Genomic DNA, 54,901 nt, shown 5'->3' with positions numbered 1-54,901 from the left:
ACGGGGTCTATCACCTGGGTCCACTGGCGGTGGACGTGGTCGGCGGGGTCGCGCGCGTGTCGGGCACCGACACCGTCGCCGGCAGCACCGCGACCATGGACCAGGTGTTCAGATTCGCCGTCGCCCACAGCGGACTGCCCCTTGACGAGGCCTTGATGCTGGCGGTGCGCCAGGCCTCGCTCAATCCGGCTCGGGCGTTGGCGCTGTCCGACGCCGGCCTGGTTCCCGGTGCGAAAGCCGATCTGGTGGTTTTGGATTCAGCCCTCGTCGTAAGGGGTGTGTTGCGCCGGGGGTCCTGGGTGGTCGACCCAGTCAGCGCGTCAGGCCCTCGACGATGAAGCGGGTGGTCTGTTCGGCGCGCTTGCGTCGATACGTTCGGCCATCGGAGAGGATCGGGTAGACCACCCCGCCGACGATCGCGTCCGTCGCAGACATCGCAGTGGCCTCGTCGATGCCGTCGGCCAGCAGTCGGGCGTGGACGCCTTCCCGTAGCGGCGTGGCGAATCCGTCGCGCAGCCTCGTCGCCGTGTCCTCGTGCTCCATGGTGGCGACCGTCAGGATGCGCAGCATCGCCGAACCGCGTTCGGTGGTCAACGTCGCGGCGAGCTTGCTGGCCCACCGGACGAGGTCGGCGACGAGATCGTCGGTGTGCGCGACCGACCCGACGATCTTGTCGGCGTCCTCGAGCAGGACGTCGGCGACCAGGGCGGGCCTGCTGGGCCACCAGCGGTAGATGGTCTGCTTCCCGACGCCTGCGCGGGCAGCGACCGCCTCGATGCTCAGCCCGTCGAAACCACGCGCGAGCAGCAGTTCGCGCGTCGCGGTGACGATGGCGACGCGCGACTTCTCGCTGCGTCGCCGCGGTGCCGTGACGGGGCTAACCATGTGCGCATCCTCACTTGCCGGTGCGTCTGACAACCCGTAGTCTGCCACAAGACGAGACGGTCCGTCTTGTCTACGACGTGAAAGGTCTTGACGGTGCCCATCGGACTCTCCCCCGAGCAGGGTCAGCTGGAGGATGCAGTCGCTCGCTTCGCGTCGCGGCACGCCGCCGTCGCCGACACGCGGAAGTCCTTCGGCGCCTTGGCCAACGGGGACCTCCCGACGTGGTGGGACGAGCTGATCGCGCAGGGTTTCCACGCCGTCCATCTGCCAGAGTCCGTCGGTGGGCAGGGCGGTCAACTGATCGACGCGGCCTGTGTGCTCGCCACCGCGGCCACCGCACTGCTGCCGGGACCGTTGCTGCCGACCGTGATCGCCGGCGCGATCGCCCTACGCGCCGACGACAATCCGGCCGCCAAGGCGCTCTTGACCGAGCTCGCCGCCGGGCGCGCCGCCACGGTCGTGCTGCCCGGGCAGGGCGACCTGCGGGCCACCGCATCCGAACGAGGATGGCGTGTCAGCGGACACTCGGGCGACGTGCTCGGGGCCCGTTCGGCGGGCCTGGTGCTGACGGCGGCACGCGCCGACGACGGCGGCACGGTGTGGTTCGTCGTCGATCTGACTGCCGCTGCGGCGTCGGTCGAGGCGCGCGAGGGCACCGACCTGACCGTCGACGTCGGAGTCCTGCGCCTCGATGACCACGTCGTATCGGATGCGCTGGTACTCAACGGCATTGACGACGATGCGGCGTGGGACGTCGCCGTCGCGCTGACCGCGTGCGCTTCCGCTGGGACGCTCCGGTGGGCCGTGGATGCGGTCACCACCCACCTTGGCACCCGCGAACAGTTCGGCAAGCTCATCGGCACTTTCCAAGCACTTCAGCACGAAGCGGCGATGCTCCTGGTCAATGGCGAACTGGCCACCGCCGCGGCGTGGGATGCGGTGCGCGCCATCGACGAAGCCCCGCCGCAACGGAGCCTGGCGGCCGCCGGAGCCGCCATCATCGCCGTCACGCCCGCCCCCGAGCTCCTGCTCGACGCGCTGACGATGTTCGGCGCCATCGGATACACCTGGGAACACGACGTGCATCTGTACTGGCGGCGCGCCACCAGCCTCGCCGCGTCGATGGGCCCAGTCACCCGCTGGTCGCGGCGACTCGGTGAGCTGGGTCGCGCCCACGTGCGCGACATGACGGTGAAACTCGGTGCGGCGGAAGCGGATTTCCGCGCTCACGTCGCCGCGGTGCTGGACGAGGCGCTCGAACTCCGCAACGACACGCCGAGCCCACTCGGGGACTACGACCACCTGGCCACCGGCCCTCAGCGCACGCTCATCGCCGAGGCTGGACTCATCGCGCCGCACTGGCCGCCGCCATGGGGCGTAGCTGCGACTCCACTGCAACAGCTGATCATCGACGACGAGTTCGCCAAACGGCCCGAGCTGGTACGGCCGTCACTCAACATCGCCGAGTGGATCCTCCCGACGCTGCTCAGCGCCGCCCCGGAAGACCTTCAGCAGCAACTGATTCCGCCGACGCAACGAGGCGAGCTGCTCTGGTGCCAGCTGTTCAGCGAACCAGGCGCCGGATCGGACCTCGCGGCGTTGAGCACGCGAGCGGTGAAGGTCGACGGGGGGTGGCGAATCAATGGTCACAAGATCTGGACGTCGTCCGCGCAGTACGCCGACTACGGAGCACTACTGGCCAGAACGGACAGCAACGCCCCGAAGCACCAGGGCATCGGCTACTTCATCATCGACATGCGCGCCGACGGCGTGGAGATCCAGCCGATCAGGACTGCGGATGGCGACCCGCACTTCAACGAGGTCTTTCTCGTCGACGTGTTCGTGCCCGACCGAATGCTGCTCGGTGAACCCACCGCCGGTTGGAGTCTGGCCATCGCCACCATGGCCCAGGAGCGCGTGGCGATCGGTGGTTACGTGAACATCGACAGGGCGGGCGCCCTGCGGCAGCTCGCCACGCAGGCGGGGCCAGATCAGGACGCCGTGGTGCGCGCGCTTGGCGAACTCGACGCGTACTCCAACGCGATCAAGGCGCTCGGGGTGCGCGAGACCATCAGGCTGCTCGACGGTCAGAGCGCCGGGCCCGCCTCCAGCATCGCCAAGGTGGCCACCAGCATCATGCTGCGACGCACGTTCAAGGCCACCCTCGAGCTGGCGGGCCCGCTTGCCGTGGTCGAGCGGTCCGAGCCCGCGGTCGTCGAACCCTACCTGCGGCTGCCCGCCGAACTGATCGGCGGCGGCACCCGGCAGATCCAGCTCAACATCATCGCCCAGATGATCATGGGCCTACCGCGCAAGTGACCAGCGAGAGTCAGGAACACGGCCATGGGTGGCAGTAGAGGATTACGTGGTGAAGCGGCGATCGTCGGGTATGTCGAGTTGCCGCCGGAGCGGATGAACAAGGCGACACCCGCGCCGTTCACGCTCGAGCAGTGGGCCGAACTGTCCGCCGCCGCGCTGGACGATGCCGGAGTGCCCGCCGAGTCGGTGAACGGCATCGTCACCACGCATCTGGGCGAGTCGGAGATCTTCGTGCCGTCCACGGTGGCCGAATACCTCGGTGTGGACGCCAATTTCGCCGAGGTCCTCGACCTCGGTGGCGCCAGCGCCGTCGGCATGGTGTGGCGCGCGGCCGCGGCCGTCGAGCTCGGCCTGTGCGACGTGGTGTTGTGCACGATCCCCGCCCGCTACCTCACGCCGATGTCGGAGAAGAAGCCCAAGCCGTTGATCGATGCGGTGTTCTTCGGCTCGTCGAGCAACCAATACGGCTCGCCGCAAGCGGAATTCGAGATCCCATACGGCAACCTCGGACAGAACGGCCCGTACGGGCAAGTGGCCCAGCGCTACGGAGCGATCTACGGCTACGACGAACGGGCGATGGCCAAGATCGTCGTCGATCAGCGGGTCAATGCCAACCACACCGAAGGCGCGATCTGGAAGGACAAGCCGCTGACCGTCGAGGACGTGTTGGCCAGCCCCGTGATCGCAGACCCCTTGCACATGCTGGAGATCGTCATGCCCTGCGTCGGTGGGGCCGCCGTCGTCGTGGCCAACGCCGACGTCGCCAAGCGGGCCCGCAACCGCCCGGTGTGGATCAAGGGCTTCGGTGAGCACGTGCCGTTCAAGACCCCCACCTACGCCCAGGACCTGCTACAGACACCGATCATCAAGGCCGCGGACACCGCGTTCGGCATGACGAGTCTTGTTCGCTCCGACATGGACATGGTGTCGATCTACGACTGCTACACCATCACCGTCCTGCTGAGCCTCGAGGACGCCGGGTTCTGCGAGAAGGGCAAGGGCATGGCGTTCGTGGCCGACCACGACCTCACCTTCCGCGGCGACTTCCCGCTCAACACCGCGGGCGGTCAGCTCGGATTCGGTCAGGCGGGGCTCGCTGGCGGCATGCACCACGTGTGCGACGCCACCAGGCAGCTCATGGGCCGCGCCGGCGAGGCGCAGGTCCCTGACTGCAACCGCGCGTTCGTATCCGGCAACGGCGGAATCCTTTCCGAGCAGACGACGCTCATCCTCGAGGGAGATTGATCGGACATGACGACCTTCGAACGACCCATGCCGGTGAAGACGCCCACCACCGCGCCGTTCTGGGATGCGCTGGCCCAGCACCGTGTCGTCATCCAGTACTCGCCGTCGACCGACGCGTGGGTGTTCTATCCGCGGGTGCGCGCACCGCGCACGCTCGCGAACGACTTGGAATGGCGTGAGATCTCGGGGCTGGGCACGCTGTACTCGTTCACGGTGGCGCGCCGGCCCGTCGGTCCGCACTTCGTCGATGCCGTGCCGCAACTGCCGGCGATCGTCGAATGGGACGAAGGCCCAAGGTTCTCCACCGAACTGGTGAACGTGGATCCGGCCGAGTTGGTGATCGGGATGCGCGTGGCGCCGGTCTTCTTCGACTATCCCGAGCACGACGTCACCATGCTGCGCTACGAGCCCGCCAAGGGCTGACTCAACGGCGCGTCCGCCTACGCATCGATTCGTCGATTCCAAACCCCATACTATGGGGTTTACAGTAGCGTTCTCGGCATGTCAGGGCTTGACGCATCCAAGGTCAGCATCGTCCCCTACGTGTCGTTGGCGGACGCGTCCGTCCAGGACCACTCCACGGCGGACAGGCAGTTCCCCGGCGTCTACAACGACGCCCTGTTCCTGTGGGCGATGGTCGACACCGAGGACGGGAAGCGCTACGAGCTGATCCGCGAGTTGTCGGCGAGCGCCGCGTTCGACTTCAACCTCCACGAGTGCTCGACGGACCTCTGGACCCATCCGCGGAACGTGCGGTTCCCTGGCGAGCACGACTTGTACTGGGGACTGATCATGTGGTTCGAGCGGGAGGGAAAGCAGATCGTCTACCCAGCGCACGCGGAAATGCGTGCGCGACACCGCATGCGGATCTCGCTCGGCCCGAACGAGTACGTCTGGAAGGAAGACGACGGGTGCATCGACGTGGTGCTGACCCCGCTGCCGATGAACGTGACGGCCATCTACGTTCCGGGATTACCCGACGACGTGGGCTACACGAGTTCGGGATGCACGGTGGCGGGCAGCATCGAGGGGTCGGCCATCACCGGCGGTTACGGCGGACTCGACCGGATGTACTGCCTGCCCGGCCACAGTGCGCACAACTCGAAGATCGCTGAGCTCGAACACTATTGGTTCGTGTGGGGATCAATTCTGGAGGACGGGACCTGGGAGACCGGCAACGCGATGCTGGGGCCGGGCAACTACGCGACGGCGACCTTCCACCGCCAGGGTGAGCCCCCGATCATCGGGACCAACGACGGCGTGGACTCCAAGGTGATGTGGGAGACCAAGGGCGACGTGAGTCAACCCCATCGCGCGAGCCTGTCCTTCGGCGGCCGCACCTTCAACTTCGAGGCCACCCACAACGCGGCGGCGGCCGGCATCTCGCTCGGCATCGCCTGGGTCCACGGGATCATGGCCGAGGAGGGCGGACCGAAGCCGGCGAAGAGTTGGTCGACGATGGAGGTCATCAAGTCACGCGCGACACCGCGCGACTGATTTAGCCGCCGCTGTTTAGCCGCCGCCCAGGCAGAAGTTGGGCACGCAGAACTGCGCATGACCAGGTCCCACGTCAGCGCTGGCTCCTGGCACGTTGGCCTGGGCACCGTCGGGCCCAGCGGTCGCGCCCGCACCGGGGACGGTGGCCCCAGCACCATCCGGACCCGCTATCGCGCCTGCGCCAGGAACGTTGGCTGCGGCACCGTCGGGCCCGGCAATCACGCCTGCACCTGGCACGGTGGCTCCGGCCCCTTCCGGGCCAGCCACCGCACCCGCACCTGGCACGGTCGCTTCCGCCCCGTCAGGCCCAGCCCACGCGCAGTTCTCGACCTCCACGCACGGCGCCGGCGGGTCGGCAAGCGCCGCCGGAACGCCGAGCGGGGTCAAGGCGAGGGCGGTCGCGGCCGCACCAGCTAGGAAGATTCGCTTCACGGGATCGATGTTCATAGCCATGAGGGCCGGGTACCACACTGGCGCGCGCGTGAAACATTCAATATCAACCCGCCCCGCACCCCGCTAGCTCTGCTTCGATGGCGTGTCGACGGCGTTTGCTGTCTGTCCCAATGATTCCCGTGTTGTCCTGGCCAACACCCCCGGCCCCGTCGTCAACGCCCTTCGCCAAGGTGCGACGCCGTCGACTTCGATCTCGATGGATATGGATAGCACGGTTCGGATGAGCACGATAAGGCCGAGGATGGCGGCGTCGGTCAGCGACGGCGTCGACGTGACCGTTTTGACGATGTCGGCCGCCACCAACAATTCGAGCCCGAGCAGAATCGCGCCGCCCAGCGAATCGCGCAGGGTCTTGAAGGCCTTGGACCCGTCACCAGACCGCTTCCACGTCACGCACGCCAGCAGGAAGGCAAACAGCGAGCCGACCACCATCGCCGACACGCCAAGCACTTCGAACGCCTGGGTCGCCCGCTCGAAGAAGGTCTCCAAATGCATGCTCGGGATTCTTCCTCGGTCGGGCGGCCGTCGTTGCGATACGGGGTGTTCGCATCGGTTTTCGCCGACGCTACGACGTCAGCGCGGCGATCTGTTTGGCGATGAACGCATTCCAGTCCGATGCGCGTTCGACCAGGACGTCGCGCACCTTCGGGTCGGTGTACAGCATGAACGTGTCGGCCAGAATCGCCTCGGCCACCTGCTCGCCCACGACGTCCGGGGTCAGCAACCCGAACTGAGCGCCGGGCGGGCGGGTGGCGACCTCGGGGCCGAACGTCGGTGGCATGGTCGCCATGATGTTCGTCAGCACTGGGCCCGGGCACAGCACCGTCACCCCGATGCCCTGGGGCTGCAGGTAGAGCCGCAGCCCCTCCGAGAGCTGCACGATCGCGGCCTTCGTCGCCGCGTAGGGCAGTCGGTCGTAGGAGTAGGTGAACAGCCCGGCGAACGACGCGGTGTTGACGACGTGTCCGTGGCCTTGCGCGATGAGTAGCGGCAGGAACGCCGCGTTGCTCCGCACGACCGACATCAGGTTGGTGTCGATGATCCGTTGCCACTCGCGGACGGGCAGATGGTCGGGCCGTCCGCTGGTGAGCACCCCGACGTTGTTCATCACGACGTCCACCTGGCCGAAGCGCTCGATGGCGAAGTCACGCAGCTCGTCGAACGTCGAGTCGACGGTGACGTCGCAGCTGACCGCGGCGGATCGTCCTCCCGCCGTGTGGATCTCGTCGGCCGCGGTGCGGGCTCCGTCGACGTCGACGTCGGCGATCACGACGCTCGCGCCGCGCCGGGCCAGCGACTGCGCGGTGGCGCGCCCGATGCCGCTGGCGCCGCCCGTGACGATGGCGACGGCGTTCGTTAGTGACGTCATCGCACGGTGAAGCCCGCGTCGAGCGGCCACTGGATGCCGGTGATGAACTTGGCCTGGTCGGAGACGAGGAAGGCGACCGCGTTGGCGATGTCCTCGGGTTGGAGGATCGGCAGGGGCAGGGCGTTCTGCATGCCCGCGATCGCGTTCTGGCCGCCGGCGGCCGCCTGCTCCATCAAGGCCGCCATCGCGTCGTTCTGCGTCATGCCGCTGGCCACCCCGGTCGGGTGAATGGTGTTCACTCGGATCCATTCTGGGGCAAGGAAGGTCGCGAGGTTCTGCATGAGCGCGACGAGGCCGCGTTTCGCCGCGGCATAGGCGTTGCCCGCCGCGTTCAGCGAGGGTGTGCCCTTGAGCCCCGCCGTGGAGCTGGTGATGACGATTGAGCCGCCGCGGCCCGCGTCGCGCATCGCGGGCAGAGCTGCGCGCACCGTGTGATAGACGCCGGTGAGGTTCGTGTCGATGACGTCGTTCCACTCGGCCAGGAAGTCGTCGGATTCCGGTCCCAGCCGCACGATTCCGGCGTTGGCGATGATGATGTCGAGCCTGCCGAACTCGTCGTGGCCGTCCTGAAAGGCCGCGCGAAGTCCGTCGTAGTCCCGGACGTCCGCCTTGCGCGCGAGCATCCGGCGCCCCTCCTTCTCGACGAGCCGGGCGGTCTCCTCGAGTTCGGCTTCGGTTCCATTGGGGTAGCCCATCGTCGGGATGTCCGCGCAGATGTCGACGCCGATGACGTCCACGCCGTCGCGGGCAAGCCGGACGGCGTGCGCGCGGCCCTGACCGCGGGCGGCGCCGGTGATGAACGCAACGCGCCCTTCGAGTTCCGTGGTCACAGTCGCTCCTCCGTCAATCGGTTCGGTTGTTCGGTGCAGATGCGGGCCCACGCCTCGGTCGCAGCCTCCTGCAGCACGTGAGCCTTGGGAAAGCCGCTGTAGGCCGAGAATTGGAGAATGACCTCGTTCATCTCCGCGGGCGTGAGATCGCCGGAGGCCAGTGCGGATCCGACGTGCGAGTGGATGGGGTAGAGCGCATCCGACACCCCGACGCAGGCGACGGTGATCAGCCGCCGTTCGCGCCTGCCCAGCTTGGGGCGCTGCCACACATGGCCGAAGACGAACGCCAGGATGCCCGCGTGAAAGTAGGGCGAGTCGGGCGCCGGTGCGGGCACCTTGTTGATCTCGACGAAGCAGCGTTCTCCATTGCGCAGTCGTTCGTCGTGGTCGGCCGGACCAAGCGCTTCCGACGGAAGCTCCGGGTAGACGAGTTCCTCGCCACGCTCCGCCGCCAAGCGCGCCGCTTGTATGCGGATGGACATCTCGGCCGCAGAACCCTTGGGCCAGCCGCAGTAGACCGCGAAGTGCAGTACGAATTCGAGCAGCTCCTCGAGGCTGATGTCACCGCTGGCCAGTGCGGCGTAGACGTGTTCGTCGATGGACGTGGCTGCATCGGCGGCGCACACGCACGCGAGCGTCACGAACCGGCGATCCCGACGACTCAAACCCGTTCTCGCCCAGACCGTTCCGAAGACGAACTCCTCGGTTGCCGCGGCCAGCGGCGACGTCGCGACGGGTGGGTCGGCCACCATCACCTCGCGATAGGCGCGTACTGCTCGATCATCCACGTCTCGATACCCCGTCTCTAATGCGAACGCTCGAACTCTAAGGCCGTTGACTTAGTTAGTCCAGGGTGATTGGCTGATCGGGTGCCCTCGACCTCGAGCGCGGCCCTTGGCCCGTCGGCCAAGCAACAACTGATCCTCACTGCGGAGCGCCTGTTCGCCACCCACGGTGTGGACGGCGTGCCGTTGCGGCAGATCGGTACGGCGGCCGGCATGGGGAACAAGTCCGCTGTGCAGTATCACTTCGGCTCCAAAGAGGCTCTGCTCCAAGCCATCCTGGCGAGTCGGCTCGAGCACCTGACCCGCCGCCGCACCCTGCTTGAAGCCCGGATGCGCGTCGACGACCTGCGCAGCGTCGTTGAGGCACACCAGCTGCCGCTCATGGAACTGGCCGAGGACGAGGACTGCTACTACCTGCCGTTCCTCGAACAGGTCCTGCACCACCGTGGGCCCGAACATCCGCTGGCGACACTGCCGCCGAGCCACGTCCAGTCCCATCAGGCCTACGTGCAGCGGGTGGGCGACCTCATCGACCAAGTGCCGCAACGGCTTCGCAACTTGCGCATCCACTACGCCTCGTTGATGTGCGTGCACGCCTGCGCCGACCGCCACCACGAACTGGTATCCGGTTCGCTGACCCTGTCGTATGCCGAACACGTCAGCCACCTGCTCGACGGAGTCGTCGCGTTCCTTGCGGCCGCACCGTCGGCGGAGACGATGGCGGCGTTGAAGGAGCACTCCGCTGACCCGCCCGCGTTGCGCGCACTGCCCTAGCCGGCCGAGTCGGCGCCGGGGATCGCGACGGGGGCCGTCCGGAGCGCCGCGACGACCCCGCCGTCGACCGGGACGTCGACACCGTTGACGAAGCTGGCCGCATCGGAGAGCAGGAACGCCACGACGGCCGCGAGCTCGTCGGGTCTACCTTCTCGGCCCAGTGGCGTCTGACTTACCAGGAAGTCGTTCGTCGGCCGGGCGGCGGCTTCTTGCCTGCCCATCGGGGTATCGATGATTCCCGGTGACACGCAGCAGATTCGGGCCCCACGTCGACCGAACCGAACCGCTTCGCGCTGCACAAGACGTTGGACGCCGCGCTTGGCCCACAGGTAGGCGACGCCGGAATCGGTCAATGTCGGACCGAGCGCGTCCCTCAACCGGTCGGCGAAGGCCGGACGCAGCGGTTCGTCGAGTTCGGCGTCCGCATCGGCGGTGACGTCGACGGGCAGCAGCAGTGGGGCAATGGAGGCGAAGCACACGATGGCAGAGCCGGCCGACGTCACCGGAATCAGCGCCTCGACGAGCCGGGCGGTGCCGACGAGGTCGACGTCGAGCACCTGGCGCCAGTCGGCCATCGTCGGCGAGACTCCTGCGGCGTGCGCCACGGCGCGAAGCGAGCCCAGCCCGTCGACGTGCCCGACAAGGCGTTGCAGGCCTGCCGAGTCGGTGACGTCGAGCACGAACGGAACGACGTCGGTGGCGGTGCGCCCAGCCAACGTGCCGACCGCCGCGGCCAGCGACGCCTCGTCGCGATCGACGAGCACCAGCGTGTCGACGGTCTCCGCGAGCCGTGCGGCACAGGCGGCGCCCATGCCGCGTGCCGCGCCGGTGACGATCCCGACCGACGTCACCCCGCGCCCTTGAGGTGGACGCTGATGTCGCCGACGAGGTCGTTGTGGATCAGCCGCTCGGTGAAACGCCATCCGCCGTCGACCTTTTCGAGGCGATCGTGCCAGCGGCCGGCGAGGATGGGCTGCAACGGCAGGTCGGGGTGGCCCTGCAGGGCGGTGTAGTACGAACGGGCCACCGCGGTGGCCCCGGTGGCGTCGAGCTCGACGATCAGGTTGGTCACCACATGCTTGGTGCGCGGAATCCCGTCGTAGAGCTGCACCGTCTGCTCGATCAGCGACCGAACGGCGTCGGCGCCGCGGAACTCGTGGTCGGAACCGGCCATGGTCACCACGGCGTCGGCGAAAAGCGCTGCCAGCGAGTCGAAGTCCCCGAGGTCGAGGAACTCCGCGTAGGAGTACACCAGGTTCTTGATGGCCTGCACGTCGTCGGTCACGAGGCGGACCCGGGTGGGTGTGGAAGGGATCGCACCCATCCGGCGAGCCGGTCCCACAGCAGCTGCCTGGTGCCCGCGGTGTTGTGGCAGTGCGCGGATCGTTCGAGTACGTACATCGTGACGTCCTTCGACGAGTAATAGGCGCGCATCTCGTCGCGGTGGTTGGGTGTCGAGTCCCGTTCTCCGAATCCGATGAAAACCGGGCACCGCACGCGTCCCGCATGGTCGGTGGCGATGTACGGGACGATGGACAGCGGGCCGGTGACGCCGGGCAGGTGCGCGTTGGTTTCGTCGTCGGCGGCGATGACCTCGGGCGGCACGTCGTCCCAGTAGAAGTGCTCGCGCATCGCGGGCATGGTGCGGTCGGCCATGAACGGCTCGTCGAGCAGGCCGGCGCTGGCCGACGCCAGGATGGACTCCAGGTTCGGTGCGCCGACGCCGCCCTCTGTGCCGAACGTGACGATGGGGCCCGCCGTGCCGAATCCCAGCGAGGCGATCGCGTCGAAGCTGCCGTGCAGCGACTGTTGGAAGATCGCGAGCATGGCGCCCATCGAGTGTCCGACGCCAACGGTCGTTCCGATGTCGAGTGGGCCCAGGTTGGGCAGCAGCGTGCCGTGGCGAGCACGGTCGGCCAGCGCATCGAATGCGGCGGCGTTGGCGGCCGCGACGACGTCGGGCATCAGTTCGATCGCACGTGGGTGACGGGAACTCTCGCCAACGCCGATGTGGTCGACGGCGATGACCAGCATCCCCTGCGCGGCCAGGTGTTCGGCGAAGCTGTAGCCCGGGTGTCCTGGGACTTCGAGGTGCCAGTACGCCTTGGTGTAGCTGCCGCCGGGTAGGCAGAACAGCAGCGGCACGGGGCGATCGGTGGGCGGCGGCGAGAAGACCCACGCGGCGACGTGATGAGTCCCGGTGATGGGAAGGGCTTCGCTCACATCGACTTTGACGGACGCCGGCGACGCCGTCACCGGCGCATCGGGGTCCGTGGGCGCCTCCACCCGTCGATGACACCACGCTGCGCGGGCTAAGTCAATGGCCTTACTATTCAGTTCATCGACTTTATTCCCGTCGTGTGAGGTACTGATAGGCCCTCCCTGACCACAGCCGACCAGGCTTACGGTCGACGTCGAGAACGTCGACCGAGGTTGGGAGTGACCGCAATGAAGAACGCCACGCTGAGGGACCTGAAGGTCGCGCGCATCGGGCTGGGCGCGATGGGCATGTCGGCCGTCTACACCGGAGCCGGTAGCGACGACGCCGAGTCGATCCGGACCATCCACCGGGCCCTCGACTTGGGTGTCACGTTGATCGACACCGCCGAGATCTACGGCCCATTCATCAATGAGGAACTCGTGGGACGCGCCATCAAGGGTCGCCGCGACGAGGTCGTGCTGGCCACCAAGTTCGGCTTGGTCTCGCACGCCGGCGGCGGCCCATGGAACCTCGACAGCAGCCCGGCCAACGTTCGCACCGCGGTGGAGGGATCTCTGAAGCGGCTCGACACCGACCACATCGACCTCTACTACCAGCACCGCGTGGACCCGAACACGCCGATCGAGGACACCGTCGGCGCACTGGCCGAGTTGGTGGCCGAAGGCAAGATCCGCCACATCGGGCTGTCCGAGGCCGGAGTCGGCACGATTCGCCGCGCGAACGCCGTGCATCCGATCACCGCGCTGCAGTCGGAGTACTCGCTGTGGACCCGCGACCCCGAGGCGCAGACGCTGCCCCTGCTGCGCGAGCTCGGCATCGGATTCGTTCCGTACTCGCCGCTGGGCCGTGGCTTCCTCACCGGCACCATCCGCTCCACCGATGGGTTCGCCGACTCCGACGCGCGCAAGGACAACCCATGGTTCACCGGGGAGAACTTCGAGCGGAACCTCGCCGCTGCGGACGAGGTCGTCGCGGTGGCCGCCGAAGTGGGCGCCACCCCGGCGCAGGTTGCGCTGGCGTGGCTGCTGTCCAAGGGTGATGACATCGCCCCGATCCCGGGGACCAAACGGGTTTCGCGGCTGGAGGAGAACGTCGCCGCCGACGCAGTGACCTTGACCGCCGAACAGCTTGCCAAGCTGGACGACACCACGCCCGCCGTCGGCGATCACCACAACGCCGCGCAGATGCAGATGATTGGCCGCTGATGAGGACCACGACACTGGGCGAGGCTGGCCCGCAGGTCGGCGTCATCGGGCTGGGCTGCATGGGCATGACCCACGGCTACGACATCGGCGGGACCCGCGACGACGCCACGTCGATCGCGGTGGTGCACGCGGCGATCGACGACGGCATGACGCTGCTTGACACGGCAGACGTCTACGGGCCATTCACCAACGAGGAGGTCGTCGGGCGAGCACTCGCGGGCGGTTACCGCGAGCGGGCGGTGCTCGCCACCAAGGTGGGCCTGACCGTCACCGACCAACATGGTGGCCCCGGTGGCTCGCCGGCCATCGCACCCGACGGCCGACCCGAGCACGTCCGCGCCGCGATCGACGAGAGCCTGCGCAGACTCGGCACCGATCACGTCGACCTCTACCAACTGCACCGCGTGGATCCCGCTGTCCCCCTTGAGGAAACCTGGGGTGCACTTGCGGAAGCGGTGCAGGCGGGCAAGGCCCTGCGCCTCGGTTTGTCGGAGGTGACCGTCGAGCAGATCAAGGCGGCCCAGGCGGTTCATCCCGTGGCGTCGGTGCAGTCCGAGTTCTCGCTGTGGACGCGCGACGTGATGGCCGAGGTGCTGCCGTACTGCACGGCGCAGGGCATCGCGCTGCTGCCGTATTCGCCGCTGGGCCGGGGCTTCCTGACGGGCCGGTTCACGTCGGTCGACGACTTGCCGGAGCAGGACTTCCGCCGCGGGTTGCCGCGCTTCGAGCAGGAGGCGTTGCGCGCCAACCTCGAAATCGTCGAGCGGGTCAGGCAAGTCGGTGAGCGCATCGGTGCGACGCCGGCCCAGGTGGCGCTCGCGTGGCTCGTCGCGCAGGGGCCCTACGTCGTGCCGATCCCCGGAACCAAGACTCCGAAGTATCTGGCGGACAACGCAGGTGCTGCCGACGTCACGCTCGGGGAAGCGGACCTCGCCGAACTCGATCACATCGGCCCTGCGGTCGGGGCACGATACTGGAGGTGAGTGGAGTCAAGACGATGCCTGCGGCATTCATCGGACATGGCAGCCCGATGAATGCCCTTGAGCTCAACCGGTACACGTCGAGCTGGCGCGCCTTCGGTCAGTCCGTTCCGCGGCCGCGCGCCATTCTGGTGATCAGTGCGCACTGGTACACCAACGCGACCGCCGTGACGGCGATGGCCCGCCCCCGCACCATCCACGACTTCTACGGATTTCCTTCGGAGTTGTTCGACGTGCAGTACCCGGCGCCGGGCCTGCCCGAGCTCGCCGAGGAGATCGCCGACGTCGTCGAGCCCACCTGGGTCGGCGCCGACGTCGACAGCTGGGGCATCGATCACGGCACCTGGTCGGTGCTGCGACACGCCTTCCCCGATGCGTCGATTCCCGTCGTGCAACTCTCGATCAACGCCAACGAGCCACTCGACTATCACGTGGCACTGGGCGCGCGGCTGGCCGCCTTGCGCGATCGTGGCGTCTTGATCGTGGGCAGCGGCAACATCGTTCACAACCTGGGCGGCATGAACCCGTCCTTCGCGGACAGCGGCTTCGACTGGGCCATGCGGTTCGACGAACAGGCCAACGCACAGCTTCGCGCCGCCCCCGCCGACGTCTTGAAGCTCCTCGACCACCGCGACTACCACGCGGCGGTGCCCACCCCGGACCACTTCATCCCGATGCTCTACTTCGCGGGCCTCGCCGGTGCGCAGGATGTCGCCGACGTCGGCGTGCTGGTCGAGGGATGCGCTTACGGTTCGCTGTCCATGACGTCCTACGTCATCGGATCTCAATGACGCGACGTCAGCTCGTGTCGGCCACGAACTCCGCGACGAGCCGCCCCAACTCGGCGCCCTTCTGCTCCTGAACGAAGTGACCAGCACCCGCCACTGTGGTGTGCTTCTGTCCGGCGGCACCGGGGATCTTGTCCTGAAAGACCTTGTCCCAGCCGCGAGTTGCGGGATCTCCGTCCGAGTAGGCCGTCAGGAACGGCCGCTGCCACTGCTGCAGGGCGGCCATGGTCGAGCGCCCGATGGCGGCACCGGGGTCGTTGCGAGTGAGCGGAACCAGCGCGGTGAGCTGACGCAGCCCGGCCTTGTACGACCGGTCGGGGAACGGAGCGTCGTAACCGGCCAGCACCTCGGCGGGTAGCGGCCCCGCCACCGCGTCGAGGAAGAAGCTCGGCACGATGTCGGGGGAGCGCTGATAGAAGGACACGTAGTCGAGCAACGTTTCCTGCAGCAGCACCTGGCCGTCGCCCACTCCGTGGTGCGGCCACGTCAGCGCTCCGGCAAGAGCTGGGTCGCACGTGTGCAGGATGGTGTTCGTCGCGAACACCCGAGCGAACCGGTCGGGATCGCGGGCCAACACGCTCAATCCGATTGGGCCGCCCCAATCCTGGACGACGAGGGTGAGCTCCCGTAGGTCCAAACCGGTGACCAGGGCGTGTATCCAGTCGACGTGACGCGCGAACGTGTACGTCGTCGGCTCGGTCAGCTTGTCGGAACGGCCGAATCCGATGTGGTCGGGCGCGATGACTCTGAGCCCGGCGTCGACGAGCACGGTGATCACGTCGCGGTACGCATACGACCACGTCGGCTGCCCGTGGAGGAGCAGGACGGCGGGCGCGTCGGAACGTCCGACGTCGACGTAGTGCATGCGCAGCGGAGGCACGCCCTTCGCCTGGACGTCGACATAGTTGGGCGGGAACGGATAACCCGGGAGGTTCGCGAAGCGCTCGTCGGGAGTTCTCAACACGCTCATGTGGAAGCTCCCGACTTCTCGACGAAGGCCAGCAGCTGCGGGTCGTTCGAGGTGAACCGGTCGACTTCCTCGCCGCCGTCGCAACGCATCAAGGCGACCGTCACCCCGCGCTGGGTTTGCGCGACCACCTGCCAGGTGGCCCCGGAGTCCTCCCACCGGGTCAGCTCGGCGACGTAGTCGCGTAGGGCGCCAGCATCGTCTGCCATGGCTCTACGATTCCATTCGATGAACATCAGTCGCCAGGTCCCCCCGCCGTGGACGTGAGCACGCGCGTGGCGGCGGCCACGACGTTCGTGTGGTTGGGCATGGTGCTCGCCATTTCATTCGTCGAAGCACCGCTGAAGTTCCGAGCGCCCGGCGTGACGCTCCGGATCGGATTGGGCATCGGCCGGTTGATCTTTCGTGCGCTCAACACCCTCGAGTTGTTGTTCGCCGTCGTCATCTGCGCCGTGCTGTTCACCCACCACACCCCGGACAGGCTCAACATCGCGATCACCGTCGCCGTCGGCATGCTCCTGCTCCAGCTGGTGGTGGTGCGCCCGCTGCTGTCGCGGCGCACCACCGAAGTGCTCGAAGGCGACGAGACCGAACGGTCCCGAGCCCACTTCGCCTACGTCGCACTCGAACTGGTGAAGGTCGTGTCCCTGGTCGTCGCGGGCATCGCGATACTCGGAATGTGAGACCATCGCCCGATGAGGCTGGGTTTGCACGCGCTGGGCATCGGTGCCGGCGCCAACCGTGCCGTGATCGGCGAGGTGTCCGTCGCCGCGGAGCGCTGCGGGTTCGCGACGCTGTGGTCGGGCGAGCACGTCGTCATGGTGGACCGATCCGCGTCGCGCTACCCCTATAGCGACGACGGCGTGATCGCTGTTCCCGCACAAGCGGATTGGATCGACCCGATGATCGGGCTGAGCTTTGCGGCGGCCGCAACTTCGACCATCTCGATCGCCACCGGCGTGCTGCTGCTGCCCGAGCACAACCCGGTGCACCTGGCCAAGCAGGCGGCCACGCTGGACGTGCTGTCCGGTGGCAGGTTCACTTTGGGCATCGGCATCGGTTGGTCACGGGAGGAGTTCGACGCACTCGGCGTACCCTTCGAGCGACGCGCGGCCCGCACCGCCGAGTACGTCTCGGCCGTGCGTACGTTGTGGCGCGACGACGTCGCCTCGTTCGACGGCGAGTTCGTGCGGTTCGACTCCGTTCGGGTCAACCCGAAGCCCGTACGCGACAGGCGCATCCCGATCGTGTTGGGTGGCAACAGCGACGCCGCCTTGCGCCGCGCGGCTGCGTGGGGTGACGGTTGGTACGGCTTCAACGTCGACGACGTGCCCGCCGCGGCCGAACGGCTGGCGACATTGCGGACGCTGTGCCGCGAGATGGACCGCGATCCCGAGGAACTGCGGCTGGCGGTGGCGCTGCGGGATCCACAGCCTGCGGACGTCGATGCGCTTGCCGAGCTCGGGGTGCACGAGTTGGTGGTGGTGGCGGGCCCACCGGAGGACGCGCGGGAAGCGGCCGAATGGGTGGCAGAGCTCGCTTCGCAGTGGGCGCCCGAGGTTTCCTGAATGGATTGAGGCTTCCCTCTTTGCCGTAACCGGTGCACCGCGCCAAGGATCGCGGCTCGTCGAACCCGATCGGTTCGGTTCGAGCGCTTCTGCGAATCACCGACGGTTGCTGGTGTAGCCAGCAATAATGCGATTCAGGGAGCGTTCGAAATGGGGATGAGTGACGCAGTTGCCGGTGTCGCGAAGGGGAGCGACGGATTTGCCCTGCGCATCGGAGTCCCTGTTGCGCTGATCGGTCTGGCCGGTGTCGGCTGGTGGTGGTCTGCCCGCGTGGCCGCGGAGATGACCGGCGGCCAGACGGACCCCATGGGCATGGATTCCATCAGCGGCGAGATGACCGACGGCGCGATGGGCTCCATGGCCGGTCCCATGTCGTTCGCCGCCTTCGTCGTGGCCTGGGTGGCGATGATGGCCGCGATGATGCTTCCTGCCATCCTGCCGGTCGTCATGCTGTACGCCAGGGCGGCGGGCCGGGGTACCGTCGCGCCGCTGCCGTTCTTCGTGGGCGGCTACCTGGCGCTGTGGACGACGCTGGCGGTTCCCGCCTATCTGGCATGGCGCGCGTTGGAGATGCCATTGGCCGACGGGCGGGCCTGGGCCGGTCGTGTCGCGGGCGCCACGCTGCTCGTCGCGGCGGTGTGGCAGATCAGCCCGCTGAAGTCGGCGTGCCTGCGCCACTGCCGTTCGCCCCTCGGGTTCTTCATGCGCTACGGCAAACGCCTCCGCCGTCCCGGCAGCGCGCTTCGCATGGGTGTCGTGCACGGCGCGTTCTGCATTGGCTGCTGCTGGGCCCTGTTCGCCGTCCTGGTCGCCAGCGGCAGCATGAGCCTGCTGTGGCTGGCCGTCTTCACCGCGTTGATCGTCCTCGAGAAGAACTCCCGCTACGGCGAGCGCATCGCCCTCGCGGCCGCGCCCGTCCTCGCCGTCCTCGGCGCGGCACTGCTGATTTCCCCGTCACTGGTAACGATAATCGCCTAGGAGGGCACCATGTCAGTCACCGCAACCACCACCGCCTGGCGCCTCAAGGGCATTGGATATGAGTTCTGCAACTGTCAGCCCGGCTGCACCTGCAACTTCAGTGGGTATCCGACGTCGTCGGACGGCAGCTGCAAGGCCGCAGTGGCCAACCGGATCACCGAAGGACACTGCGGCGACGTCGACCTGTCCGGTGTGACCGCGCTGATGATCATCGACTGGCCGAAGGCGATCCACGACGGTGACGGCAAGGCCGTCTTCGTCGTCCCGCCTGAGGTCAGCGACTCCCAGCTTGACGCGCTGGCCCAGATCTATACCGGCCAGCTCGGCGGCATGCCGTGGGAAATCCTGGGCACCACCTACCAGGTCGTGGGCGTCGTACGGGCCGAGGTGAACCTCGACGACGACGGAATCAACAGCGGGTTCAGCGTCCCCGGTGTGGGCGAGGCGAAGGGCACCACGCTGAAGAACCCCGTCACTGGCGAGGATCACCGCGCCGCGATCGTGCTCGAAACCGGCTTCATCTGGAAGCGCGGAGACTGCGGTCAGGGCAGCTTCGACGTCGAGGCGGAGGGCATCCACCTGTCGTTCAAGGACAGCAACTGGATCTACTACGACTTCGACTGGACCAACACCGAGTAATCGGCGTCGACCGACGCGCTCGATGCACTGCGTGACACGGCCCGAACCGTCTCGCGCGAACTGGGTGCGCCGGTATGGCCACCGCGTCGGTACCACTGAGGTTGACCAGAAGGTAGGCAAACCTACCCTTAGTTCATTCCGGTAGAGTTCCTGGCGAAATGACGGAACTTGAAGAGGCTCTGCCGGTTCTCCCACGTGAATTGACGTCACTCTCGGCAGAGGTGCGCTCGATCCCCGCGCCGCCGACCCCGGTACTTGCCGAGCCGTATCACTTCCGGCTCGCCGACGCGGACGTCGACGCTGAGCTGATCTCCGAGTGGATGAACCGTCCGCACCTGGCCGAGGGGTGGGAGTACGACAACCCGCCCACCTGGTGGCGAGGATATCTTCGGGCCCAGCTCGCCGGCGAGTACTCGCGGCCCTTCGTCGGCAGCTTCCGCGGCAAGGAGATCGCATACCTCGAGGTCTATCGGGCGGCCAAGGACTCCATCGCGCCCAGGTACGCGTCCGACCCGCATGACCTCGGCGTGCACGCCGCGATCGCCGACCTGCGCTTCGTCAACAAGGGCCTCGCCCCAATGCTGCTTCCGCGGGTGATGGCCAGCCTGTTCGAGCTCGAACCGCAGTGTCGTCGCATCATGTTCGACCCCGACCATCGCAACTCCGGGGCCCGCGCGGTGTGCGAATGGGCCGGCTGCACGTTCCTCGGCGAGCACGACATGGCGAACCGTCGCATGGCGCTGTACGCCTTGCCGCGCACGCCCGAGGACGCGCCGAAGCCCCTGGGTTAGGGCAGTTGGTTGACCGCTATGGCAGTTGATTGAATTGGGCATACCCGTCGTAGTCGGGCTTCATGCCCGCGGCGACCAATTCCCACAGCACTTCGTCGGTGCCCCCGCCGACGCGGGCCAACTTCATGTCGCGCCACCACTTTCCGAGCGGCGTCTCGTCGACCAGGTAGCCGGAGCCGCCGAAGATGTGCATGCACTCGTTCAGCACCTCTTCGCCGAGCCGGGCCGCGGTGACCTTCATGGCCGCGGCCGCGCGTAGGTCCAGCTTGCCGGTCGCGGCGATGCCGTCGAGTGCATAGCGCAGCATGTCGACCCGCGCCTGCAGGTCGGCGATGCGCAGCCGCAGCGCCTGGTGTTCGTACAACGTATGCCCGAATTGACTGCGGGTCATCATGCGTGCCAACGTGATTCCGATGACACGTTGGGCAGACGACGACACCAGGCCGGCCACCGACATCCGCTCCTGCGCCAACCCCCAGGAGATCGCGGCCAGGCCGATGCCCGCCCGGGCCACGAGCGCGTCGGCGGGTACCCAGGTATCGATGTGCACAGCGGCGGTATCGAGCGGGCCAGCACCGACCTTGCGGTACGGCGTCTGAACATCGCACTGCGCCAACGGAACCGCGATGACGACCACGCTACCGTGCTTGCTGTTCGGGTCGTGATCGACGTTGCGGGCCACCGCCATGACATGGTCGGCGATGGGGGAGAGTGAGACGAACTTCTTGATGCCCTTGACCTCGAAGCCGTCCCGTACGGAGCGGACCTCGGTGCCGACGATCTGCAGGTCGGATCCGCCGGACTGCTCGGAGGCGCCGATGCACAGCACGGCCTCACCGCGGATGGCCTGCTCGGCGATGTTCTTGAGGTAGTCCGACTTGCCGAAGCGGCGCAGGATCGCGATCGCCGAGTCGTGCAGTCCCACACCGACGCCGATGCCTGCCGAGCCCAATACGCCCAGCTTTCGGGCCAGCGCGATGACCTTCGCGACGTCGGACTGCTGCTGGTCGGCTGGCCACTTGGCTGCGAACACCCCAGACTCACCGAGGTATTCGATGAGCTGGCGCGGAAAGCGTTCGGTCTCTTCGGCTTCCGCCGTCCACCGCGTGACGCGCTCGTCGAAGACGCGTTCCAGTAGGGCGCCGTAGTCCTCGGTGGGCGGTGCCTCCGCAGTGGCCGTCATCGGTTCGCTCCGTCCAGGTTGCGCTTGACCTCCAACCGGCGCAGCTTGCCCGACGAGGTGCGGGGCAGCGAACCCGGTTTGAGGAAGACGACGTCGGCGGGCACCACGCCGCAGTGCGAGGCGACTCTGGACACCAACTCGCTGCGGGCGGCGGGTTCGTCGGTGCCCTTGAACTCTGCGGCGATCAGAAGTCCAGGGCGAGCCGAGGATTCGCCCGTGCCGATTGCGACCACCGCACCCTCGCGCACACCGTCGACCTGCGCGGCGATGCGCTCGATCTCGGTGGGGAACAGGTTCCGGCCGGCTACGGTGATCAGCTCCTTCGCGCGGCCGCAGACCACCAGTCCATCGGCGGTGAAGTACCCGAGATCGCCTGTGGGCAACCAGTTCGTGGGGTCGATGGGGGCTTCGCCGAGGTATCCCGACATGAGCGACGTTCCGCGGATCTCGACCTCTCCGACCTCTCGGCCGGTGACCTCGGTTTCGCGAGCCTGGTCGGTGTTGATCCGGACCTCCATGCCCGCGATTGCGTCCCCGAGCACGGCGAAGCGCCGGGACGACTCGCCCGCGTCGGTGGTGACGGTGACCTCGTCGACCGCTAGGCCCGAGAACGGGACGGGAATCGTTACGGCGCAGGTGGATTCGGCAAGCCCGTACGACGGCGCGAGAGCAGCGGGGTCGAATCCGAAGCGGGCCATCTCGGCGGCGAAGCGTTGAGTGCCTTCGCAGTCGACCGGTTCGCCGCCGTTGAGCGCGAACCCGACGTTGCTCAGGTCGACGTCGGAGACGACCCTGGCGTACTTGCCGATGATGTTGTAGGCCATGTTCGGCGCCGCCGTCATCGTGGCCTTGCTCTCGGTCAGCCACTTGAGCCAGCCGAACGGATTGCCCGCGAACGCCGTCGTCGGCGCTTGCCACAGTTCCGCGCCGGCCAACATGGAGGTGAGCGCGAATGCCAGCCCCATGTCGTGGTAGATCGGCAGCCAGCTGTGGGCGCGGCTGCGGTGATCGACGTTGACTCGGGCGATCAGTCCGCGCAGGTTGGCGAGGGAGGCGGCGGGCGAGATCTGCGCCGTGCGTGGCGTTCCCGTCGAACCCGCAGTGCCCTGCAGGATCGCGACGTTGCCACCGTCGGGACCATGGAAGGTGGTCGAGCGGCGCGGGTGTGCGACCTCGGTGACGTCGTAGACGGTGATGGCACTGTCGCGACGGCGGAGCTGCTCCAACTGCGCGCCGTTGCTGAACACGGTGCGCACCCCGATCGAGCGGAGCCGGGCCAGGGTGGCCTGGGCCCACTGCTCGGGGTCGGCGCCGCGCACGGGCCCAGGCAGGATGGACAGCGCCGCGCCTGCGAAGAACGTGCCGGGGATCGCGGCGAGGAACTCGACGGTCGGTTCACCGATCAGTCCGACTGCGGCGGCTCCGTCGCCGGCGATCCGCTCGCCGACGTTCTCGGCGCGGGCGTGTACCTCCTGCCACGGGTGATGAGCCCACTCGCCGTCGGGGTCGAGCACGGAGAGCTTGGTCGTCGCCCCAGTCATCGCCGCCGAGACCGCCGCGGCGAGTTCGTTCACGAGTTGTTCTGCGTCGCAGGGATCTTCGCGAGAATGGCGTCCTCGAGGTCGCCGACCGTTTCGGAGTTCAGCAGATCCTCTTCGGAGAGCGCGACGCCAAGCTTGTCCTCGATCGCCACCATGCCGACGGCGAAGGCTACCGAGTCGAGCCCGACGTCGTCGATCAGGCGGGACTCGCGGGAGATGCGAGTGATGTCGACGTTCATGTCATCGCGGAGGATCTCGGTCAGGGCAGCGCTGACCGCCTCGGGTGTAGTGGTTCCCATGGCGTGCGACCGTACACGCCAATCTTAGGCAAGGCTAGGCTTACATCCTGGACGAGCCTGTGCTGCCATGCCGGTCGCGGCTGGTTGAATCGCATGGCAGGAAAGGGTCCCGGCAGGCTGCGGGCAAGCGACGACCAGTGGGCGGAGTAAGGCCATGGACACAGCAGGCGCGAACGACCCGCGCGCCGAATTGCCGATCGATCCCGACACCGCCGTTACACCGGGCACGCCGCTCCATCTGCGACCGTCCGCCCTCGGTTGGGTCTTCGCCGGGGGAGTCGTCGGCACGGCGCTGCGGTATGTGATCGAGGGCCTACTGCCACACGACCCGGCAGGCTGGCCGTGGGCGACCTTCGGAATCAATCTGGCAGGCGCCTTCATCCTGGGTGCCCTGTTGGAGGGCCTGGCCCGGCTCGGCGACGACTCCGGTTGGCGCCAGCGCGCTCGCCTGTGCGCGGGAACTGGCGGCTGTGGCGCCTTCACCACCTACAGCACGTTCGCGCTGGAGATGGTCTCGCTGGAACGACACGGACACGTCGGGATGGCAATTGGTTACGGGGTCGTGAGCGTCGTCGGGGGAGTGCTCACCGCGTGGCTCGGAATCGTCGCCGCGGCAAGCGTTCACGGCAGGCGTGCACGCTCGTGATCCCCGCGCTCACCCTGATTGCCGGAGCTGCCGGAGCGCTGGCCCGGTTCGTGCTCGACGCATCGATCAAGAAGCGACGCCAGACCGTGTTCCCGTGGGCGACCGTGATCATCAACGTGACGGGGTCGCTGCTGCTGGGGATCCTGGCCGGCTTGGTGTTGTTCCACGGCCAACCCGCGGCCTGGCAGACCGTCATCGGGACCGGATTCTGTGGCGGATATACGACTTTCAGCACCGCGAGCTTCGAAACCGTCCGGCTCGTTCAGCAGAACCGGCGCACTCTGGCGTTGCTCAACGCGGTCGGTTCCCTGGTTGTCTCGGTGGCCGCGTGTGCTGCTGGACTCGCCGTGGTGTGGGCACTCTAGGCTTCGACCTCCTGAATTCTTGGCGACGCGGCGGTGCGACACGCCCAACGAGAGCAGAATCGACTGCATGGCCGCCAATCCCCGCGCCGGGCAACCGGCAGAACCCGAAGACCTCATCGACGTGGCGCAGGTGGTGACGGCGTATTACACCGTCGTGCCCGACCCCGAGGACATCGCGCAGCAGGTGGCGTTCGGCACCTCCGGGCACCGCGGCTCCAGCCTCGACGCGGCGTTCAACGAGGCGCACATCCTGGCCACCACGCAGGCGATCGTCGAGTACCGCGCTGCCCAGGGCACGACGGGCCCGCTCTTCATCGGGCGCGACACGCACGCGCTGTCGGAGCCGGCCTGGGCCTCGGCGTTGGAGGTGCTGGCCGCCAACGACGTGGTGGCCATGATCGACGGTGCCGACCGCTTCACGCCGACCCCGGCGGTCAGCCACGCGATCCTGACGTTCAACCGCGGTCGCGACACCGACCTGGCCGACGGCATCGTCGTCAGCCCGTCACACAACCCGCCGCGCGATGGCGGATTCAAGTACAACCCACCCAACGGCGGGCCTGCGGATACCGATGCGACGGGCGTAATCGCCAACCGCGCCAACGAGATTCTGCGCGGCGGCTTGTCGGACGTGAAGCGGATCCCGCTGGCGCGGGCGCTACAGATCGCGCAGCGGCACGACTACATGAACGCCTACGTCGAGGACCTGCCGAACGTCGTCGACATCCACGCGATCCGCGCCGAGGGGGTGCGGATCGGGGCCGACCCACTGGGCGGGGCCAGCGTCGACTACTGGGCGGCCATCGCCGAGACGCACAAGCTGGACCTGACGGTGGTCAACCCGCTGGTCGACGCGACCTGGCGCTTCATGACGCTCGACACCGACGGCAAGATCCGGATGGATTGCAGTTCGCCCAACGCGATGGCCTCACTGATTCACAAGATCGGGGAGTACCAGATCGCCACCGGCAACGACGCCGACTCCGACCGGCACGGCATCGTCACCCCCGACGGCGGGCTGATGAATCCCAACCACTACCTCGCGGTGGCCATCGACTACCTGTATGCGAACCGGCCCGGCTGGCCGGGGTCGACGGCGGTCGGCAAGACGGCCGTGAGTTCGTCGATCATCGACCGCGTGGTGGCCGGACTGGGCCGCAAGTTGATCGAGGTGCCCGTCGGATTCAAGTGGTTCGTCGACGGGTTGATCAGCGGGACAATCGGTTTCGGTGGCGAGGAAAGCGCAGGCGCGTCGTTCCTGCGCACCGACGGCTCGGTGTGGACCACCGACAAGGACGGCATCATCCTCGCGCTGCTGGCCTCGGAGATCCTTGCCAAGACGGGGTCGACGCCGTCGCAGCGGTACGGCGAGCTCGCCGAGAAGTACGGTGCGCCAACGTATGCGCGCATCGACGCACCGGCCAACCGGGAACAGAAGGCCCGGCTGGCGAAGCTATCGGCGGAGCAGGTGAGCGCCACCGAGTTGGCCGGCGAGCCCATCACCGCCAAACTGACCACCGCGCCGGGCAACGGCGCCCCGCTCGGCGGGCTGAAGGTGACGACGGAGAACGCGTGGTTCGCGGCGCGGCCGTCGGGCACCGAGGACGTCTACAAGATCTACGCCGAGTCGTTCAAGGGCCCCGAACACCTGGCGCAGGTGCAGCAAGCCGCCAAGGAAGTGGTGAACTCCGTCATCCAATAAGGTCCGATGTGTGAGTTCCGATGCGGAGGCCGACTGTCCGGCTGCCACCAAGCCGAAACTCCCCGGTGAAGTCTGGGTGCTCGTCAGCGCCAACGCGGTCATCGCCGTGGGCTACGGCGTCGTCGCACCGGTGCTGCCGCAGTACGCACGCAACTTCGGCGTAAGCATCAGCGCCGCCACGTTCGTCATCACCGCGTTCGCGATCATGCGGTTGGTCGGCGCACCGCCCGCTGGCCTGCTGGTCCAGCGGCTCGGCGAGCGGCGGGTGTACATCGGCGGCCTGCTCATCGTCGCCCTGTCCACGGCAGCCTGCGCGTTCGCCGACACGTACTGGCAGCTGCTGTTGTTCCGATCGCTCGGCGGTCTCGGCTCGTCGATGTTTACCGTCTCGTCGTTCGGACTGATGATCCGGATCTCGCCGCCGGATGCCCGCGGACGCGTCGCGGGACTGTTCACCTCGGCCTTCCTGGTCGGATCGGTCAGCGGCCCCGTAATCGGCAGTCTCACGGTGGGCCTGGGCCTCGCGATGCCATTCGTCATCTACGGTGTAGCGCTACTGCTGGCGGCCGCGGTGATCTTCATCAGCCTGCGGCACTCCGCACTGGCGACTTCCGACGCGCAGACCGAGCCGGCCATCAGCGTGCGGGTAGCGCTGCGCAACCGCGCCTACCGGGCGGCGTTGCTGTCGAACTTCGCGACGGGTTGGTCGGCGTTCGGGCTGCGAATCGCGCTGGTGCCGTTGTTCATCGTCGAAGTGCTCGGCAAGGGCCCAGGCTGGGCGGGGCTGGCGCTGGCGACGTTCGCGATAGGCAACGTCTCGGTGGTGATCCCGAGTGGCTATCTGTCCGACCGGGTCGGCAGGCGCGTGCTGCTGCTGGTCGGGCTGCCGGTGGCCGCCGGGGCCACACTTTTGGTGGGCTTCACGACGTCGCTGCCGGTCTTCCTGGCGGCGGCCTTCATCACCGGCGCTGCGACGGGCATCTTCATCGCGCCACAACAGGCGGCGGTGGCGGACATCGTCGGAAGCAAGGCCCGCGGTGGTACTGCCGTGGCGACGTTCCAGATGACGTCCGACTTCGGCGCCATCCTGGGTTCGCTCGCGGTGGGACAGATCGCGGAGCACTACTCGTACGGGGCGGCGTTCGCCACCAGCGGCGGCATTCTGCTGCTGGCAGCGGCCGCGTGGGTGTTCGCGCCGGAGACCCGGCCACGGACTGGTGCCGAGCACACGACGGCGCGTCCTTTGGGCCCCGAAGCGAGCGGCGAATTGCCGTGACCAGCGACTTTGAACGGACTACGCTGGTGGTGTACCGTCGACCAGCACGACTTCAGGGGCTATGGCGCAGCTGGTAGCGCACCACACTGGCAGTGTGGGGGTCAGGGGTTCGAGTCCCCTTAGCTCCACCGGATAATTGCAGGGCAGAGACGATAGGTCATCTGGGATCATCACGGCAGGATGGAAAATCGTCCGCCGTCGATCGGCCGCAGCACATCGAAATGACGACGGTCAAGTGTCACCACTGTCCGCGTCCGGTACCGATTGGCCAACACGACAATGGATGCGTCTGCCACGCCGACGTCCTGATCGCGGTACTTCTCGATGAGAGAGGTTGCGAGCTCTAGATCGGCCACCTCAACGTTAGCCAAGTCCCATGCACCGCTTGACAGTTCCTGCAGGACCGCTAGCTCGGCGTCGACGCCGATACGCGTGGCGATGAGATAGTCGAGTTCAGCTACGACGAATGGCGAAACCACGAGCGGCCCGTCGTCGTTGTTGTCGATGACGGCGGACACTGCCTCATGGTCTGGTTCGCGAGCATTGAAGTAGGCGAGCAGCGCACTGGTGTCGACGATCACCTCTCGCCGAACCCGTCCAGTAACTCGTCAGCATGCCGAGCAATCGGCTCAGAACTGGAAAACAGACCGCCTCTAGGCCGGGGCTTCACGGCACCCACGCCTGCCCGGATGGATTCCCGAATGACGTCAGCCTCAGACACTCCGCGCTGGTGGGCCGCATGTTTAACCGCTGCCTTGAGATCGCTCGGCAGGTACACCGTCGTCTTTTCCATGAATGTATGGTACCACCGCGGGTACCATACATAGTTCGTGCGTGCGGGTCTCAAGGTCGGCCGAGGATCCCGCTTCAGCGCCGGGAGGTGATGTGGGCGACGGCGCCATCGCTGGTGATGAGCCAAGCGCGGCGAGGTCGTCGACGAATCGATCGCCGGACATGCCGATGTGTCCGTCCTGCCAATCAAGCAGGGTTCGCGTCGTGCCATACACGAGCAAGGATGCCAGCAGGCGCCTACGGGCCGAGAGCGCGCAGCCCGGCAAGGACGCGGATGGAAGCCGATATCACCGTTCTCGATAACCCGGTACCGACGCTAGGCCGACGACGCCGAAGGCGGGCGGACTCTGACACACCTGCGAAATGAAGTCACGTCAAACCCAGATCGATGCCATTCCGCAGATCATCCATCGAAAAGGCCACTTTGGCGTCGCCGATATCCACGGTGTATTGGCCTTCACCGGGCTCTATCACGGGTGCCGAAAACTTGTATTGGCAAGAGGCCCGCCATGATTCGGAAGATCCATGGTGTGTTGTTTCCGGTATGAGCTCACCGGTGGACAAGTCGCCGCCTCCGACGGCGCGTCCGTCGAGGCTGATGACTACCGGAACTCCTTGCCTGACATCGATGCCCGCCTGAACGGAGTTGGCAATGCAACGCTTGGTTCGAAGGCTATTCACATCGTCGCCGGAGATTGCCACCGAGACTTGGCCGTAAGCCAGGAAGCCGTCCCGCCATCCATCTGATCCGCTGTGTTTTGACGCGACGAGCGTGGCGGCTGTGGCAGCAACCGCTAGCAGCAGGGAACCAACCAGTACTGAAATCCAAGCGCCGGGTCGGCTGAGTCGAACCATCGGGATTCCTCCGAGGAGACGACGAAAGCCTACCGCGGCCGCGCCCAGCGAGAAGCGGCTTGATATCTCGTCGCTGTTCCGCGCGGAGCCGTGATTGCCTGAGGCCCACTGCCTTGCGCTAGGCCGTGAACACTCACTCGCTCTTGATGTGGTGCGCGATTGCGGTCTCGACCGACGCGGACCGGGACCGCGCCCTCTTGTCCGCTGCTTTCTGTTCCGCGGACGTGACGACGACCGCGTCCGCGCCGGGAAACACAGTTGCCACATGGCCGGTGGTGAGCCATCGCACCATGTATGGCGGCGAACCGTCCGCCGAACGCACCTCGGTGATCACGCCGCGCTGATCCGGTCGCTCCACTGTCGTGCCCTTAATCACCAACCAGTCGCCTACCTTGGCCTTCATCGCCCATTCCTTCCCTTCGCTTCCGTTTCCCATCGTGCGCGCGCCTATCACTCCTGGGAAGGGCATGCCGCTGTTCGATTCCTGCGCCAACGGTCCTAAACCGGGGTTGCCGGAGGGCGAGGCTCTCGATGTCGCGTTGCGGTCTGTTTGAGGGATTGGATTAGCGAAGCCGTAGACGCACCGTCCCGAAACCTATACAGTGACTATTGGACTGTGAAGGATTTGGTACGCAGAGTTGAGGTGGTGACGTGGGCGATCCCGACCGCGACTTTCTGGATCAGTTGCCGGATACATTCCGCTCTTCGGAAGCGCTCAAGCACGTCAACAAGCGGCAGTTCAACAACCTGCTGCGCAGTGGGCGAATCGCGCCGATCGCGCGTGGGCTCTACCGGAAGAGCGACTGGCACGGCGATGAGGACCTGGTCGAGATTGCCTCGGCCTCGGCTCTCGCCACCATCGCGCTGCGGTCGGCGCTCGTACGTCATGATCTGACCGACGACATCCCCGAGATGCTGGACATCGCCGTTCCTCGCGGGGCTTGGGCTCCGCGTGTCAGCGTCAACGTGCGGTGGCACCGATTCGATCCCGGCACGTTCGACATCGGCCGCGAACCGCTAGACGTCGGCGGTAGCGAGACGATCGGGCTCTACTCCGCGCCGCGCAGCATCATCGACACCTACCGAATGCAGCACCACGAGGGCATCGACGTGGCCAACGACGCATTGAAGCGCTGGTTGCGACGCGGGGGACAACCGTCCGACATATTGCGCATGGCACGGTCGTTTCCCCACGCGCAGCGCGCGCTCCAGCAGGCGTTGACCATCCTGCTATGAGTCCAGTTTCGCGAAGTAGTGCTGGCGGACGCGCTTTCCTCGAACTGCAGAAACGCGCGAAGGCCTCCGGAAGGAACACACAGGAGCTGCTAGATCTCTACACCTTGGAGGGATTCCTGGCCCGCCTTGCGATCAGTGACGTGCGGGACCGTTTCGTGCTCAAGGGCGGCGTATTGCTGGCGGCGTTCGGTAATCGCCGGCCGACTCGGGACGTCGATCTTGCGGGCCAGAGCATCAGTAGTGAGCCTGCATCGGTGCTCGCCATGATCACGACGGTGGTCGACGTCGAGCCACCCGACGATGACGGGATCACGTTTAGGTCCGAGTCGGCGACGTCGGAGGTCATCCGAGACGAGGACGAATACTCGGGGGTCCGCATCAGTATCGACGCTCAGATCGCCACCGCCCGTATCAGATTCCATATCGACGTCAACCTCGGCGATCCAATCGTTCCGAGGCCCACAATGGTCTCCGTACCCCGCCTCATCGGCGGCGAGCCGATCAGACTGTGGGGCTATCCACTGCACATGGTCCTCGCCGAGAAGATCGTCACCGCAGTGCAGCGCGGTGTCGCGAACACTCGCTGGCGCGACTTCGGCGACATCTGGACCCTCACCCAAGATCACGAGGTGGCCGGGTCGGATCTCCAACACGCGATACGCGAGGTCGCGCGGCATCGACGCGCAGAACTCGTCCCACTCGCGGACGTGCTCGACGGCTACGCTGCCCTCGCCCAGTCCAGATGGGTGGCGTGGCGACGACGAAACAACCGTGCGGATCTCCCGCTGCAGTTTGGCGACGTCATCACCCAAGTGATCACATTCGCCGAACCTCCGCTCACCGGTGATCTGGACGGCGGCACCTGGAGTCCACACGACCAGGAGTGGCGATAGAGAGCCGCGGGATTTCACCGAAACGCACACACGCATAGTCGACGTAAATTGCGGATTCCGGTCGTGGCGGGTGTGGGGGGTCAGGGGTTCGAGTCCCCTTAGCTCTACTTTTCGGACACTTAAGTGTCGACCGAGACCGCGAACGGCTATTACAAGTCCGAGATGTCGACCGATCTGCCCGCAACGGGCCGTGGAAGACCGTCGAAGACGTCGAGCCGGCCACCCTGGCTGGGTCTGTTGCGACACCAGCCGCCTGTTCGGCTACCTGGCAAACCTACCTGGGAGTTCGAAGCCATCTTCTACGCTACGAATCGGATCGACTAACCCTCGGTCGAAACCCAATAGCCAGAATCTCCATCAGAATCACGGCGATTCAGATAGCAACCGGGGATACTCCGGTAACCGAGCGCGCACGAAACCTGGGTGGGGCACTAGGGCTCGGGCGTGACAATGAGGGGGGATCACATGGCTGGCTTGGATGTACGTGCGTCCGCGGGCGTAAGAGCCGTCAGTGAGGTCCGCCGACTCGATATCCAGGGACTGCGCGGGTTCGCAATTCTGATCGGTGTGCTGTTTCACGCTGGACTGCCGCCGCCCGGCGGTTTCATTGGCATAGACATATTCTTCGTCGTTTCCGGTTTCGTGATCGCAAACATGATTCATCGCGAACGGTCGTCAACCGGACATTTCAGCGTTGGCCAGTTTTACCTCAAGCGATTCAAGCGACTGACCCCGGCCCTAGCGGTAACGGTCGGCGTCACGATGATCTTGGCCTTCGTCCTACTGTCTCCATTTGGACTGCAACAAAAAGCAGCGGAAACCGGTATCGGTGCGATGCTGCTTGGGGCCAATTTCGTGATCGTCACGAATAGCGGCGATTACTTTGGGCTGCCCGCTGAATCGAACGTTCTGCTACATACCTGGTCGTTGTCGGTCGAGGAGCAGTTCTACATCGTATTCCCTGCGATTCTGGTGCTCGGCTGGGCGCTTGAGCGGCGTGCGCGACGGATCCCGTGGACGACGATCCTCGTGGGCACCGCCGTGCTGACGTCGTTTTGGCTGACCATCGCAGGCGCTCCCGGACTCGGCCCACTCGCTCCATATGCAAATTACCTGCTTGGCTACTACGGCCCCGTGAGCCGCGCGTGGGAGTTCGCGGCAGGCGCGCTCTTGGCGCTTGCCACCAGGAATCGTGCGCTGGGCTCGGCAAGGCAGGCGCGATTCCTCGCAGCTCTTGGCCTTGGGCTACTTCTTTGTTCGCCCTGGTTGATCACCGCCAGCACCCCCTACCCGAGTGCGTGGACGCTGCTTCCGGTGAGCGGAACCCTCCTGCTGATCGCGACCGGCACCGGTCACGACACATGGGTAAACCGAACTCTTGCAACCCCAGTCATGGTCAGTTTGGGTAACTGGTCCTACTCGATCTACCTATGGCACTGGCCGCTGATCGTGTTCGCCAATCACCTGTGGCCGGATGTGTCCTTCGCCGCACCCCTCGCCGCCGCGCTGTCGATCGTGCCCGCCGTAGCGTCGTACCGATGGATTGAGCAACCCTTTCGAAGGCTTCCCACGCGCGGTCGTCGACGAACCGCCGCTGTCGTTGCTGCCGTCGTTTTGCCCCCCATCATCCTGGCGGCGACCCTCAATGTGGCTGCCAATCACTACTGGTTACCTCGATACAATTCAGGGACAATTCCTATTGCCCATCAGGGCGACGTAGGCAATTGGGGCGGCTATTTCGCGTATTTGCGTGACACGTACTATCCTTGCGCGGACCCAGCTATTCGCACTAGCGCCCTACAATGGAATGGCCAGCCTCGTTGCAGGCAATCCAAGCCAGGGTCGCGCATCGATGTCGTCATATTCGGAGATAGTCACGCAGAGCATCTCTTCGTAGGGTTGGCCGAGGCCATGCCCAACAAGAACATCCTCTATTCCACCCCGGGCCCTGTCCCCGGGGGGCGCCTCGCTAGTGACGACATGAAGCGAACGGTTGACTACATCGCGTCACAGCCGTCGATAAAGACGGTGATCCTGAATATAGGATGGTCCAAGCGCGGCGTACAAGAAGATGACCTGCTCGATATTCTTGTAGCCCTCAGGGCGAACGGCAAGACCGTCTTTACCACCGACGATATCCCCAAATTCGAATTCGACGCAATGGACTGCAAATATCGCCTGGCCCCGATCTTGCCGTTGGTGCGGTGTACCGAGGAGCGAGCACTCTTCGAAAAGCAGTACGCGGCGTACTCCAACAAGCTTCGAGACACCGTCGGTAAGGTCCCGGGAGCGCACGTCCTCAACACGGCTCGGTACTTCTGCGACAACTACCTCTGCAGCATGAATGAGGGCGAGGTCCTGCTTTACCGTGACGGTAACCATTTGAATGGGTCTGGCAGCAGGTTTCTCGTCAACCAGATGCTCACCGACTACCCGCAATTCAGGGCCGCACTAGGTTGAATTTTTCGCGCAGGTCCGCGTGTTGGCCTTCCAGGGCCGGGATGTCCCCGGCCGGCACGATGACAACCGCGGCCCGCGAAGCGTCAAGAAAGTTCCAAGTGCGGAAGTCGATGCTCTCTCGGTAATGCGGCCAATCAGGGGCCGCGACCACAAACAGGAGAGATCATGAACGGCAACCGCAACAAGCTGGCCCTGCGCCGGCAGAGCATCCGCACGCTGACCGACAGCGAGCTCGGCATCGTCCATGGCGGCAACACCAGCGCGGCCCCCGCCCCGGGCACGGACAGGCAGACGATCGGGACATCGGGTACTTCGGTGATTCGCGTGTCGGGTACGTCGGTGGTCAACCCGTCGGGAGGCAGTGCCCTCAATCCGTCAGGCGGCCGTGGCCTCAACCCGTCGGGCGGCTAGCCGGCGGTCGCGTCGTGGTTACAGAGAATCCCGGCCCTTTGGCCGGGATTCTTCTGTTGGTTGCGCCGGTGATTGTGCTCGGGGTCGACGTCGAAGAACTCCTCGATCGACTTCTCACGGACTCATCGCAACGTTCGCTCAGGCGAGCCGACGTGACGTAGACGTCAATTATCTCTGATTTGCTACGAACAGCGCATAAGTGCGCTTAGGCTGCGATATCCAGCGCTGATGCTGCTCTTGACGGGATGTCGCCTTTATGATCGTTGTTCGCTCGCTGACTGCTGCTGGGCTCGCTCTAGGTGGTGCTGCGTTCTGGTTCGCGGTCACTGACGCGCCGTCGACCATGGCGTTGCCGCCGATGGATCCGCCGACGGTGTCGCGGGCGGTGCAGCTAGTGGATGTGTCGTTTCCGCTCGTCGACCCGTCGTGCACGGACCCGTTGTGCGTGATGGGTGGTGGTGGCGGGGCGGCGACGCCGCCTCGGCTGGCATCTGCGTTGCTCACCACTAATTTCGCGCCGCTGGCTGCGGGAACAGATCCATTGGCGGCGTTCATCGGTTTGTTCATCAGCAACGGCACCGTCGAGCATCCCGACGCCGGACTGTTCATCGGCACTGGATACAGCCCATCGATTGGCTGCGTCGGCGCAGCATGCAACGGAGGCCGAGGGGGCCTGGTGATCGGCAACGGCGGAAACGGCGCCAATGCCACGCTCGCCGGTACTGCGGGTGGGAACGGCGGAAACGCAGGGCTATTCGGTAGCGGCGGGGCTGGCGGTAACGGGGCTGCCGGCCTTGCAGGCGTTGACGGTACCGCGAGCCAGGCAGGTGGTGACGGCGGCGCGGCAGGGGCCGGAGGAAGCGGCGGCGCTGGTGGATTGCTGATCGGACAAGGCGGCCAGGGCGGTTCTGGCGGCGCCGGAGGTGTCGGCGGCAACGGCGCAAAAGGTCCAGATACGTTGGCGGCGAGCGTATCCGGCGCCAATGGCGAGACTGGCAAGGCTGGCGGCGCCGCAGGCAACGGTGGCATGGGCGGCAACGCCGGGGCCGGTGGTGGCGCCGGGTTATTCGGCAGTGCGGGCAGCGCTGGCGCGAATGGCGATGGCGGCGAGGGCGGCGACGGCGGTTCGGGTGGCCGCGGTGGCGACGGGGCCGACGGGGCCGACGGCGGCAGCGGCGCCAATGCCACCATCGCCGGAGCCAACGGGGACAACGGTATTGACGGCAAGGCCGGTGGTGACGGCGGCGCCGGGGGCAGCGGCGGGCAAGCCGGACGGGGCGGCACCGCTGGGACCGGCGGCAGCGGCGGACAAGCCGGAACCGACGGATCAACCGGTCTCCAGGGCTACGGCGGGGTGGGCGGCAACGGTGGTGACGGCGGAAGCGGCGGCAACGGGGCCGATGGTGCCGACAGCGGCAACGGAGCGAACGCCACCATCGCAGGGGCCAGCGGAGTCAACGGCGTCGACGGCCAGTCGGGCGGTATGGGCGGTGATGGCGGCAACGCCGGGCAAGCAGGCAAGGGCGGTGACGGTCGACAGGCCGGAGCCGACGGCGTGGCAGGCACCAACGGCAGTGGCGGTGACGGCGCCGACGGAGGTGACGGTGGTGACGGCGGTAATGGAGCCGACGGCGCCGACCGCGGCAATGGAGCGAATGGCGCCACCGCCGGAGCGAACGGGGCCAACGGAGTCGATGGTCAGGCTGGCGGGAGTGGCGGTAACGGTGGAGCCGCTGGACTGGCAGGCACGGGCGGAGCTGTAGGGACCGGCGGTACCGGCGGACAAGCGGGCGCCGATGGAGCTGCTGGTGTTCAGGGCGACGGCGGCGACGGCGCCGACGGAGGTGACGGCGGCAACGGCGGCAACGGCGCCAACGGAGCCGACCGCGGGTCACTTGCTGACGGCCAGCGCGGTGGTGACGGCGGCGACGCAGGCAACGGCGGCGAAGGTGGCACCGCCGGCACCGGTGCCACTGCAGGAAGTGCCGGCGACCGCGGTGCCGACGGGAACGGTGGTAACGGAGCCAACGGCGGAGTCGCCACCGACCTGCGTGGGGCAAATGGCTTGTCCGGCAACGGCGGCGACGGCGGCGACAGCGGAACCGGATCCGGCGGCACGGGCGGGAACGGCGGCGCAATCTCCGTCGTCAACGGCAGCGGCGCGCAAAACAAGGCGGGCAATGGTGGAGCTGGTGGCAACAGCGTGGCGGGTGCCGGCGGAGCCGGTGGTGCGGGCGGCAATTCCAACCGGAGCGGGGGTTCGAGCACCACGTATGCGGGCAACGGCGGGAAGGGCGGCGACAGCGAGACGGGCACCGGCGGCAACGGCGGCGACGGCGGTTCAACAACCGGCGAGACCACCCGCAACGTCGCCGGCGTCGGTGGTAGCGGCGGTACGGGCGGCGCCGGCGACGGACAACCCGGGGCCAACGGATAACGGCATCTGCCGCTCTTCTCAGGAAATGATCGGCGGACGCGAGCCAACAGGCGCGGCATCGCTCGAGCTCGTGTTGGAAACCGTCGTCGGATGGCTGCTGACGTGCCGATGTCGTCGATAAGGCATGATGAGAGCCGTGAGCAACGCAAACGGCGATTCGTCGCGTGATGGCGATTTCAGCAAAGCTGGCGCGTCGGAATCCGCAGAGCACCATCCGCCAGGTTGGGCGCCCGGCGAGCTGCCGATCTCATCGCGTCCGCCGCGCGACGACAAGAGGCGGTGGATCATCGGCCTCGTCGCGTTGGCCGTGGTCGTCGCCGTCGGAGCGGTGCTGCTGTTCACGAGGCAGGACGACTTCTCCGCGGCCCCCGCGGCCGACAACTCCCCGAAGACGGCACCCGCGGTCGCGGCCCTGACGTCCAGCGCACCGCCGACGATCTTCGCCAGTGCTGAGGACACCGGGCCGCTCACGATCATCACGTCCGACGAGACGTGCGGGCCATGGGACAACGTCCAGACCGCGGTCGCCATCGCACGGAAGTCCGGATTCGAGGCGGTCGGCGACGCACTGCGCAGCGGTGCCGACGACGCCGTCACGCTCGCCGCGCAGACGCCGCACCGCGCGATGCGCGAACTCTACGGCGCATTCACCGCGTACGGCCGCGCCTACGCCGACGCGCTGCCCACCTATCAGCCCAAGGACGACTTCCTCGCTCAGACCGCCCTGGCGGCGCTCGACGCGATCACCAACATCTGCGCGGCCAACCACTCCGACTCGGCCGCCACCCAGGCGCCCAAGCTCCCGCCAGCGGCACCGCCGACGAACCCGTCGACCCTCGGCGACCCGGCCAACCCGCAGCGCTTCCTGACTTCTCCGGGCCCGACGTGCGCGAGTTGGATTCCCGCCGAGGCCGCACTGCAGTCACGGACCAAGGAATGGTCGGCACTGGACCCGAATATCGGTGTCGCCCAGTGGAATCCAGAACAACGCGCGGTGCACGACGACACCGCGCAGGTGGTCACCGCGCGCGCCGACGACATGGCGGCGGCGGGTCGCGGAAGCGGCAACGCGGTGGTCGAGGACTTCGCCACCCTTGGCGCGTTGTACTTCCGCGCGTACGCGATGGCCGAGCCCCTGTACTGGGCGGGTGACCACGAGCTGGCCGAAGTCGGATTCAACGTCAACAACCTAGTCGCGGCGGCCTGCCAAGCCGCCGCGGGCTGACGTCGTTAGCCGATCAGCCACCTGCAGACCACCGGGTTCTGCATGCAGGCGGCGTTGATGTCGGGAAGCGCCCCCGAACACGGCAGTCCGTTTTCCTGGACGCAACCCGGCGGCATGGGCGGGCAGGGCGTCCCGTCGGGTCGCACGCATTGCTGATCGATGGGGCCGGCGTAGGCGGGCATCGCGGACGTGAACGCCGCGCCCAGCGCAATGACGGCAGCACCGCACAGTAGCTGGCTGAATCTCATGGTTCCCCCTGTCGCGTGATGCTCCTCCAGCAACACTCGTCGGTTGCCTGTGAGATTAGCTGGCGAAGGGTCGTTGCGGCCTAGGATCGGCGACTTCCGCCGTTGGGCGAGCTCGGCAGCGATCGCGGTAACCCGAACGCCGGTAGCACGCCGTTGTCGAATCGGGTCATGGCGCTGATCCGGCCGCCGTCGAGGGTGAGCACGTAGAGGCCCGTGCCGTGGCACACACCCGCCGCGCCGCGCAGGTACGCTCCAAACGCCGGTTGGCCGTTGGCCCGTGTTGGAACGAGATCGAACCTTCGGCCTGCGCGAAAGATGCTGGCGCAGAAGCGGGCTACCACGTCTCGGCCCTGGTACTCGAACGGCATCGGCGGCATCGACATGAAGACGTCGTCGGTCAGCAGGGCCACCAGCGCGTCGAGATCGGCTGATTCCCAAGCGCTTACGAACTTGGCGACGGCCGCGTCCTCGGAGGGCGAGGCGGGCAACGGTGCATGGTCGTCGGCGACGGAGTGTCGGCTTTGCAGGCTCGCGCGCGCTCGCTTGAGCGCGCTCTTGACCGACTCGACGGTCGAGTCCAGCATGTCCGCCGCCTCGTTGGTGTCGAAGCCGAGGACGTCACGCAGCACAAGCACGGCGACCTGGCGAGGTGGCAACAGTTGCAGGGCAGTCACGAAGGCCAGCGAGATGGCCTCGGTTCGCTCGTACTTGGCCTCCGGACCGAGCAGGGCGTCGGGAAAGGGTTCCAACCAGACGACTTCGCCGAGTCGGGTGGGCTCTGGCGGCTCGACGTTGGGCACGTCCCACTCCTTGGCCGGGCGCCGGCTGGCCGACCGGCGTGCGTTCAGACACCGGTTGGTCGCGATCCGGTAGAGCCAGGTGCGCAACGAGGCCCGTCCCTCGAATCCACCGAAGCCCTGCCATGCGGCCAGCAGCGTCTCCTGCAGTGCGTCCTCAGCGTCCTGGAACGATGCGAGCATCCGGTAGCAGTGCACCTGCAACTCCCGCCGGTAGGGCTCGGTCAGTTCCCGGAACGCCTCGCCGTCTCCGGCCCGCGCCCGTGACATCAAGTCTGCGGCCACCGTCCCATCACCTCCTTCGCGTCTTCGCGGCTGCACCTGTATGGACACCGGCCGACGCCTGAGCGGGGCGGTCGGCGGGCGCCACCTTCGACGACGTCGCGGTGTCTCCATCAGTGGTAGCCGATAACGCCAATCGAGGAGATCCAAAATGGGAAAGCTCGTGATCAGTGAAAACGTGTCGCTCGACGGCGTCGTTCAGGACCCGACCGGCCAGGAGGGCTTCGAGCGGGGTGGCTGGTTCCTCGAGGCGGGGGAGCAGGACCGCGAGGCATGGGGCAGGCTCGAACTCGGGGAGGCGCGGGCCGCGACGGCGTTGCTGCTCGGCCGACGGAGCGACGAGTGGTTCGCGGCGCGGTGGCCGTCCCGAACCGGCGAGTGGGCGGACAGGTTGAACGGGCTGCCCAAGTACGTCGTGTCCTCCACCATCGACGAGCCCAGGTGGGGGAACTCGACAGTCGTCGGAGGCGATGTGCTGCAAGCGGTCTCGAGGTTGAAGTGGGAGTTGGACGGTGACATCGTGGTCTACGCGAGCGCCGAGCTCGTTCACACCCTGATGGAACACGACCTCGTCGACGAACTGCGGCTGACCGTGTATCCGGTGGTGCTCGGCGCCGGCGTGCGACTCTTCGGCGAGACCACCCAGCGGAAGCCCATGCGCCTCGTCGAGACCCGCACGGTCGGTGACGGCCTCGTCTACCTCGTCTACCGGCCCGTCCAGGCCCAAAATTGGTGACGGGACCGCCCTCGGTTCGGCAGTACCGTTAACCGAGTGTGTTTGCGGAGTCGACGAGGGGGTGTTGGTCGTGCCGGAAGCGGTTCGCGTCGTCGCCGAGGATTTGCAGATGTCGGCGGCGACGGTCGACGCTCGCGCCGATGACCTCTGGACGCGACACGCTACGGCGGATGGCCGGATCGAGTCGGCGCAGCGCGGTGTCCCTGCTGGGTCGGTGGTTGCGCTGATGTCGGCGGTCGCCAAGTGGCAGAGCGACTCGTCGGCCTTGTTCGGTCGGCTCGTCGATCACGGCCATGGGTTGCGCGCGGGTGCCGCCGCATACGAGCGGACCGACCACGACGGTGCGACGGCGATCGCCGCTGCCGAGCGCTCGGAGCTCGATCTTGGGCTCTGACGATCCGCGGCCGTGAGCGTCTCCGTCGCCGACATCGACCGGTGGGATGCGGGCGACGTGCGAGAGGTGTTTCACGCCACCCGCAACCGGGCGGAGGCGGCGTTCGAAGCGGCCGACGGCATCGCCGAGCTACCGGCGTTCGGCACGTGGGGCGGTGACGCGTCGGATGCCGCCAAGGACGCCATCGGCCGAACACGTCACGACCTCGACGCGCACGGCAACGAGGCGCTGGCCGTCGCCCAGGCGGCGGGCAAGGCTGCCGACGACATCGAGCTGGTGAGGTCGAAGCTCGCCCAACTACGTTCCGACGCCGTACATCTAGGCATGGTCATTGATCCAGCGAGCAACGCCATCGTGCCGGGGCCTGACTCGGCCGGCGCCGATCCGATGGAGCTCGAACTCAAACGCATGCAGCTGCAACGCGAACTCGACGCGATCCTGGCCGAAGCGGCCCGAGTCGATCAGGAACTCGCCCGGGCGATCGGCATGGCGACCGGTGAGACGCCGGTACCCGATACTCCGCACGACAACCGCCCGGAGATTCAGGACGCGCTGTCCAGACCCCTTCCCGAGGACCCGCAACAGTTCAACGACCTGTGGGACCAGCTGACCCCCGAAGAACGGGAATGGCTCTATCAGCAGGATCACGGAATCGGCAACCATCCCGGAATGCCGTTCGCCGACAAGGACGCATTCAACCGGCGGCACCTAGTCGAGCTCACGACGTCGGCGCAGTCCAACCTCGACCGGCTGACCCGCGAGCACCCCGACTGGGCCGCCAGCGGTGACCGGTTCCCCTATTCGGTCACGCCGCAGCAGTACGGGCAGTACTCGGATTGGAAGCGGCAGTGGGACGCGGCGAGGACCAAACTCGACGGATTCCACACGGTCGCCCAGACGCTGGCCAAGGGCGACGGCTACCACCGCTACCTCGGACTCGTCGACGACCAGGGCCGCGCGGCCGTGTCGATCGGCAACCCGGACACGTCGAGCCACACCGCGACGCTCGTCCCGGGCACGGGCCAGGACCTGTCCACGATCGATGGCGCCGACGGTAAATCGGTGGACATGCTCCGCGCGGCGTTGGACGCGAACCCGTCGCTTAGCGCCAATGACGTCGCGGTGACGACGTGGATGGGGTATGACAGGCCGATGACCATCCCCGAAGCGGGGTCGGCGAGCTACGCCGAACACGGTGCAGGGGCGCTGGATTCGTTCCTGACCGGCGCGCAGGCGTCCCACCAGGGATCGATTCCGTCGACGGACACGGTGATCGGGCACAGCTACGGCTCGACACTCGTCGGCGCGGCGGGTGCGGGAGAGCACCACCTGGCCGCCGAGAACGTCATCGCCGTCGGTAGCCCTGGCATGCTCGTCGGCCACGCCTCGGACCTCAACCTCGACTCCGGTGGGCAGGTGTACGCGACCCGCGCCGAGCACGACATCATCTCGGTGGTCGCGGGCGCGGTGCTCGGGCCCAACCCGACGTGGGACGGGTTCGGCGCCGTCGAACTCGAGGCGGCACCCGGTCCTGCGACCGGCCCTGACATCCTCGACATCCCGTCGATCGGCGCGCACAGCAGCTATTGGGACGAAGGCAATCCCGCGCTGGCGAATATGGGCGCCATCATCGCGGGCATGCCACCGCCGAAGGTGGTGTCGTGAAACGACTTTGCGCACTCGCCCTGCTGGTCGTGATCGTCGGGGCCTGCAGCCACGACCAGACCCTTGGTCCCGACGTGCCGACTGGCGCCACCGACATTGGAGGTCCGTCCGTGACATCCGCACCGCCGCCACCACCCGGCTGGAGTCCCAAAGACGTTGTGCCACAGACTCAACAGCAGGCACAGGACACCGTGGTTGGTTACCTGAAGCGCACCCTGGCCGGCCTCGGAGATGGAGCGGTGCTCGACGCCTCCCGGTACGGCAGCGCCGGCCACAACAGCTGGTGCGAGGACAGTCCGGCCGATCCGAAGAACGCGCCGACGCGGTTCCATACCTCCGGCGACCTGAACTTCCCGTCAGGAACCGATCTCGACGCGATGGTGCGACGAACCGGCGACGTGTGGCGGCAGTGGGGTTGGTACGTCTACGAACGCGACGGGTTTCGCAAGCCCAATCAGTTCGGCTACGGCCCGGACGGCTACCGCATGCAGATCGTCGCCGCGGGAAAGCCCGGCTACGCGCCGACGTTGAGCGCATCGACCCCGTGCTTCCCCGCCGCCGTCGCACAGGACGGCGTTCCGTTCCCGATCAAGGTCACGGCCAACTAGGTCCGCGCTAGCGTTCCCGGGCGAGTGCGCTGAGCAGCTCGCGGGTTCGCCTCAGCGACGCGGTTCGTCGGTCGCGGTCGTCGCCCACCGCGATCGGTTGAGCCCAGACGTCGGTGGCCCCGGCGGCGATGAGGGCCTCGAGTTGCGCACGCACCGAGTCCTCGTTGCCGACAACGGCCACGTCGGCCGGGCTGCTGCCTCCGCCGGCTTCGATGATGCGCTGATAGTTGGTCATCCCGGAGTACGCGGTCGACGTGGCCGTCGTCGCGGCACGCGCCTCGTCGACGTCGTCGTGGACCGCCACGGGCAGGCCCGCGACGACGCGGGGCGCCGGTCGCCCGGCCGATGCGGCCGCCGCCCGCAGCCCCGGACCGATGCGGGTTTCGATGGCCTTCGCCGATGCCATCCACAGCACCACGCCGTCGGCGAACTCGCCCGCGATGCGGACCATGCGCGGGGACAGGGCCGCCAGCAGCAGCGGGACGGGGTGATCCAACGCCACCGCGCGGCCGAGGCTGCGGGTGGTCCAGTCCTCGCCGGCGAAGTCGACGTCCTCGCCGCGGAGTAGGCCTGAGACGATGCGCACGTACTCCTCGGTGTTGCGGCCGGGATGGTCGTACGACAGCCCGAACACGCCGCTGATCAGAGCTTCGTGCGACGGTCCGAGGCCCAGCGTGAAGCCCTCCCGGCCCATGGCGTTGACCACCGACGCCGCGCGATTGGCCTGCAGCAGCGGGTGGCATGGGTAGGTCTGCAGTACCGCGGTGCCCAGCTCGATCGACGCCGTGGCGCGACCGGCTAGCGTCATCGCCACCAACGGATCGCCTTGTACCGCACTCGCATACCAGAGCGCGCTGAATCCGTCGGCTTCCGCCTGTTGCGCCTGGGCGACGATCTTGTCGACGGACGAGGCGCCGCCGGTCAGTCCGATCCGCATCTCGCGCACCCTCCGTCAGCCGACCTCCGACTATGGCAGCTCCGCGGCGGCGTGGCACGATCGCGATGATGACCAGCAGAGCAGACGCCGCGCAAAACCTGCGCGACCTCAAGCTGCTGCGGCGCGTCCGCGACCGAATGGACCGGGAGTACGCGCAGCCGCTCGACGTCGAGGCCCTGGCCCGCGGGGTGAACATGTCGGCGGGACATCTGTCCCGGCAGTTCAAGCTCGCCTATGGCGAGTCGCCGTACTCCTATCTGATGACACGCCGCATCGAGCGGGCGATGGCGCTGCTGCGCCGTGGCGACCTGTCCGTCACCGACGTCTGCTTCGCCGTCGGCTGCTCGTCGCTTGGCACGTTCAGCACCCGGTTCACCGAGTTGGTCGGCATGCCGCCGAGCAAGTATCGAGAACAAACCGCCCACGTGACGGAGGGCATGCCGTCGTGCGTGGAGAAGCAGGTGACGAGACCGATCAGGAATCGAGAAGCGCCCGCCACCGACCTGCACCTAGCGTGATCGACATGGACATCACCATTCACTCGAGCTTCCTCCCACACGACCAGCCGGAAGAATCGCTGGCGTTCTACCGCGACACCCTCGGCTTCGAGGTCCGCCTCGACGTCGGCAAGGACACGATGCGCTGGATCACCGTCGGCCCTCCCGGCCAGCCCGACACCTCCATCGTGCTGTACCCGCCGACCGCCACGCCCGGCCTCACCGACGACGAACGCCGCGTGATCGCCGAGATGATGGCCAAGGGCACCTTCGGCACCCTCCTTCTGGCCACCAAGGACCTCGACGGCACGTTCGAGCGGGTGCAGGCCGGGGACGTCGAGGTGGTCCAAGAGCCGACCGAGCAGCCCTACGGCGTTCGTGACTGCGCCCTGCGGGACCCCGCCGGCAACATGGTCCGCATCCAGGAACTGCGCTGATCGTGCCGAAGAAGGACACCGCCCCAGCCGCCGACAGCCACGACGTGATCCGTGTGCACGGCGCGCGCGAGAACAACCTCAAGAACATCGACATCGACCTTCCGAAGCGAAGGCTCACGGTGTTCACCGGGGTTTCCGGCTCGGGCAAGAGCTCGTTGGTGTTCGACACCATCGCCGCGGAGTCGCAGCGACTGATCAACGAGACGTACAGCGCGTTCGTGCAGGGCTTCATGCCGACGCTGGCCCGGCCCGACGTCGACGTGCTCGAGGGGCTGACCACCGCGATCATCGTCGACCAGCAGCGGATGGGTGCCGACCCCCGCTCGACGGTCGGCACCGCCACCGACACCGGAGCGATGCTGCGCATCCTGTTCAGCCGGCTCGGGAAGCCGTACATCGGTTCGCCCCAGGCGTTCTCGTTCAACGTCGCCTCGATCAGCGGCGCGGGTGCGGTCACGTTCGAGCGCGCCGGTCGGGCTGTCAAGGAGCGCCGCGACTTCAACATCGTTGGCGGCATGTGCGCCCGCTGCGAGGGCCGTGGTGCGATCAACGACATCGACTTGACCGCACTCTACGACGACAGCAAGTCGCTCAATGAGGGTGCGTTGACCATCCCCGGCTTCAGCATGGAGGGCTGGTACGGCCGAATCTTCAACGGCTGCGGGTTCTTCGACCCCGACAAGCCGATCGCAAAGTTCACCAAGAAGGAACTCGACGCCCTGCTTCACAAGGAGGCGACCAAGCTCAAGATCGACGGCGTCAACTTGACGTACCTCGGCTTGATCCCGCAGATCCAGAAGTCGTTCCTGTCCAAGGACGTCGAGGCCATGCAACCTCACGTCCGCGCGTTCGTGGAGCGCGCGGTGACCTTCACCACCTGCCCCGAGTGCGACGGCACCCGGCTCTCCGAACTGGCGCGGTCGTCGAAGGTCAAGGGCGCCAACATCGCCGAGGTCTGCGCGATGCAGATCAGCGACCTCGCGGAATGGGCGAAGGGGGTCAGCGACGAGTCCGTGGCGCCGTTGCTCGACTCGTTGCAGCACACCCTCGACTCGTTCGTCGAGATCGGGCTCGGCTACCTGTCGCTGGACCGCTCATCGGGCACGCTGTCGGGTGGAGAGGCGCAGCGCGTCAAGATGATTCGCCAACTCGGATCGGCGCTCACCGACGTCACCTATGTGTTCGACGAGCCAACCGTGGGGCTGCACCCGCACGACATCGCAAGGATGAACGACCTACTGCTGCGCCTGCGCGACAAGGGCAACACGGTGCTGGTGGTGGAACATAAGCCCGAGGCCATCGCGATCGCCGACCACGTCGTCGACCTCGGCCCCGGCGCGGGAACCGCCGGTGGCGACGTGGTCTTCGAGGGCACCGTGGAGGGTCTGCGCAAGAGTGACACGATCACCGGCCGCCACCTCGACGACCGGGCGGCCCTAAAGGACACGGTGCGGTCGCCGCGTGAGGTGTTCGAAGTGCGCGGAGCCAAGACCCACAATCTGCGCGACGTCGACGTCGACATCCCGCTCGGAGTTCTTGTCGTCGTCACCGGGGTGGCGGGCTCGGGCAAGAGCTCGCTGATCCACGGCTCCGTCGCAGGTTCCGAGGTGGTGGTGGCGATCGACCAGACCCCGATCCGGGGCTCGCGGCGAAGCAACCCGGCGACCTACAGCGGGCTGCTCGACCCGATCCGCAAGGCGTTCGCCAAGGCCAACGACGTGAAACCGGCACTGTTCAGCGCCAATTCGGAGGGCGCCTGCCCCAATTGCAAGGGCGCAGGCATCATCTACACCGACCTGGCGATCATGGCGGGCGTCTCTGCGCCGTGCGAGGTGTGCGAGGGCAGGCGGTTCGACACCTCCGTACTCGAGTACACGTTTGGTGGGCGCGACATCAGCGAGGTGCTCGCGATGCCAGTGGCCGAGGCCTTGTCGTTCTTCGCCGACGGCGCCGCGAAAACCCCTGCCGCTGAGAAGATCCTCGAAAGACTCGCCGACGTCGGGCTCGGCTACGTCACGCTTGGCCAGCCGCTCACCACGTTGTCGGGCGGTGAACGGCAACGGCTCAAGCTCGCCACCCACATGGGCGAGAAGGGTGAGGTCTACGTGCTCGACGAGCCGACCTCGGGACTGCACCTCGCCGACGTCGAGCAGCTGCTGGCGCTGCTCGACCGGCTCGTCGACTCCGGCAAGTCGGTGATCGTCATCGAGCACCATCAGGCGGTCATGGCACACGCCGACTGGATCATCGACCTGGGCCCCGGTGCGGGCCACGATGGCGGCCGGGTCGTCTTCGAGGGCACTCCCGCCGACCTCGTCGCCGCCCGCTCGACGCTCACTGGCGAGCACCTCGCGGCCTACGTGCGTTGACCGGGTCCCGAAGCTAGACCCGACTGGCGGCGAAGGACGCGGCCTGGTCGACCAGCCCCGTCTGGACGTAGGCGCCGTGGGCCCGCATGTCCCAGCCTCCTTCGAAGCAGATCGGGTCGTTGGGGACGCACATGTCGACGGTCTTGCCCGCATACAGCGGGCTGATCGCCGGCAGTGGGCCCGCGGACAATGTGTCGGCGAAGGAGCTTCTCGGCCCGCCGAAGTCGGCGACCGCGGCGACGTCGTCGGCGACCTGCGGTGGCACTGCGGCGGTGGCGAGATCGATGACGGCGGCGCCTTGGGAGTAACCGCCGAGCACCATCTTGGTGTTGGGGCAGTTCACGGCCATCGACTGGAGGTGAGCGCTCGCGTCATTTGCCCCGGCCGGCGTGCTGTTTTCGAAGTCATTGCTCGCGGGGTAGTTCACCGCGTAGACGCCGACGGATCGGGCGCCGAGTTGACCACGAAGTGAGTCGACGAAGGCCTGGCCGATCCTGCCGACACCCGGCGGTTCGGTGGTGCCGCGGGCGAACACGATCTCGACGTCGGGGCACGGGGCGGCCGACGCGGCAGGGCTCAGCACGATTGGGAGTGTCGCGGCCGCCACCGATGCAGCACCGAGCATGCGGCCGACGCGACGTACACAGTTTTTCTCCATACGTGTCTGTCGCACGGTGGGTCCGATGTGTGACAGCGCATAGGCAGTTCAGGGGCGAAAAGAATCTCGCCGATTCGATACCTCCGCACACAGCGCGCTCCAAGGCATGGTGACAGGGACCTTCGACATCACGCGAATCGCATGGGCGGCAACGGCATGCGGTCACTTGCGTGGTGTCGCCCAATGCACCGTTCGGAAGGAGCGCGGCATGACCGACTTGATCGTTGCCGCCAAGCCGGCGCCGCCCTCGGACCGCTTACCCACTGCACGCACACGGCCTCGCGACGTCTTCCTGCCGGGCGACATCCGGCGTCAGAGCGTGTTTGGCACGCTGCGCCGTCGGCTGCGCTGGCCGCTGGGGATCTACACGACGCCGGTGGTGATCCTCGTCGTGTGGGAGCTCCTCTCCCAGGCCGGAGTACTCGAGCCGACGTATGCGCCAGCCCCCACCGACATCGTCAGCACTGCGATAACCCTGTGGAACGACGGGATCCTTGGCCCTGACTTGGCGATCTCGGTGCAACGGGCCGCAGTCGGTCTCGCGCTCGGGTTGAGCGTCGGCGTCGTGACCGGAGTGCTCGGCGGCTTTCTCCGTAGCGGTGAGTATTTGTTCAACGGTCTCGCACAAATCCTGAACACCATTCCGCTGCTCGCGGTGCTCCCGCTGTTCGTCGTGTGGTTTGGCATCGACGAACTGACGAAGATCCTGCTGATCGCCTTCGGCGCAGGCGTGCCGATGTACCTGAACCTGTTCGCCGCGATCCGCGGCGTGGACCAGCGTCTGATCGAGATGGCCCGCACCACCGGCGCCGGTTCGTGGCGAGTGGTCACGCGGGTGCTGGTGCCCGGCGCCTTACCTGGATTCCTGGTGGGCCTTCGCTTCTCGCTCGCCTACAGCATCCTGGGCTTGGTCGCCGCCGAGACGGTGAATGCCGATGAGGGACTTGGTTTCTTGATCACCCAGGCTCAAACGTATCTGCAGACGAACAAGGTCTTCGTCGGCCTGGTGATCTACTCGATCCTTGGCCTGGTGGCCGACCAGTTCGTCCGGATCCTCGAGCGGGTGCTGTTGCGGTGGCGACCCAGTTTCGAGGCGGCATGAGCATCACCGTTGACACGACGCCGCGTCAGCAGACGGGCGTGCTCGTCGAGCAAGTCGTGCGCAAGTTCGATGGCCGTGTCGTTCTGGACCAGCTCGACCTCGTGATCGGGGACGAGGAGCTCGTCGTCCTGCTGGGCCCCTCAGGTTGCGGCAAGAGCACCCTGCTGCGACTGCTGGCCGGGTTGGACACACCGGATGGCGGCCGCATCGAGGTTCCCGCCAAGCGGGCGATCGTGTTCCAGGCCGACCGGTTGCTGCCCTGGCAGCGCGTGCTCCGCAACGTCACGTTGGGCCTGCGCGGCCCCGACGCCGACCAGCGCGCCCGCAAGGCACTGAGCGAGGTGAACCTGGCCGGCCGTGAGAAGGCCTGGCCCAAGCAGCTTTCGGGTGGTGAGGCCCAGCGCGTTGCGCTTGCTCGCGCGCTGGTTTCGGAGCCGGAGCTGATTCTGCTCGACGAGCCGTTCGCATCGCTGGACGCGATTACCCGGGTGCGGATGCACGATCTGGTTCGCGAGCTGCGCCGCAAGCATCACGCCTCCATGCTGCTCGTCACCCACGACGTCGATGAGGCCATCGCCCTGGCCGATCGCATCGTCGTCATGAGCAGCGGGCGCATCGGCAACGCGCACCGGGTGCAGCTCTCACCTGCAGATCGGGAAGCGAGCGTAGCCCGTGAGGAAATCCGGGCAGCCCTGCTGGCAGACCTCGGTCTGGCCAGCCAGCACTGAACTTTCGTCATCACTGAGAACACACAGGAGAATCCATGTCCCGCAAGTCGATTCGAGTCATTGGCGCAGCAGTGCTGCTCACGGCAGCTACCGTGCTGGCCGCCTGCGGCTCTTCGTCGAAGACTTCCGACGCGCCGCTGAGTAGTGGCTCCGGCTCCGGCAATCACCCCGAGTGGAGCCAGTACACCTTCACCATCGGTGACAACGGTGGTGACGGAAACGAGGAACTGTCGAAGATCACCGGCGTGTTCGACGACGCACCGTACAAGGTTAAGTTCGCCCGGTTCGACTATGGTCCGCCACTGGTACAGGCCGCCGCGACCGGCGACATCGACCTCGGATCCGTCGGCGACGTGCCGCCGATCACCGGGGCGGCAAAGCAATTCGGCTTCAAGATCGTCGCCGTCCAGCGCGGCGCCGATCCGACGAAGGCGGCCGAGAACATCATCGTGCCCAAGGATTCACCGATCCAGACGCTGGCCGACCTCAAGGGCAAGCGGCTCGCGGTCCCACAGGGCAGCTCTGCCCACGGGTTGGCGCTGCTCGCCCTGAAGAGCGTGGGCCTCACACCCAAGGACGTCGAGCTCGTCTACCTCAGCCCGGCGGCCGGTGGCACGGCGTTCAACACCGGCAAGGTGGATGCCTGGTCCATCTGGAATCCGCAGTCCGCGATCGCGGTCAAGGACGGCGCCAGGATCATCGCCAAGGGTCTGCCGCCGATCGACCAGGTCAACAACTACTACGTGGCCAGTGAGAAATCGCTCAATGACCCGACCCGGCGCGCCGCGTTGGCCGACGTGCTCACCCGCATCGGCCGCGAATTCAACTGGGCGCAGCAGAATCCCGACCAATACGCGAAGGCCATCGCCAAGGAGACCGGTGTTTCGCTCGAGGACGCCAGGGCGACGGTGGACTCCTATCCCTTCAAGATCACCCAGTTCCTCCCCGAGGACCTCAAGGCCGAGCAGGCCCTCAGCGACGCCTTCTTCGAGGCCGGCGAGATCACGACGAAGGTCGATGTCAACACCATCGCCGACAATCTGCTGCCGGATGGCTTCGACAGCTCAAAGGCACCCTGATGGGCGCCGCACAGCGTGAACTGCACCTCAACGCGTTCCTCATGGAGGCGGGCCACCACGAGGCGGCCTGGCGGTTGCCCGAGAGCAACCCGCATGCCGACTTCGACCTGCGGCACTGGATCAGGCTGGCGCAGTTGGCCGAAGAGGCGAAGTTCGACTCGCTGTTCCTTGCCGACGGGCCTGCGCTCACCGGCGACGGTGAGTTCCGTCCGCCGGGCCAACTCGAACCGCTGACCCTGCTGACCGCGCTGGCGCAGCACACCAGCCGCATCGGGCTGATCGCCACCGTGTCGTCGACGTACAACGAGCCCTACAACCTGGCGCGCCGGCTCGCCTCGGTCGATCACGTCAGCGGCGGGCGGGCCGGATGGAACATCGTCACTTCGGCGGGCGCCGACGAGGCGGCCAACTTTGGCCTCCACGACCGCCCCGACCACGCGGTGCGCTACGACCGTGCCGACGAATTCCTCACCGTCGCAAAGGCGCTCTGGGACAGCTGGGAGAGCGAGGCCGTGCTCGCCGACAAGGCATCGGGTCGCTATGCCGACCCGGCCCGCCTGCACGCCATCGACTACGAAGGCAGCCACTTCAAGGTAGCGGGACCGCTCAACGTCGAGCGCCCGCCGCAGGGATACCCGCTGTTGGTGCAAGCCGGATCCTCGGAGGACGGCAAGGACTTCGCCGCCCGTCACGCGGAGGCCATCTTCACCGCTCACCAGACCTACGAGCGCGCCGCCGACTTCTACGCTGACATCAAGGCCAGGACGACGGCGGCGGGTCGCGACCCCGACGGAGTGCTGGTGCTGCCGGGCATCGTGCCGTTCATCGGCTCGACCGAAGCCGAGGCCCAGGAGCTGGCGCAGCGTTTCGACGACCTGCGCGTACCGGCATACGGGCTGTGGCAGCTGGCGAACATCTTCGAGACCGACCCGTCGGTGTTCGAGCTCGACGAGCCGTTGCCGGACTTCATTCTGGCCCGGCCGAAACTGCAAGGGACGCAAAGCCGCTCAGACCTCGTCATCGAGTTGGCCCAGCGCGAGCACCTGACGGTTCGAGAAGTGCTGTCCCGGCTGGGCGGCGGGCGCGGGCACTTCACGTTCGTCGGCACACCGGAGCAGATCGCCGACACGATCATCGCGTGGTTCGAGGGTGGAGCCGCTGACGGGTTCAACATCATGGCGCCTGCGCTACCGTCGGCGCTGGAGACGTTCATCGAACGGGTGCTGCCGATCCTCCGGAACAAGGGGCTGTTCCGCGAGGAGTACCGCGGGGCGACCCTGCGCGACCACTACGGCCTTGCTGTCCCGGCCAACCAATTCCACTCCGACGATGCACACTCTGCGGTGTGAGACTTCCTGATCCCGTTCCGCCTGCCCTGTCGATCAAGGGGCTGCACAAGGTCTATGCCGACGGCTTCATTGCGGTGTCGGACCTCGATCTGCAACTCGACGACGGCGCCTTCTTCGGCCTGCTCGGGCCCAATGGGGCCGGCAAGACCACCCTCATCGGTTCGGTGTGCAACATCGTCAAGCCGAGCTCCGGTGAGCTGACCGTCTTCGGCCACGACTACCGGACCAGGGAAGCCCGACGCCTGATCGGCCTAGCCGAGCAGGAGATCAACCTCGACCGCTTCCTGTCGGTCCGGCAGCTCCTGATCTACCACGCCGGCTACCACGGCATCGGACGGAAGACGGCCGTGCGCCGCGCCGACGAACTGCTGGCGCTGTTCCGGCTTGAGGACAAGGCCGACGGCCGAGCCTACGAACTGTCCGGCGGAATGCAACGTCGCCTCGTCATCGCGCGCGCCCTGATGCACCGGCCACGCTTGTTGATCCTCGACGAGCCGACAGCCGGCGTCGACGTCGAATTGCGTGCGGAGATTTGGGGATTCATCTCCAGGCTCAACGCCGCGGGCACGACGATCCTGCTCACCACCCACTACCTCGAAGAAGCCGAATCGCTATGCGACGAGATCGCGGTGCTGCGAGCAGGCCGGATCATGGACCGAGGATCGGCGGCGTCCCTGCGTGACCGGTACGAGGCACGCGACATCTCCGAGGTCTACGCCCGGGTCATTGCGGCGGAGGCCACCGCGTGAGCGGCGTCGAGACTCAGCCGATCAGGCCGTACGACGAGCCATTCCGCGCCGAACGCGCACCGTTCCTCTGGCTCGCCGAGCGAGAGGTGTTGCGGTTCTTGAACATCTGGCAGTACTCGATCATCGGTCCCGTGCTGTCCACGATCCTGTTCGTCATCGTCTTCGGTTCGGTATTGGGCCGGCACGTCGACACGACCGGCGGGGTGCCCTACGGCCAGTTCATCCTTCCCGGCCTGTTCGCCCAGGCGATCGTGAACGTCGGATTCTTCAACGGGACGACGAGTCTGTTCGAAGCCCGCCGCGACAAGTACATCAACGACGTCTTCGCCAGTCCGCTGCGCTGGTGGGAGATCAACGCGGCACTGGTGACCGGTGGCATCGCCCGCGGAGTGATCGTGGGTGCCGGTGTCCTGGCGATCGGCATGCCGCTGACTCACGGTGGCGTGGCCCGGCCCTTCGTGTTCGCGTTCGGCACCCTCGGAGTGCTCGTGGTGGCGGCGCAGACCGGGGTGATCGCAGGCAGTCTGGCCAAGTCCCTGGACCACGTGTACTCGATGGAGTCGATCATCCTGCTGCCCCTCGGATTCCTCGGCGGCATCTTCTACTCCATCCATCAGCTGCCACACGCCTGGGCCGTCGTCAGCCAACTCAACCCCGTCTTCTGGCTGGTGCAGGTCGAACGGATCGGCTTGTTGGGCAGCGCGGACGTGAGCGCCGTTTCGGCACTTGCCGTGGTGTGGGGGCTCGCGGCGGTGCTGTCGGTGTGGTCGGCGGTCATCTTTGGCAGGAACTACCTCAAGGCGTAGGACTGAGTTCACGCAGATTGGATCTCTAGGCACCGTCGACGCCCGCGGACACACTGATCGCGTGAGTGCATCGTTGACGACCCCGGACATCGCGCAGCCGCAGCGGCCGCGGCCCATTCTCGACGACTGGACCTGGCAGTTGCGGGGCAGCTGCCACGAGGTCGCACCGGAGGTCTTCTTTCCCGAGGACACGGGTCGGCACGGCTTGCGCGGCCGCGAGGAACAGGCGAAGCGCATCTGCCGGGACTGCCCGGTGCTCGCGCAGTGCCGCAGTCACGCGTTGGCGATGCCGGAGACTCACGGGATCTGGGGCGCGATGACGCCGAGCGAACGAGCGCGCGGGCGGGCCGCCGAACGCGTGGCCGCCGCGGGGTGAGGTCGATCAGCCGACGAGGTGAGCCACCCGGGTGAGCCCGAGATGGTCGCGCAACGTGGTGCCTTCGTACTCGGTGCGGAACACGCCGCGTTCCTGAAGCAACGGCACCACCTTCTCGACGAACGGATCGAGCCCGGCCGGGGTGACGTGGGGGACCAGGATGAATCCGTCGCTCGCGTCGGCTTGAACGAGGTGGTTGATGCGCTCGGCGACCGTGTCCGGTGACCCGATGAAGTTCTGACGACCGGTGACCTCGACGATGAGTTCTCGGCTGGTCAAGTTCTCGGCCTGCGCCTTCGCTCGCCACTCGTTGGCGATCGCGACGGGGTCCCGGTTGGTGCGCACGCTGGCGCGGCCACGCGCAATCGTGTTCTCCCCGGGGTCGGGGTCGACGGTGGGCAGCGGCCCGTCGGGGTCGTGATCGGACAGGTCGCGGTTCCACAGCTGTTCGAGGACCTTGATCGCCGTCTGGGGAGACACCTGCGCGAGCCGGACGTCGTGCGCGAGTTCGGCTGCCTCTGCATCGGTGTCACCGAGCACGAACGTGGCGGCGGGCAGGATGAGCAGCTCGTCGTGACGCCTTCCGTACCGGGCGAGCCTGCCCTTGACGTCGGCGAAGAAGGCTTGGCCGTCCTCCAGGGTCCCGTGCCGGGAGAAGATCGCGTCGGCCGACGAGGCCGCGAACTCACGGCCGTGGTCAGAGTCCCCGGCCTGGAAGATCACGGGCCTGCCCTGCGGGCTGCGTGGCACGTTGAACCGACCGCCGATGTCGAAGTGCGCGTCGGTGTACGAGAACGCCCCGGCCTCCGGATCGGAGAGGAACACGCCGCGGTCCTTGTCGGCCACGATCTCGTCCCCGCGCCAGGAGTCGAAGAGCGTGTGCGCCGCGCCAAGGAAGCTCTCGGCCCGCGCGTACCGCTGGTCCTCGGCGAGGTACCCGCCGCGGCGGAAGTTCTCGCCGGTGAAGGCATCCCACGACGTGACGACGTTCCAGGCGGCGCGGCCCCCGGAGAGATGGTCGAGCGACGCGAATTGTCGTGCGACTTCGTAGGGTTCGTTGAACGTCGAGTTGATCGTGCCCGTGAGACCCAGTCGGTCCGTGACGGCCGCCAGGGCGGCGAGGACGGTGAAGGTATCGGGTCGGCCCACCACGTCGAGGTCGTAGAGCTCGCCACCCTGCTCGCGCAGCCGGAGGCCCTCGGCGAGGAACATGAAGTCGAACTTGCCGCGTTCGGCGGTCTGGGCGAAGTGGACGAACGAGCTGAACTCGATGTGACTGCCCGATGCCGGGTCGCTCCACACCGTCGTGTTGTTGACGCCGGGGAAGTGGGCGGCGAGGTGAATCTGCTTGACTGGCTTGCTCACTGGTGGACCATCCTTGTGTCGGTGATCTTCGATGGATTGCCGATGCACCCGAGGTGCCGCTGATCTACCGCCCTGCTTGCTCGACACATTTGATGTCCAGCATG

61 protein-coding genes, 1 tRNA gene and 1 pseudogene (1 of these 63 cut by a window edge) are annotated in these 54,901 nt (G+C 66.9%); 39 read left to right on the top strand and 24 right to left on the bottom strand.

Annotated features, from left to right (window positions below):
• Window positions 1–338, top strand: the final stretch of a protein-coding gene (nagA, locus tag SLQ33_RS29015) for an N-acetylglucosamine-6-phosphate deacetylase (protein ID WP_319457375.1). Its footprint begins 826 nt before the window's first position; 338 of the gene's 1,164 nt are visible here — the last part of the coding sequence; the start codon falls outside the window, past its left edge; the stop codon is at window positions 336–338.
• Here the strand turns inward: nagA and SLQ33_RS29010 are convergent.
• On the bottom strand, window positions 313–885 hold the full coding sequence (locus SLQ33_RS29010; protein ID WP_319457374.1) for a TetR/AcrR family transcriptional regulator: 573 nt from the start codon (window positions 883–885) through the stop codon (window positions 313–315). The two genes, nagA and SLQ33_RS29010, sit on opposite strands and share 26 nt — an antisense overlap.
• A gap of 93 nt (window positions 886–978) precedes the next feature.
• Here SLQ33_RS29010 and SLQ33_RS29005 point away from each other — a divergent pair, with 93 nt between their 5' ends.
• The 4 genes from SLQ33_RS29005 to SLQ33_RS28990 all read left to right on the top strand — a co-directional run bounded on the left by SLQ33_RS29005 (window position 979) and on the right by SLQ33_RS28990 (window position 5,946).
• Complete coding sequence (locus SLQ33_RS29005; protein WP_319457373.1) at window positions 979–3,204, top strand: acyl-CoA dehydrogenase; 2,226 nt, start codon at window positions 979–981, stop codon at window positions 3,202–3,204.
• Between the two features lie 24 nt (window positions 3,205–3,228).
• Entirely contained in the window at window positions 3,229–4,449 is a 1,221-nt protein-coding gene (locus SLQ33_RS29000; RefSeq protein ID WP_319457372.1) for a thiolase family protein, read from the top strand.
• Window positions 4,450–4,455: 6 nt separating this feature from the next.
• Window positions 4,456–4,872 carry a Zn-ribbon domain-containing OB-fold protein gene (locus tag SLQ33_RS28995; protein WP_319457371.1) on the top strand — a complete coding sequence of 139 codons (417 nt, stop codon included), beginning with the start codon at window positions 4,456–4,458 and terminating at the stop codon, window positions 4,870–4,872.
• A 78-nt stretch (window positions 4,873–4,950) separates the two neighbouring features.
• A complete protein-coding gene (locus SLQ33_RS28990) occupies window positions 4,951–5,946 on the top strand; it encodes a hypothetical protein (RefSeq protein ID WP_319457370.1) in 996 nt (331 codons plus the stop codon).
• A 15-nt stretch (window positions 5,947–5,961) separates the two neighbouring features.
• Here SLQ33_RS28990 and SLQ33_RS28985 read toward each other — a convergent pair whose 3' ends face one another.
• The 5 genes from SLQ33_RS28985 to SLQ33_RS28965 all read right to left on the bottom strand — a co-directional run bounded on the left by SLQ33_RS28985 (window position 5,962) and on the right by SLQ33_RS28965 (window position 9,350).
• Window positions 5,962–6,399, bottom strand: coding sequence for a hypothetical protein (locus SLQ33_RS28985; RefSeq protein ID WP_319457369.1), 438 nt, complete (start codon window positions 6,397–6,399; stop codon window positions 5,962–5,964).
• A gap of 63 nt (window positions 6,400–6,462) precedes the next feature.
• A complete protein-coding gene (locus SLQ33_RS28980) occupies window positions 6,463–6,894 on the bottom strand; it encodes a DUF1622 domain-containing protein (protein WP_319457368.1) in 432 nt (143 codons plus the stop codon).
• A gap of 70 nt (window positions 6,895–6,964) precedes the next feature.
• Entirely contained in the window at window positions 6,965–7,768 is an 804-nt protein-coding gene (locus tag SLQ33_RS28975) for an SDR family oxidoreductase (protein ID WP_319457367.1), read from the bottom strand.
• On the bottom strand, window positions 7,765–8,598 hold the full coding sequence (locus SLQ33_RS28970; RefSeq protein ID WP_319457366.1) for a mycofactocin-coupled SDR family oxidoreductase: 834 nt from the start codon (window positions 8,596–8,598) through the stop codon (window positions 7,765–7,767). Before SLQ33_RS28970 ends, SLQ33_RS28975 begins: the two co-directional genes overlap by 4 nt.
• A complete protein-coding gene (locus SLQ33_RS28965; RefSeq protein WP_413467732.1) occupies window positions 8,595–9,350 on the bottom strand; it encodes a carboxymuconolactone decarboxylase family protein in 756 nt (251 codons plus the stop codon). The genes SLQ33_RS28970 and SLQ33_RS28965 overlap by 4 nt, the downstream gene beginning before the upstream one ends.
• Window positions 9,351–9,467: 117 nt before the next feature.
• Here SLQ33_RS28965 and SLQ33_RS28960 point away from each other — a divergent pair, with 117 nt between their 5' ends.
• A complete protein-coding gene (locus SLQ33_RS28960) occupies window positions 9,468–10,157 on the top strand; it encodes a TetR/AcrR family transcriptional regulator (protein WP_319457364.1) in 690 nt (229 codons plus the stop codon).
• Here SLQ33_RS28960 and SLQ33_RS28955 read toward each other — a convergent pair.
• Genes SLQ33_RS28955 through SLQ33_RS28945 form a run of 3 tightly spaced genes read right to left on the bottom strand, consistent with a single transcriptional unit; the run spans window position 10,154 to window position 12,443 of the window.
• Window positions 10,154–11,008, bottom strand: coding sequence for an SDR family oxidoreductase (locus SLQ33_RS28955; RefSeq protein ID WP_319457363.1), 855 nt, complete (start codon window positions 11,006–11,008; stop codon window positions 10,154–10,156). The genes SLQ33_RS28960 and SLQ33_RS28955 overlap by 4 nt on opposite strands.
• The gene (locus tag SLQ33_RS28950) at window positions 11,005–11,442 is read right to left on the bottom strand and encodes a nuclear transport factor 2 family protein (RefSeq protein WP_319457362.1); all 438 of its coding nucleotides are present in this window, start codon (window positions 11,440–11,442) and stop codon (window positions 11,005–11,007) included. Before SLQ33_RS28950 ends, SLQ33_RS28955 begins: the two co-directional genes overlap by 4 nt.
• The gene (locus SLQ33_RS28945; protein WP_319457361.1) at window positions 11,439–12,443 is read right to left on the bottom strand and encodes an alpha/beta hydrolase; all 1,005 of its coding nucleotides are present in this window, start codon (window positions 12,441–12,443) and stop codon (window positions 11,439–11,441) included. Before SLQ33_RS28945 ends, SLQ33_RS28950 begins: the two co-directional genes overlap by 4 nt.
• A 162-nt stretch (window positions 12,444–12,605) precedes the next feature.
• Here SLQ33_RS28945 and SLQ33_RS28940 point away from each other — a divergent pair, with 162 nt between their 5' ends.
• The 3 genes from SLQ33_RS28940 to ygiD are packed head-to-tail and all read left to right on the top strand — an operon-like array spanning window position 12,606 to window position 15,354.
• Window positions 12,606–13,583 carry an aldo/keto reductase gene (locus SLQ33_RS28940; RefSeq protein ID WP_319457534.1) on the top strand — a complete coding sequence of 326 codons (978 nt, stop codon included), beginning with the start codon at window positions 12,606–12,608 and terminating at the stop codon, window positions 13,581–13,583.
• Window positions 13,583–14,566: an aldo/keto reductase gene (locus SLQ33_RS28935; RefSeq protein WP_319457360.1), complete on the top strand. Its 984-nt coding sequence runs from the start codon at window positions 13,583–13,585 to the stop codon at window positions 14,564–14,566. Before SLQ33_RS28940 ends, SLQ33_RS28935 begins: the two co-directional genes overlap by 1 nt.
• A 14-nt stretch (window positions 14,567–14,580) precedes the next feature.
• Window positions 14,581–15,354, top strand: a complete 774-nt coding sequence (gene ygiD, locus SLQ33_RS28930) for a 4,5-DOPA dioxygenase extradiol (RefSeq protein ID WP_319457533.1) — start codon at window positions 14,581–14,583, stop codon at window positions 15,352–15,354.
• A gap of 7 nt (window positions 15,355–15,361) precedes the next feature.
• Here ygiD and SLQ33_RS28925 read toward each other — a convergent pair whose 3' ends face one another.
• On the bottom strand, window positions 15,362–16,321 hold the full coding sequence (locus tag SLQ33_RS28925) for a haloalkane dehalogenase (RefSeq protein WP_319457359.1): 960 nt from the start codon (window positions 16,319–16,321) through the stop codon (window positions 15,362–15,364).
• On the bottom strand, window positions 16,318–16,527 hold the full coding sequence (locus SLQ33_RS28920; protein ID WP_319457358.1) for a hypothetical protein: 210 nt from the start codon (window positions 16,525–16,527) through the stop codon (window positions 16,318–16,320). The genes SLQ33_RS28925 and SLQ33_RS28920 overlap by 4 nt, the downstream gene beginning before the upstream one ends.
• Window positions 16,528–16,575: 48 nt before the next feature.
• On the opposite strand from SLQ33_RS28920, the gene SLQ33_RS28915 reads away from it, so the two are divergent.
• From SLQ33_RS28915 to SLQ33_RS28895, 5 genes are all read left to right on the top strand, one after another.
• Window positions 16,576–17,001 (top strand): hypothetical protein, encoded by a 426-nt coding sequence (locus SLQ33_RS28915; RefSeq protein WP_413467728.1) that lies wholly within the window; start codon window positions 16,576–16,578, stop codon window positions 16,999–17,001.
• A gap of 12 nt (window positions 17,002–17,013) precedes the next feature.
• Window positions 17,014–17,886, top strand: coding sequence for an LLM class F420-dependent oxidoreductase (locus tag SLQ33_RS28910; RefSeq protein ID WP_319457357.1), 873 nt, complete (start codon window positions 17,014–17,016; stop codon window positions 17,884–17,886).
• A 156-nt stretch (window positions 17,887–18,042) separates the two neighbouring features.
• On the top strand, window positions 18,043–18,864 hold the full coding sequence (locus tag SLQ33_RS28905) for a DUF2182 domain-containing protein (protein WP_319457356.1): 822 nt from the start codon (window positions 18,043–18,045) through the stop codon (window positions 18,862–18,864).
• Window positions 18,865–18,873: 9 nt separating this feature from the next.
• Entirely contained in the window at window positions 18,874–19,503 is a 630-nt protein-coding gene (locus SLQ33_RS28900; protein ID WP_319457355.1) for a DUF1326 domain-containing protein, read from the top strand.
• 158 nt (window positions 19,504–19,661) lie between these two features.
• A complete protein-coding gene (locus SLQ33_RS28895) occupies window positions 19,662–20,294 on the top strand; it encodes a GNAT family N-acetyltransferase (RefSeq protein WP_319457354.1) in 633 nt (210 codons plus the stop codon).
• A gap of 16 nt (window positions 20,295–20,310) precedes the next feature.
• On the opposite strand, the gene mbtN is transcribed toward SLQ33_RS28895, so the two are convergent.
• From mbtN to SLQ33_RS28880, 3 genes are read right to left on the bottom strand one after another with little or no spacing between them, the layout of a single operon-like run.
• On the bottom strand, window positions 20,311–21,477 hold the full coding sequence (gene mbtN / locus SLQ33_RS28890) for a mycobactin biosynthesis acyl-ACP dehydrogenase MbtN (protein WP_319457353.1): 1,167 nt from the start codon (window positions 21,475–21,477) through the stop codon (window positions 20,311–20,313).
• On the bottom strand, window positions 21,474–23,051 hold the full coding sequence (mbtM, locus tag SLQ33_RS28885; protein WP_319457352.1) for a long-chain-fatty acid--ACP ligase MbtM: 1,578 nt from the start codon (window positions 23,049–23,051) through the stop codon (window positions 21,474–21,476). Before mbtM ends, mbtN begins: the two co-directional genes overlap by 4 nt.
• Complete coding sequence (locus tag SLQ33_RS28880) at window positions 23,048–23,317, bottom strand: acyl carrier protein (RefSeq protein WP_319457351.1); 270 nt, start codon at window positions 23,315–23,317, stop codon at window positions 23,048–23,050. The genes mbtM and SLQ33_RS28880 overlap by 4 nt, the downstream gene beginning before the upstream one ends.
• A gap of 154 nt (window positions 23,318–23,471) precedes the next feature.
• Here SLQ33_RS28880 and SLQ33_RS28875 point away from each other — a divergent pair, with 154 nt between their 5' ends.
• From SLQ33_RS28875 to SLQ33_RS28855, 5 genes are all read left to right on the top strand, one after another.
• A complete protein-coding gene (locus SLQ33_RS28875; RefSeq protein WP_319457350.1) occupies window positions 23,472–23,963 on the top strand; it encodes a CrcB family protein in 492 nt (163 codons plus the stop codon).
• Window positions 23,960–24,328 carry a fluoride efflux transporter CrcB gene (gene crcB, locus SLQ33_RS28870; RefSeq protein ID WP_319457349.1) on the top strand — a complete coding sequence of 123 codons (369 nt, stop codon included), beginning with the start codon at window positions 23,960–23,962 and terminating at the stop codon, window positions 24,326–24,328. Before SLQ33_RS28875 ends, crcB begins: the two co-directional genes overlap by 4 nt.
• Before the next feature lie 67 nt (window positions 24,329–24,395).
• Window positions 24,396–26,030: a phosphoglucomutase (alpha-D-glucose-1,6-bisphosphate-dependent) gene (gene pgm / locus SLQ33_RS28865; RefSeq protein WP_319457348.1), complete on the top strand. Its 1,635-nt coding sequence runs from the start codon at window positions 24,396–24,398 to the stop codon at window positions 26,028–26,030.
• A gap of 10 nt (window positions 26,031–26,040) precedes the next feature.
• Window positions 26,041–27,306 (top strand): MFS transporter, encoded by a 1,266-nt coding sequence (locus SLQ33_RS28860; protein ID WP_319457347.1) that lies wholly within the window; start codon window positions 26,041–26,043, stop codon window positions 27,304–27,306.
• A 55-nt stretch (window positions 27,307–27,361) separates the two neighbouring features.
• Window positions 27,362–27,434: transfer RNA gene (locus SLQ33_RS28855), tRNA-Ala, on the top strand.
• A 42-nt stretch (window positions 27,435–27,476) separates the two neighbouring features.
• Here SLQ33_RS28855 and SLQ33_RS28850 read toward each other — a convergent pair.
• The 4 genes from SLQ33_RS28850 to SLQ33_RS28835 form a co-directional block, all read right to left on the bottom strand.
• On the bottom strand, window positions 27,477–27,887 hold the full coding sequence (locus SLQ33_RS28850) for a PIN domain-containing protein (protein ID WP_319457346.1): 411 nt from the start codon (window positions 27,885–27,887) through the stop codon (window positions 27,477–27,479).
• Window positions 27,884–28,099 carry a CopG family transcriptional regulator gene (locus tag SLQ33_RS28845; RefSeq protein ID WP_319457345.1) on the bottom strand — a complete coding sequence of 72 codons (216 nt, stop codon included), beginning with the start codon at window positions 28,097–28,099 and terminating at the stop codon, window positions 27,884–27,886. Before SLQ33_RS28845 ends, SLQ33_RS28850 begins: the two co-directional genes overlap by 4 nt.
• Before the next feature lie 368 nt (window positions 28,100–28,467).
• Window positions 28,468–28,953, bottom strand: coding sequence for a hypothetical protein (locus SLQ33_RS28840; protein ID WP_319457344.1), 486 nt, complete (start codon window positions 28,951–28,953; stop codon window positions 28,468–28,470).
• Window positions 28,954–29,086: 133 nt separating this feature from the next.
• The gene (locus SLQ33_RS28835; protein ID WP_319457343.1) at window positions 29,087–29,356 is read right to left on the bottom strand and encodes a DUF1918 domain-containing protein; all 270 of its coding nucleotides are present in this window, start codon (window positions 29,354–29,356) and stop codon (window positions 29,087–29,089) included.
• 248 nt (window positions 29,357–29,604) lie between these two features.
• On the opposite strand from SLQ33_RS28835, the gene SLQ33_RS28830 reads away from it, so the two are divergent.
• From SLQ33_RS28830 to SLQ33_RS28805, 6 genes are all read left to right on the top strand, one after another.
• Window positions 29,605–30,189, top strand: a complete 585-nt coding sequence (locus SLQ33_RS28830) for a hypothetical protein (protein ID WP_319457342.1) — start codon at window positions 29,605–29,607, stop codon at window positions 30,187–30,189.
• Window positions 30,186–31,082: a nucleotidyl transferase AbiEii/AbiGii toxin family protein gene (locus SLQ33_RS28825; protein ID WP_319457341.1), complete on the top strand. Its 897-nt coding sequence runs from the start codon at window positions 30,186–30,188 to the stop codon at window positions 31,080–31,082. Before SLQ33_RS28830 ends, SLQ33_RS28825 begins: the two co-directional genes overlap by 4 nt.
• Window positions 31,083–31,547: 465 nt before the next feature.
• Entirely contained in the window at window positions 31,548–33,542 is a 1,995-nt protein-coding gene (locus SLQ33_RS28820; RefSeq protein ID WP_319457340.1) for an acyltransferase family protein, read from the top strand.
• Between the two features lie 165 nt (window positions 33,543–33,707).
• Window positions 33,708–33,953, top strand: a complete 246-nt coding sequence (locus SLQ33_RS28815) for a hypothetical protein (protein WP_319457339.1) — start codon at window positions 33,708–33,710, stop codon at window positions 33,951–33,953.
• 256 nt (window positions 33,954–34,209) lie between these two features.
• On the top strand, window positions 34,210–36,390 hold the full coding sequence (locus SLQ33_RS28810; protein WP_319457338.1) for a hypothetical protein: 2,181 nt from the start codon (window positions 34,210–34,212) through the stop codon (window positions 36,388–36,390).
• Window positions 36,391–36,526: 136 nt separating this feature from the next.
• Window positions 36,527–37,615, top strand: coding sequence for a hypothetical protein (locus SLQ33_RS28805; RefSeq protein ID WP_319457337.1), 1,089 nt, complete (start codon window positions 36,527–36,529; stop codon window positions 37,613–37,615).
• Window positions 37,616–37,620: 5 nt separating this feature from the next.
• On the opposite strand, the gene SLQ33_RS28800 is transcribed toward SLQ33_RS28805, so the two are convergent.
• Together SLQ33_RS28800 and SLQ33_RS28795 are read right to left on the bottom strand one after the other, a co-directional pair.
• The gene (locus SLQ33_RS28800) at window positions 37,621–37,863 is read right to left on the bottom strand and encodes a hypothetical protein (protein WP_319457336.1); all 243 of its coding nucleotides are present in this window, start codon (window positions 37,861–37,863) and stop codon (window positions 37,621–37,623) included.
• An 80-nt stretch (window positions 37,864–37,943) separates the two neighbouring features.
• Window positions 37,944–38,930 carry a sigma-70 family RNA polymerase sigma factor gene (locus SLQ33_RS28795; protein ID WP_319457531.1) on the bottom strand — a complete coding sequence of 329 codons (987 nt, stop codon included), beginning with the start codon at window positions 38,928–38,930 and terminating at the stop codon, window positions 37,944–37,946.
• A 163-nt stretch (window positions 38,931–39,093) separates the two neighbouring features.
• Between SLQ33_RS28795 and SLQ33_RS28790 the strand changes: the two genes are divergently transcribed.
• The 4 genes from SLQ33_RS28790 (at window position 39,094) to SLQ33_RS28775 (ending at window position 42,345) form a co-directional block, all read left to right on the top strand.
• Entirely contained in the window at window positions 39,094–39,678 is a 585-nt protein-coding gene (locus tag SLQ33_RS28790; RefSeq protein WP_319457335.1) for a dihydrofolate reductase family protein, read from the top strand.
• A 70-nt stretch (window positions 39,679–39,748) separates the two neighbouring features.
• The gene (locus tag SLQ33_RS28785; RefSeq protein ID WP_319457334.1) at window positions 39,749–40,072 is read left to right on the top strand and encodes a hypothetical protein; all 324 of its coding nucleotides are present in this window, start codon (window positions 39,749–39,751) and stop codon (window positions 40,070–40,072) included.
• A 12-nt stretch (window positions 40,073–40,084) separates the two neighbouring features.
• Window positions 40,085–41,737 (top strand): alpha/beta hydrolase, encoded by a 1,653-nt coding sequence (locus SLQ33_RS28780; protein ID WP_319457333.1) that lies wholly within the window; start codon window positions 40,085–40,087, stop codon window positions 41,735–41,737.
• The gene (locus tag SLQ33_RS28775) at window positions 41,734–42,345 is read left to right on the top strand and encodes a hypothetical protein (protein ID WP_319457332.1); all 612 of its coding nucleotides are present in this window, start codon (window positions 41,734–41,736) and stop codon (window positions 42,343–42,345) included. The genes SLQ33_RS28780 and SLQ33_RS28775 overlap by 4 nt, the downstream gene beginning before the upstream one ends.
• 7 nt (window positions 42,346–42,352) lie before the next feature.
• On the opposite strand, the gene SLQ33_RS28770 is transcribed toward SLQ33_RS28775, so the two are convergent.
• Complete coding sequence (locus SLQ33_RS28770; protein ID WP_319457331.1) at window positions 42,353–43,282, bottom strand: TIGR03564 family F420-dependent LLM class oxidoreductase; 930 nt, start codon at window positions 43,280–43,282, stop codon at window positions 42,353–42,355.
• A 68-nt stretch (window positions 43,283–43,350) separates the two neighbouring features.
• On the opposite strand from SLQ33_RS28770, the gene SLQ33_RS28765 reads away from it, so the two are divergent.
• From SLQ33_RS28765 to SLQ33_RS28755, 3 genes are read left to right on the top strand one after another with little or no spacing between them, the layout of a single operon-like run.
• A complete protein-coding gene (locus SLQ33_RS28765) occupies window positions 43,351–43,800 on the top strand; it encodes a helix-turn-helix transcriptional regulator (protein WP_319457330.1) in 450 nt (149 codons plus the stop codon).
• A gap of 5 nt (window positions 43,801–43,805) precedes the next feature.
• Entirely contained in the window at window positions 43,806–44,216 is a 411-nt protein-coding gene (locus SLQ33_RS28760) for a VOC family protein (RefSeq protein ID WP_319457329.1), read from the top strand.
• 2 nt (window positions 44,217–44,218) lie between these two features.
• Entirely contained in the window at window positions 44,219–46,585 is a 2,367-nt protein-coding gene (locus SLQ33_RS28755; protein WP_319457328.1) for an excinuclease ABC subunit UvrA, read from the top strand.
• Window positions 46,586–46,598: 13 nt separating this feature from the next.
• On the opposite strand, the gene SLQ33_RS28750 is transcribed toward SLQ33_RS28755, so the two are convergent.
• Window positions 46,599–47,243, bottom strand: a complete 645-nt coding sequence (locus SLQ33_RS28750; protein WP_413467731.1) for a cutinase family protein — start codon at window positions 47,241–47,243, stop codon at window positions 46,599–46,601.
• 208 nt (window positions 47,244–47,451) lie between these two features.
• Here SLQ33_RS28750 and SLQ33_RS28745 point away from each other — a divergent pair, with 208 nt between their 5' ends.
• From SLQ33_RS28745 to SLQ33_RS28715, 7 genes are all read left to right on the top strand, one after another.
• Complete coding sequence (locus SLQ33_RS28745) at window positions 47,452–48,345, top strand: ABC transporter permease (RefSeq protein ID WP_319457326.1); 894 nt, start codon at window positions 47,452–47,454, stop codon at window positions 48,343–48,345.
• The gene (locus SLQ33_RS28740) at window positions 48,342–49,073 is read left to right on the top strand and encodes an ABC transporter ATP-binding protein (protein ID WP_319457325.1); all 732 of its coding nucleotides are present in this window, start codon (window positions 48,342–48,344) and stop codon (window positions 49,071–49,073) included. Before SLQ33_RS28745 ends, SLQ33_RS28740 begins: the two co-directional genes overlap by 4 nt.
• A gap of 35 nt (window positions 49,074–49,108) precedes the next feature.
• On the top strand, window positions 49,109–50,152 hold the full coding sequence (locus SLQ33_RS28735; protein ID WP_319457324.1) for an ABC transporter substrate-binding protein: 1,044 nt from the start codon (window positions 49,109–49,111) through the stop codon (window positions 50,150–50,152).
• Window positions 50,152–51,501: an LLM class flavin-dependent oxidoreductase gene (locus SLQ33_RS28730; RefSeq protein WP_319457323.1), complete on the top strand. Its 1,350-nt coding sequence runs from the start codon at window positions 50,152–50,154 to the stop codon at window positions 51,499–51,501. The genes SLQ33_RS28735 and SLQ33_RS28730 overlap by 1 nt, the downstream gene beginning before the upstream one ends.
• Entirely contained in the window at window positions 51,498–52,250 is a 753-nt protein-coding gene (locus SLQ33_RS28725; RefSeq protein WP_319457322.1) for an ABC transporter ATP-binding protein, read from the top strand. The genes SLQ33_RS28730 and SLQ33_RS28725 overlap by 4 nt, the downstream gene beginning before the upstream one ends.
• A complete protein-coding gene (locus SLQ33_RS28720) occupies window positions 52,247–53,056 on the top strand; it encodes an ABC transporter permease (protein ID WP_319457321.1) in 810 nt (269 codons plus the stop codon). Before SLQ33_RS28725 ends, SLQ33_RS28720 begins: the two co-directional genes overlap by 4 nt.
• Window positions 53,057–53,117: 61 nt before the next feature.
• On the top strand, window positions 53,118–53,432 hold the full coding sequence (locus SLQ33_RS28715) for a WhiB family transcriptional regulator (RefSeq protein WP_319457320.1): 315 nt from the start codon (window positions 53,118–53,120) through the stop codon (window positions 53,430–53,432).
• A 6-nt stretch (window positions 53,433–53,438) separates the two neighbouring features.
• Here SLQ33_RS28715 and SLQ33_RS28710 read toward each other — a convergent pair whose 3' ends face one another.
• Together SLQ33_RS28710 and SLQ33_RS28705 are read right to left on the bottom strand one after the other, a co-directional pair.
• The gene (locus tag SLQ33_RS28710) at window positions 53,439–54,797 is read right to left on the bottom strand and encodes an NtaA/DmoA family FMN-dependent monooxygenase (protein WP_319457319.1); all 1,359 of its coding nucleotides are present in this window, start codon (window positions 54,795–54,797) and stop codon (window positions 53,439–53,441) included.
• Window positions 54,794–54,901, bottom strand: a pseudogene (locus SLQ33_RS28705) (hypothetical protein); the annotation flags it as partial. The pseudogene SLQ33_RS28705 and the gene SLQ33_RS28710, both read right to left, overlap by 4 nt.

Origin of the sequence: Mycobacterium sp. RTGN6 (assembly GCF_033804605.1) — a bacterium.
In the GTDB taxonomy this organism is placed as follows: Bacteria; Actinomycetota; Actinomycetes; order Mycobacteriales; family Mycobacteriaceae; genus Mycobacterium.
Note: the sequence above shows the minus strand (reverse complement) of the source record. Positions and strands in the feature narration are given on the sequence as shown.

What these genes read in the sequence shown, in the direction of transcription:
- SLQ33_RS29010 (WP_319457374.1), bottom strand. Translation starts at nt 885, where the DNA reads ATGGTTAGCCCCGTCACGGCACCGCGGCGACGCAGCGAGAAGTCGCGC.
- SLQ33_RS29000 (WP_319457372.1), top strand. Translation starts at nt 3,229, where the DNA reads ATGGGTGGCAGTAGAGGATTACGTGGTGAAGCGGCGATCGTCGGGTAT.
- SLQ33_RS28995 (WP_319457371.1), top strand. Translation starts at nt 4,456, where the DNA reads ATGACGACCTTCGAACGACCCATGCCGGTGAAGACGCCCACCACCGCG.
- SLQ33_RS28990 (WP_319457370.1), top strand. Translation starts at nt 4,951, where the DNA reads ATGTCAGGGCTTGACGCATCCAAGGTCAGCATCGTCCCCTACGTGTCG.
- SLQ33_RS28985 (WP_319457369.1), bottom strand. Translation starts at nt 6,399, where the DNA reads ATGGCTATGAACATCGATCCCGTGAAGCGAATCTTCCTAGCTGGTGCG.
- SLQ33_RS28980 (WP_319457368.1), bottom strand. Translation starts at nt 6,894, where the DNA reads ATGCATTTGGAGACCTTCTTCGAGCGGGCGACCCAGGCGTTCGAAGTG.
- SLQ33_RS28975 (WP_319457367.1), bottom strand. Translation starts at nt 7,768, where the DNA reads ATGACGTCACTAACGAACGCCGTCGCCATCGTCACGGGCGGCGCCAGC.
- SLQ33_RS28965 (WP_413467732.1), bottom strand. Translation starts at nt 9,350, where the DNA reads ATGGTGGCCGACCCACCCGTCGCGACGTCGCCGCTGGCCGCGGCAACC.
- SLQ33_RS28940 (WP_319457534.1), top strand. Translation starts at nt 12,606, where the DNA reads ATGAAGAACGCCACGCTGAGGGACCTGAAGGTCGCGCGCATCGGGCTG.
- SLQ33_RS28935 (WP_319457360.1), top strand. Translation starts at nt 13,583, where the DNA reads ATGAGGACCACGACACTGGGCGAGGCTGGCCCGCAGGTCGGCGTCATC.
- ygiD (WP_319457533.1), top strand. Translation starts at nt 14,581, where the DNA reads ATGCCTGCGGCATTCATCGGACATGGCAGCCCGATGAATGCCCTTGAG.
- SLQ33_RS28925 (WP_319457359.1), bottom strand. Translation starts at nt 16,321, where the DNA reads ATGAGCGTGTTGAGAACTCCCGACGAGCGCTTCGCGAACCTCCCGGGT.
- SLQ33_RS28920 (WP_319457358.1), bottom strand. Translation starts at nt 16,527, where the DNA reads ATGGCAGACGATGCTGGCGCCCTACGCGACTACGTCGCCGAGCTGACC.
- SLQ33_RS28910 (WP_319457357.1), top strand. Translation starts at nt 17,014, where the DNA reads ATGAGGCTGGGTTTGCACGCGCTGGGCATCGGTGCCGGCGCCAACCGT.
- SLQ33_RS28905 (WP_319457356.1), top strand. Translation starts at nt 18,043, where the DNA reads ATGAGTGACGCAGTTGCCGGTGTCGCGAAGGGGAGCGACGGATTTGCC.
- SLQ33_RS28900 (WP_319457355.1), top strand. Translation starts at nt 18,874, where the DNA reads ATGTCAGTCACCGCAACCACCACCGCCTGGCGCCTCAAGGGCATTGGA.
- SLQ33_RS28895 (WP_319457354.1), top strand. Translation starts at nt 19,662, where the DNA reads ATGACGGAACTTGAAGAGGCTCTGCCGGTTCTCCCACGTGAATTGACG.
- mbtN (WP_319457353.1), bottom strand. Translation starts at nt 21,477, where the DNA reads ATGACGGCCACTGCGGAGGCACCGCCCACCGAGGACTACGGCGCCCTA.
- SLQ33_RS28880 (WP_319457351.1), bottom strand. Translation starts at nt 23,317, where the DNA reads ATGGGAACCACTACACCCGAGGCGGTCAGCGCTGCCCTGACCGAGATC.
- SLQ33_RS28875 (WP_319457350.1), top strand. Translation starts at nt 23,472, where the DNA reads ATGGACACAGCAGGCGCGAACGACCCGCGCGCCGAATTGCCGATCGAT.
- pgm (WP_319457348.1), top strand. Translation starts at nt 24,396, where the DNA reads ATGGCCGCCAATCCCCGCGCCGGGCAACCGGCAGAACCCGAAGACCTC.
- SLQ33_RS28845 (WP_319457345.1), bottom strand. Translation starts at nt 28,099, where the DNA reads ATGGAAAAGACGACGGTGTACCTGCCGAGCGATCTCAAGGCAGCGGTT.
- SLQ33_RS28840 (WP_319457344.1), bottom strand. Translation starts at nt 28,953, where the DNA reads ATGGTTCGACTCAGCCGACCCGGCGCTTGGATTTCAGTACTGGTTGGT.
- SLQ33_RS28835 (WP_319457343.1), bottom strand. Translation starts at nt 29,356, where the DNA reads ATGAAGGCCAAGGTAGGCGACTGGTTGGTGATTAAGGGCACGACAGTG.
- SLQ33_RS28825 (WP_319457341.1), top strand. Translation starts at nt 30,186, where the DNA reads ATGAGTCCAGTTTCGCGAAGTAGTGCTGGCGGACGCGCTTTCCTCGAA.
- SLQ33_RS28820 (WP_319457340.1), top strand. Translation starts at nt 31,548, where the DNA reads ATGGCTGGCTTGGATGTACGTGCGTCCGCGGGCGTAAGAGCCGTCAGT.
- SLQ33_RS28815 (WP_319457339.1), top strand. Translation starts at nt 33,708, where the DNA reads ATGAACGGCAACCGCAACAAGCTGGCCCTGCGCCGGCAGAGCATCCGC.
- SLQ33_RS28810 (WP_319457338.1), top strand. Translation starts at nt 34,210, where the DNA reads ATGATCGTTGTTCGCTCGCTGACTGCTGCTGGGCTCGCTCTAGGTGGT.
- SLQ33_RS28800 (WP_319457336.1), bottom strand. Translation starts at nt 37,863, where the DNA reads ATGAGATTCAGCCAGCTACTGTGCGGTGCTGCCGTCATTGCGCTGGGC.
- SLQ33_RS28795 (WP_319457531.1), bottom strand. Translation starts at nt 38,930, where the DNA reads ATGTCACGGGCGCGGGCCGGAGACGGCGAGGCGTTCCGGGAACTGACC.
- SLQ33_RS28790 (WP_319457335.1), top strand. Translation starts at nt 39,094, where the DNA reads ATGGGAAAGCTCGTGATCAGTGAAAACGTGTCGCTCGACGGCGTCGTT.
- SLQ33_RS28770 (WP_319457331.1), bottom strand. Translation starts at nt 43,282, where the DNA reads ATGCGGATCGGACTGACCGGCGGCGCCTCGTCCGTCGACAAGATCGTC.
- SLQ33_RS28765 (WP_319457330.1), top strand. Translation starts at nt 43,351, where the DNA reads ATGACCAGCAGAGCAGACGCCGCGCAAAACCTGCGCGACCTCAAGCTG.
- SLQ33_RS28760 (WP_319457329.1), top strand. Translation starts at nt 43,806, where the DNA reads ATGGACATCACCATTCACTCGAGCTTCCTCCCACACGACCAGCCGGAA.
- SLQ33_RS28750 (WP_413467731.1), bottom strand. Translation starts at nt 47,243, where the DNA reads ATGGAGAAAAACTGTGTACGTCGCGTCGGCCGCATGCTCGGTGCTGCA.
- SLQ33_RS28745 (WP_319457326.1), top strand. Translation starts at nt 47,452, where the DNA reads ATGACCGACTTGATCGTTGCCGCCAAGCCGGCGCCGCCCTCGGACCGC.
- SLQ33_RS28740 (WP_319457325.1), top strand. Translation starts at nt 48,342, where the DNA reads ATGAGCATCACCGTTGACACGACGCCGCGTCAGCAGACGGGCGTGCTC.
- SLQ33_RS28735 (WP_319457324.1), top strand. Translation starts at nt 49,109, where the DNA reads ATGTCCCGCAAGTCGATTCGAGTCATTGGCGCAGCAGTGCTGCTCACG.
- SLQ33_RS28730 (WP_319457323.1), top strand. Translation starts at nt 50,152, where the DNA reads ATGGGCGCCGCACAGCGTGAACTGCACCTCAACGCGTTCCTCATGGAG.